Genomic DNA, 57,671 nt, shown 5'->3' on the forward strand with positions numbered 1-57,671 from the left:
GCGAAGGCTCGTCATAGCGAGTACGGATCTGCTGATTGATCAACTGCCGCGCCGTCGCAGGCAGGTTCAGACGATCCAGCCAGTTGGACACGTTGATCTGATCCAGAGCGAACAGCGTGCTGTTGGCGGCCGGGTTTTCAGGGTTCTCGATGGAGCGCGCCAGGTTGTCCAGCGTCTCCTCGTAGCGCTTGATGGCCTCGGCGGTTGCCGGTTGCTTGAGCGCCAGATCGGCCTGGGTGAAATGCACACCGTCGATCAGATAACCGGGCGTCCGCACAAACTCAGGAGCCGGCACGCTCTGGATCTTGAAGCTGTCCAGATAACGGTTCAGAACCGGCTGCGCCTTGGCATTGCCGATCCACTCGCTGGTGGCAAGCCCCGAACGGCCGCCAATATTGGCCCTGGCCTCCAGCAGCGTCACCTGCCAGCCTTTGTTCTGCAACTCATAAGCCGCCGTCAGGCCTGCCAGCCCGCCTCCGACGACAATGGCTGTACGTTGTTTTTCATTCGCAAGCGTCGAAACGCTGACCAGCCCTATCACTACCAGCGCACACGCGCGCAGCCACCCAGAAAGCATTCCGTGAACTCCGAAAAACGTGGGGAAATTGCTAAAAACAACGAAGAGGCGCGCAGCATACGCCAGCCATAAAATGCCCGCCAGCGATGTTCTATACGATACAAATGGTTGTCCCACGGCCAGGCATTGCATAGGCTTGCGCGATTGTTCGCACTCGCGTCATGCGAGCCGCTACCCGGAGATTGCAAATGGGCCTGAATGACCAGTGGATGCAACGCGACCTCAAGGTCCTGTGGCACCCCTGCACGCAGATGAAAGATCACGAAAACCTGCCACTGATTCCGATCAAACGCGGCGAAGGCGTCTGGCTGGAAGACTTTGAAGGCAAGCGTTATCTGGATGCCGTCAGTTCCTGGTGGGTCAACGTGTTCGGCCACGCCAACCCGCGCATCAACCAGCGGATCAAGGATCAGGTCGATCAACTGGAGCATGTCATCCTCGCAGGCTTCAGCCATCAGCCGGTGATTGAACTGTCCGAGCGGCTGGTCAAGCTTACTCCCGAAGGCCTTACACGCTGCTTCTACTCCGATAATGGCTCGTCCTGCATCGAAGTGGCGCTGAAAATGAGCTTTCACTACTGGCTCAATCGCGGCCAGCCGAACAAGAAACGCTTCGTGACCCTGACCAACAGCTATCACGGCGAAACCATGGCCGCGATGTCAGTGGGCGACGTGCCGTTGTTCACCGAAACCTATAAAGCGCTGCTGATGGACACCATCAAAGTGCCGAGCCCGGACTGCTATAACCGCCCGCAAGGCATGAGCTGGGAAGAACACTCGCGCAACATGTTCGCGGCCATGGAACAGACTCTGGCCGAGCATCACGACAGCGTTGCAGCCGTGATCGTCGAGCCGTTGATTCAGGGCGCGGGCGGCATGCGCATGTATCACCCGATCTATCTCAAGCTGCTGCGCGAGGCCTGTGATCGTTATGGCGTGCATCTGATTCACGATGAAATCGCCGTGGGCTTCGGCCGTACCGGCAGCATGTTTGCCTGTGAACAGGCCGGCATCCGCCCGGACTTCCTGTGCCTGTCCAAGGCCCTGACCGGCGGTTATCTGCCACTGGCCGCCTGCCTGACCACAGACGAAGTGTACGACGCCTTCTACGACGACTACCCGACGCTTCGCGCCTTCCTGCACTCCCACAGCTACACCGGCAACCCGCTGGCGTGTGCGGCGGCATTGGCGACCCTCGATATCTTCGAGCAGGACAATGTCATCGAGAACAACAAGGCGCTGGCACAACGCATGGCCACGGCCACCGCGCATCTGGTGGATCACCCGCATGTAGCCGAAGTGCGCCAGACCGGCATGGCACTGGCCATCGAAATGGTCCAGGACAAAGCGACCAAAACCGCTTACCCGTGGCAGGAGCGCCGAGGCCTGCAGGTTTTCCAGCACGCTCTGGAGCGCGGTGCGCTGTTGAGGCCGCTGGGCAGCGTGGTGTACTTCCTGCCGCCGTACGTGATCACACCCGAGCAGATCGACTTCCTGGCCGAAGTCGCCAGCGAAGGCATCGACATCGCTACCCGCAGCAGCATCAGCGTGGCCGTGCGAGAGAACTTCCATCCGGATTTTCGTGACCCCGGTTAAAACCCGTTAAACGGTAGGAGCGAATTTATTCGCGAGACGTCATTCAAGGCAGTGAATTTGTATGGGATGTACCGGCCTTTCGCGAATGAATTCGCTCCTACGGAAATTCCTGTTTTGTTTGATGACGGGGGGATTCATCCCCGAAAGCCACACACTGCACTTGTTAAAAAACAATCACCCAGAGAACCACCATGAGACTGTCCCGCTTCTTCATCGACGCCACCTTGAGCCTCGGCGAGCACGAATTGCCCGAGGCCCAGGCACACTACATCAGTCGCGTACTGCGCATGGCCGAGGGCGATGCGCTGCAACTGTTCGATGGCTCGGGCACGGAGTTTCTCGGCACACTGGTGGAAGTCGGCAAGAAGCGCGTGCGCGTCCAGCTTGTTGAAAGCCTTGCCGGGCAGATCGAATCGCCGCTGCGCATTCATCTGGGCCAGGGCCTGTCGCGTGGCGAGCGGATGGACTGGGCCATCCAGAAAGCCACAGAACTGGGCGTCAGTGAAATAACCCCGATTGTCAGCGAACGCTGCGAAGTGCGCCTCAAGGACGAACGCGCCGAAAAGCGCCAGGCGCACTGGCAACAGATTGCAATCAGCGCCTGCGAACAATGCGGCCGCTCCGTGGTGCCAGTGATTCATCCACCGATGCCTCTGGCCGACTGGCTCAAACGCACCGAAGCAGGCCTCAAGCTGGTCCTGCATCCAGTCGCCGAAGCTCTGACCAGCCACGAAAAACCGACGACCCTGGCCTTCCTGATCGGCCCTGAAGGCGGTTTGAACGACGCGGAAGTCGAACAGGCCAGGGAAGCAGGCTTCCACTCCGCCCGCCTGGGCCCGCGCGTGCTGCGCACCGAGACAGCGCCGGTGGTTGCGCTGAGTGTCGCGCAGCAGTTATGGGGTGATTTCTAAATCACGCGCTTCCTTGTGGAAGGGGGCTTGCCCGCGACGGCGTCAAATGAATCGTCGCCAGCAAGCTGCCTCCCACAGAATTCGCTACAAAACGTAGAACCAGATCGCTATGAAATGCATCAGGCTTCCGGCAATCACGAACAGGTGCCAGATCCCGTGCCAGTGGCGAATATGGTCAAACACGAAAAAGATGATGCCGACGGTGTAAAGCACTCCGCCACCGGCAAGCCATATAAAGCCCGCCAGCCCCAGCGCAGCCAGCAATGGCTTGACCGCCACCAGCACGATCCAGCCCATCACGGCATAGATCACGATGGACATGATCCGGGCTTCTGAACGTGGTTTGATTTCCTGCAGGATGCCGATCAACGCCAGCCCCCAGACGACTCCGAACAGACTCCAGCCCCACGGACCGCGCAATGTCACCAGGCAGAACGGCGTGTAGCTGCCCGCAATCATCAGATAGATCGAAAAATGATCGACCTTCTGCATGATGGCCTTAGCGCGCCCGCGAACGCTGTGATACACCGTCGAGACGCTGTACAGAATCACCAGGCACACCCCGTAGATCGCCATGCTGACAACCTTCCAGATATCGCCGTGCAGACTCGCCATCACCAGTAACCAGATGGCGCCGGCCGCCGCCAATATCGCGCCTACCAGATGTGACCAAGCGTTGAATTTTTCTCCGTAGTACATCCGCACGTTACCTCTGACTACACGAAACAGCTGTTGTAGAGGCTCCCGGTTATTGATGTAAAGCGCAATGCAGATATTTGCAGCAGTCATCGTCTTCAGGGTCAGGCACAATCAACGCACACCAACAACAAGCGCCACGACATGCAGATCGATGACGAGCTAACCCTGAAAAAACTGGAAATCTTCCTGGCCTTCATGCGCACAGGCAATCTGGCGCGGGCTGCGGCGGAATTGCAGACCAGCAATGTCAGCGTGCATCGCGCCATTCATTCGCTGGAAAGCGCCCTGCGCTGCCCGCTGTTCAAACATGAAGGCCGTAACCTGACGCCACTGGAAAGCGCCTACGTGCTGGAAGAGCGCGCACAGAAGCTGATTCAGGACGTGCTGACCACCGTCGAAATGACCCGCCAGGCGGCCGGTTTCTCAGCCGCACGTTTCAAGCTTGGCGCGCTGTACTCCCTGACGGTCAAGACCATTCCGCAGCTAATCATGGGCCTGAAGATCCGCCGCAGCGAACTGAATATCGACTTGATTCTGGGCTCGAACATCGACCTGTTCTACAAGCTCAAGAACATGGAAGTCGATGCGATGCTGGTCTCGCTGGATGAAAGCCTCAATGACCCGGACTGCGAGCATCTGCCGCTGTTTTCCGACGATATCTTCCTCGCCGTACCTGCCGACTCGCCCTTCTCCCAGCATCAGGAAGTGGACCTGAGCGACCTGTACGAATCGACCTTCATTACCCTGACCCAAGGCTTCGCCACCCACCGCGACGGTGTGCGGGTATTTCAACAGGCGGGGTTCGAGCCCAAGGTGGCGATGCAGGTGAACGACATCTTCACACTGCTGAGCATGGTCAGCTCAGGCGTGGGTTACGCCCTGCTGCCGGGCCGCATCGCAGCCGTGTATGAAAACCGCGTGCGACTGATCCCGCTGCAGGAACGCTATCGCATGCAACAGCACATCGGCCTGGTGTTTCTCAAATCCAGAGAGCGGGACCCGAACCTGCTGGCACTGATTGCCGAATGCCGGATGTATACAAACCGCCTGACCAATATCGCGTAGGAGCGAATTTATTCGCGGAGGCGGAGCTGCAAGCTGCAAGCTGCAAGCTGCAAGCTTTTGACTTGAAGCTTAAAGCTTGCAGCTTGCCGCTCCAACGCCCTATCCCACAATGGCCCGCACGATGAAGTACAGCAATGACGGCCCGAGCAGGCAGCCCAGCCCGGTGTGGAAGGTAGCGGTCAAGGCGCCATAAGGCACCAGACGCCGGTCGGTCGCAGCAAGGCCGGCGGTCACGCCGCTGACGGTTCCGGCCAGGCCGCCGAAGACCATTGCCGAGCGCGGGTTGTCCAGGCCCATCCAGCGTGCGGCCATCGGTGTTCCGACCATCACCAGAATCGCCTTGATCAAACCGGTGGCGATGGACAAGGCCATGACATCCGAGGACGCCCCAAGCGCAGCGCCTGTCACCGGGCCGACGATGTAGGTGACCGCGCCCGCGCCGATGGTGGTCATGCTGATTGCGTCGCGATAACCAAATACCCAGGCAATGCTCGCCCCGACAATGAACGGCAGGATGGTGCCCAGAAACAGCGCAACCGCGCCGATCATGCCGGCCTTGCGCGCCTCGGTGGCCTGCACCTCGAACGCCGTGGCAACGATGGCGAAGTCGCGCAGCATCGCACCACCCATCAGGCCGATCCCGGAGAACAGCGCCATATCAGCCAGGCCCTTTTGCCCGCCGGTCAACGTGCCGCCAACCCAGGCCAGGATCAGGCCGATGACAATCGCAATGGCCGAGCCATGCACTCGTCCAAAGGTCAGCCGTTTGGACAGAATGACCGAAATCCACATGATCACGCCAACGAAAGCGAAGGCTGTAATCAGACCGTTGTGTTCAAGACCTTTCTCGATGAGATCCCACATATCAGCGACCTCCCACAGGCGTTGCAGTCGGGATCACGTCCGGCTCTTCCTTGGGCAGCGGCTCACCCCGATTGGTACGGCTGATCAACGCAATGGTGCAGGCACACAGCACCACCGAACCGATGGCTGCCAGCACGGCGACAGGTCCGCCCTTGAGTGCAGTCACCACGTTTTGTTGAGCGGCCATGGCCACCACCACTGGAATGTACATCGCGCCCCAGAAGCCGACGCCCATTTCGCAGTCCTTGCTCATGCCGCCGTTTTTCTGCATCCACAGGCGGGCGCAGATCAACAGGATCATGGCGATACCGACACCGCCCACATTGGATTTGACGCCCAGCAGAACGCCGAGCATGTCACCGAGAATCACCCCCGAAAGAGTGCAAATAGCCAGCAGAGCTACACCGTAGATAATCATTGTTGTTATTCCTCAATTGCGTTGCCGAAGTTGTTGTTTTTGTCCTTCGCAGCAGCATTGCACTCAGCATTTCTATGGATTGCGGGTTCCCTCCTCTCGCGACAACGCGACCAGACTGTCCAGGCGAGCGCCTTGAAAGGCGACTGCCGTTCCTTGTTCGAACACCTTGCGCGCCAGCCCCGTCAGCACGGTGCCAGGCGGTAATTCGATCTGTAGCCGCACGCCGCGCTCGTAGGCGGTCTGCACGGTACTGCGCCAGTCGATGACACGGCACATGTTGAAAGTCAGGTCATCACGCAGCTTTTCAGCATTCACGATGGGGCGCGCCGTACTGCCGCTGAGGTAACGCACTTTGGGCACCTCAAGCCGGACGCTGGCGAATGCCTTGGCCAACACCTGCGCAGGCTCTTCCAGCAGAGCGCAATGGGACGGCACGCTCACGGCCAGCCGTTTGACGGCGGCTGCACCGGCCTCTTTTGCCAGACGCCCGACCCGTTCCATCGCCTGGCTGCTGCCTGCAATGACGCATTGGTTCTCGGCGTTGATATTGGCCAGAAACACCGGCGAATCCTGGCTGTGAACCTGAGCAATCGATGCCTCGATGCAGGCCTGATCCAGCCCGATAATGGCAGTCATGCCATAGCCTTCGGGGTAGGCGTTCTGCATCAACTCACCCCGCAAGGCCACCAGCCGAAGCGCATCCTCGAAAGCCAACGCATTGGCGACTACGGCTGCCGGATAAGCGCCAATCGACAAGCCTGCGACGTAATCCGGCTGACAACCGAGTTGTTGCAACACTCGGGCATAAGCCACTCCGGCGATCAACAGACAAAGCTGAACAGCACGGGTCGATTGCAGCGCGTCGGCGTGGTCAAGCCGCAGTACATCCTCATCCAGCACCTCGGCAGCTTCGCGCAGGCAATCACGCACCACGGGCGAGTCCGGCAACTGGTGCAACATGCCCGCCTGTTGCGCGCCCTGACCGGGAAACACCCAGAAGCTGCTCATGCGCACATCCTTGGCGGCTGCCATGGATCGCTGACCAGTCGGGCCTCTGTCGAGCTTTTGAGCAGAACCTGACGGGAAGCCCCGGCCCATTCACGCAACGCCACCGCCCCATCGTTCAGTTGCAGTTGGACATCGACCCGGCAGGTCGCTGTTTCCAGCGCCTCCACCAGCTCGGCCGCCCAACGGCGACTCACAAACTGCGGCGTGCGCAGAATCAGATCCAGATCGCTGCCCTGATGCAGTGCCGAAAAACCACTGGCCAGTTCAAAGCCCGCACTGCCGCTGACACCCCAACTCAACCCCAATACATCCATCACTGGACGAACCTGACGCAAGGCATCCAGCGCAGGCCAATTGCAAGGATTTCTAGTGGCAAGATGAGTCAGTTGCTCAGGGCGCACATGACGCTCGATAGCCGAGCAAGCCATGATCGCGGCATAACGCTGCTCGCGAAGCGACCCGCGAATACCCACCGCCACCTGCCCCGCTGCTACCGACGCACGGCGCACCACCACGGGCTGGCCCTTGCTGACCACTTCAAACACCCAGTCGGGTGCATCCGCAGGCAAGTCGGACAGAGGCATACCCCACAACAAGTCATGGGGCAGCACCGTCAGCGGGGTATTCATTACCACTGAGCCCGCAACAGTTGGCGCACGGTCGACGAGGCTGCACGATTGCTGGCCCCCAGACGACCGCTCAGGTCAGTGCCGCTACGCTGCACATCCTCGATGGCACTGCTCAGGACGTTCTGCACCTTGGCCAGATCATCCGCACCGGGCTGTTCGATCTGGCTGACCGGCAAGGTTTCCCAGAGCAGACCCAGACTCGCATAGTTGTCGATGTCATAGGCCATGGGCGGGATGCTGGCAGCGAGCTTTTCCAGCTCTTCGACACTGCGCAACGTCACACGGGCGGCGGACGCCTTGCCCATGGCATGCACCATTACCCCCGGATCACGCAGGGCAATCAGTCGGTTGGCTTGATAACCATGGGCCAGAAAGGCACCGGACATGGCTTTGCCCACCAACAGGCCAATCACCGGATGCCCGACCAGACGGGCACGAGCGTAACTGTCCACGGCACCCGCCAGTGCCTGGTGAATCCCCAAGGCTTCCTCGCGGCGGCCATAGGCCTGGCTCGGCACATCGATAATCGCGATCAACGCACGTTTGTGATCAGCCTGACGATCCAGTTCGATGGCATCGTCCACTGCCTTGGCCAGCCCCCAGCCTTCCAGCAAACCGACTTCCCCATTGCGCGCGCGGGGAAAACGGTTGTCGCCATCGGCGATTACGGCCAGAAAACGTACCGGCCGATTACCAAAGCTGCCGTCCGCGGCCTTAACCGATGCGGGCAAGCCCACCACTTCTCTGGCCTGCGCGCTCAAGGCGTTGAACCAGTTCAAACCACGTGGGGAATCACTCATGACTTGGCTCCTTGATAGAGGGTGCGCACCGCCTGCGGGTCAATCTGCGGCGTGGTGTCCAGGCGCGAGAGACGCTGCAGGAACAGGTCGTACTGGCTGCTGCGATGCTGGGCAGGTACGCCGTCACCGAGCCAGCCACTGACCTGCTGCCGGATATCCGCCACATCGTCAGCAGCAAAACCATCCACCAGTTCGCTGGCGAAACGTTGCTCACCACCGGTCAGGCTCCAGATAAACGGCCGGTCGCGAGAGTCATACTCTTCGATGCCCGCCTCCTGCTCGATCACCTGTGGGCCGTTCAAGCCCAGACGGGCCTCCTGGGTGACCAGCAAATAGCTGCACAAGCCTGCCGCGATGGACATGCCGCCAAAGCACCCGACACTGCCCGCCACCACACCGATCACCGGCTGGTACTGGCGCAGATCGACAATCGCCGCATGAATCTCGGCAATCGCTGCCAGTCCCAGATTGGCTTCCTGCAAACGCACGCCGCCGGTTTCCAGCAACAGAATCGCAGCGGTCGGAATGCCCTTGCGGTTGTCTTCGGCAGCCAGCTCCAGTGCTCCGGCCATTTTTGCGCCGCCCACTTCGCCCATGCTGCCGCCCTGAAACGCACCCTCGATGGCCGCAATCACTACAGGCCGACCATCAACCGTGCCCTTGGCGACCACAACACCATCATCGGCCTGAGGCACGACACCCTGGCGCTCCAGCCAGGGCGACATGACGCGAGCGAAAGGATCAAGCAGCTCACGAAAGCTGCCAGCATCCAGCAAGGCACGGGCACGCTGACGGGCACCCAGTTCGATAAAGCTGTGCTGGCTCAGCAAACGAGCGGTATCAGTCATGGCCGATCTCCTCGAAACCTTGTTCCAGACGCAGACGCACCACGCCCGGTGTCGCACCGAAATCATGGATATCGATGCTCAGGGCTGGCGGTGTCTGGCCATCGAACATGCGCTCGAACAGATGTTGCCAACGCGCAGATGCACCATTGACCGAGGTCACCACCTGGATCGACAGCTTGCCCGGCAAGCCCGGCTCCAGCAGCACTTCCAGGTCGCCCGACCCCACACAGCCCACCAATGCACGGCCTCTGGGCGGCTGCCCGGCAGGAAATTCAAAAGACAGGGTTTCCATGATCAAAGACTCCTCGATGAATGGCCGAGCGCAGGCTCAAGGCTATCGATAAACAGGCAGGCGGCGAGCAGATCGGCTGCGCCTCCAGGAGAAGCATTCAGGCTCAGCAGTTGCTGATCCAGCTCTTGCAGATAGCGGCGCCCTGCCAGGCTGGCACTGCCGCCAGCATCCAGAACCCGCTGTGCGCCGCGCTGCATGGCTTCAAGCCCGGTCATTCCGGAACGGTGCAGCACGCAGGTGTCCGCCAGAGTGGTCATGATCGACAGCAAGGCATCCAGCCGGGAATTCTGCTCGCCACAGCCCGCCGCACGGCTGTGTTGCAGTTGTGGCAGGCCAAAGCGGGTGATCGCCGGGAAGCCAAGCTGCGCCTGCTCCCGAGCCCCCATCGCGCCGTAACGTCGTGCGACTTCACGGCCATTGCTGGGCTGAGCGACGGCATAACGATCCTCGATCAGTGCCAACTGCGCAGCCCGCAAACAGATAGCCGCTGGCTTACAGTTTTCCGGTTCCAGCGCAGCAGCAGCCACCAGCAGCCCCAAGGCCCAGATAGCACCGCGATGAGTGTTCACACCAGCAGTGGCGCGCAGCATGTCGCTTTCACCTTCGCGCCCGAGCCTGCCCAAGGCCTCACGCAACGGTTGGCCTACTTCACCGAACTCCAGAGCGGCATCGGCCATTTGCTTGAAGGTTGGCCACAGCGACAGGGCCGACGCATGCATCAGGCCCAAGTGCAGATCGGTGTGCGCCCCGCTGCCGCGCCGGTCCACCAATGCAGGCTTGGGTGACAGGTCGGCTTCGTCTATCAGTGCTTCCACAGCCATATCGGCCAGGTGCTCGCCAAGGGTAACGGGTGGTGAATCCAGTTTGAGTGCGCGCATCACCAGCTCCTGAATTTCGCAGGCGGGTTGTACAAGCCGCCAGACCACTGGACCAGCTCGGCAATGCTCTTGGCAGCAAGCAATTCACGGCTGGCATCGGTGCGACGAATCCCCAGGTCCTCCGGCAAGGCAATCAGGCCCTCACGGCGCATGCGTGCAGTGTCCTTGGGGTTGTGGCGCATGCCGATCACCGTCACGCCTGCCACGGCGGCGATCATCGCCTGACGCTCTTCAAGGCTGCGTGCCTTGTACAGATAGGCGATGCCCTCTTCGGTGAGCAGGTGGGTGACGTCATCGCCATAGATCATGATCGGTGCCAGTGGCATGCCGCTCTTCTTGGCCACTTCAACTGCATCGAGAGTTTCGACAAAGGTGGGTTTGCCGCCTTCCTGGAAAGTCTCGACCATCTGCACCACCAGCTTCTTGCCACGCTCCAGATAAGCCTCGGGAGCATCGCCACTCTGCTGGCGCATATCGAGCCAGGCCGGAGTTGCATGGCGACGGCCGCGAGGGTCATGACCCATGTTGGGCGCACCACCGAAGCCTGCCAGCCGACCGCGAGTAACGGTCGAGGAATGCCCGTCGCCATCGACCTGCAAGGTCGCGCCGATAAACAGATCCACCGCGTACTGCCCGGCCAGTTGGCACAACTGGCGGTTGGAGCGCAGCGAGCCGTCACGCCCGGTAAAGAACACATCGGGCCGGGCGGCGATGTAGTTTTCCATGCCCAGCTCGGTGCCGAAGCAATGCACACTTTCGACCCAGCCACTTTCAATGGCGGGGATCAGCGTCGGGTGCGGATTGAGTGTCCAGTTGCGGCAGATCTTGCCTTTGAGGCCCAGAGATTCGCCGTAGGTCGGCAGGATCAGCTCAATGGCGGCGGTGTTGAAACCAATGCCGTGGTTGAGCGACTGAACGTTGTGTTTTTCATAGATGCCGCGAATCGCCATCATCGCCATCAGCACATGCACCGGCTTGATGTGGCGAGGATCGCGGGTGAACAGCGGCTCGATATAGAACGGCTTGTCAGCCACCACCACGAAATCGACCCAGGAGGCCGGGATGTCGACACGTGGCAGTTCGCTGACGTCATCCACCAACTGGTTGACCTGGACGATGACAATGCCGTCGCTGAAGGCTGCGGGCTCGATCAGAGCCGGAGTGTCTTCGGTGCTCGGGCCGGTGTAGATATTGCCTGCCCGGTCGGCCATGAAACCAGCGGCCAGCACCACGTTGGGGATCAGGTCCACCACCAGCCGAGAATAGAGTTCGATGTAAGTGTGGATGGCGCCGACTTCCAGCAACCCGTCTTCAAGCAACTGGCTGATGCGCAGGCTTTGCGTTCCGGCGAAAGAGAAATCCAGCTTGCGGGCGATGCCCTGCTCGAAAAGATCCAGATGCTCGGCCCGACCGACACTGGGCATGATCATGTGCAGATCGTGAACCTTGGCCGGATCGACCTTGGCCAGTGCCCGGGAAAGAAAGTCTGCCTGCTTCTGGTTGTTGCCTTCCAACACCACACGGTCCCCGGAAACCAGCAAGGCCTCCAGCGCCGCGACAATCTTGTCGGTCGGCAACACCACACCATCGGCGAGGGCTCGCACCTGTTCGAGCCGCCGCTGCTTCTCACTGCGACGACGCGACCAGCGTGCGTCGGGGTTCATTATTGTTGTCATGATCACTCCACGAATTCGCTGTCGTGGGTCACCTTAGGAGCGAAGGGTGTGGAGCATCAATCAAGCAGGGAGCGGAATCGTTACGGTTGGAGTAATGAATCGGGCTGCTTTTCGCGAATGAGTTCGCTCCTGAATGGCCCATGAGTATTGCCAAACGATATACCTGCATGCGCCCATTCAATGATGGGCAAACTAAACTACATCCAATAAAGGAAGCACTATAAAAAGGAGCCAGACAATGAACACGCCTTGTTACCAAGCGAGGTTATATAACGCCACTCGCTTATACCTTCACTCAATCGCCATCCTGTTAACATTAGTTACGGGTATCACCGCCCATGCCGAAGACGACGCTATCTATGATGACAAAGAAACATTGGTACCTTCGGAATCCCTCGATAGAAAAAACGATATTTCTCAAGCCTCCACACAAGGTGTAATTGGCGAAGTATTGCTGTGGCAATTACGGATAAATGAAATATATGGAGGCGATGAAGATACGTATAATATTCCCGTTCTCGAAGAACAAGAGAATGAAATGAGGCGCGTGGGGGGATGGCAGCGTAGAAATATCTATATACCCACTCATGTTTATCTGGCGGTCGGCGATGAGATAACTCTGGACGTCAAAGACTATCCCAGCCTGCTTACACGCTGTTCCGCTCACACATTCGCCAACTTCGACAAGCCTTACGGGGCCTCGGCCACGAACAGCATGACCTTGAAGAAAAACTCGACTCAGGTCTACAAAGCAACCATTCCCGGCATGCTGATGCTTGCCTGTGTGGACGCCGGAAAGAACATGAATAACTGGAGCAGTTGGGGCCAATTTGTCAATATAAGCACCTCCCCGCCCCATGAAAACACGTCGCTCTATCTCTTCGGAGTAACACCAACGAGCGACTGGCCAGCGATCGCCAAAAAGCCTGATCCCTCAGGCCAGGTCTACCTGTTCAACGGCAGAACCGTGATGGACTTCCCTGCATCCGTCGCCTTGCAGCATGCCGATAAAGATATAGATGCCATGATGAGGGAGCACCTGATCGTTACAACCCGCTATGATCAATTCAATGGCTTTACATGGCAGACCGATACGCCACTTGATACTTTAGCCTTATCAATGTATCAGGCAAGCTTCAATATTTGCTGTATGTCTCATTATTACAACGGACTGGTCGGAATAGATTTTGGTGGAAACCGGGTGACCAGCCAGTGGGGCGACTGGCATGAATATGGTCACCAGAATCAACTGGCATGGAAATGGAACCACCTCACAGAAATCAGCAACAACTTGTTCTCGCTGGAAGCTTGCCGAATGTTGACAGGCAATAAAGTAGCCAACTTCCAGCGGTGCCACCCACGATTCGGAGCCTATATAATCTCGGACCCGGAAGCTGTAGGGCGATTCCTGGCAATGGAGGGGTTACCTGAAGTTCCCGACAACCCTGGAGATAAAACGTTAATGATGCTCGGGCAACTTTATATCTCCTTCCCGGACTGGCATGCACAGTTCGCCAAGGATTTCCGGATTGCCTATGCGCGAGGTGAGAATGCCGGTGATTTCTCGACAGATCAGAAAAAGATCGACTGGTTTGCGGTTAATAGCAGCAGAATAGTCGGTAAGAATTTAAGTGGTTTCTTTGATAAATGGGCGTTTCCTTACAGCGCAGAGGCGCGAAAAACCATCGTAGATCTCAACCTGCCTGACCCCATCAAACCCAGTGTGCAGTATTCGTCGGAATGGAACGTTTCTGCAAATCCAACGACTCAGGGAACAATAGCCATACCGGACTTCAAGTCTTTCATTGGCCTTGTTGCTTATGGCAAGGAGGAAGGTCCGACAACGCTTCAAGCGATTGAGGGAGAGCACTATACAAAACTGAAAACGCTGGTGGTGGGCACACATAGAGTGCCTTACCACGTCGTCCTGCGCGGCACCCTCAGACATGGAGATTGTCCCGAGGAATATCCCATGCATGCGGTCAGGTCATGCTTGAGCAATGACCATAGCGTCTATTGGAAACTGAGCTATCACCTCTCGGACAACTTATTGCCTCTGCCCGACGATAATTACGAAGGTGTACTGAGATTGGCTATAAGGGCTGCCTCCGATTACAACTGGGGAGGAACGCTGACTGTTCCAATCAAGTTGAACGTCTCGAAGAGTCAATGACACAGGTTTCGCGAATGAATTCGTACCCGCGCAGGAACGAGTTCATTCGCGAAAAACCCATCTACCGCAACGACCGCTCCAACAGCGTATTGGCCATCTCGATCAGGTGAACCACGGAAAACGCCAGATCACGCTGCGAGCCACTGAGGCCGTCGCCGCATTCGTATGCCGTGGCCATGGCGCAACGCAACAGATCGGAGGCACGGATAAGCGCTTCTTCGTAGCTCAATGCTTCGTTGGCGATGAAGTGGGCGGTGGGGATAACGGGTGGGTCGGGGGTGACTTTGAGCATCGGATACAACTCCAATAAACCAAAAGGAGCCGTCATCCATCGCTACCAACGATTGGGTGGCGGCCGCACGCAAGTTGGTAGAACCGGTTATTGGCACCCGGCGCGTCCAAGGACGCCATGCGCACGGCCACCAAAACACAGGCCGTAAAAAAGCGCCTCGCAAAAGGTGGCGCCTTGCGCCAATAAACTTCAGGTCTACCAAACCTGACCGCTGATTTTGCAGCGACGGCAGGAGGTTAGAGACCCGAATCACAGGGCGCAAGCGGTCGGGATTTTCTCGGAAATTTCACTCAAGGGAAAGGGAGGCGTCTTGCTATCGGAGGCACGAGGAGTGGGTTGTCCTTCAGTCGCGGCCAAGGCCCCTCACACGATGAGTAGCGAATTCATTCGTGAAAGGCCAGATCATTTAACCCCAACTCACCTCATACCGCGTACTCCGCCCGCCTCCCGGCAGTTTCTGCAAACAGCCTTTTTCCAGCAGGTCGGCCAGATGCCGGGTGGCCGTGGCTTTACTGACTTTGGTAACGGCCTGGTATTGCCCGGCGCTGATGCCTTCTTCAAAACCTGGTTTGTCGGCCAGCAGGGTTCCATCCAGCAAGCGGTTCAGGACTTTGATTTGCTCAGGTGCCAGACCTTTATCGCGGTGCTGTTGCCAGAAACGCGCCTTTGCCAGAACCCGGTCGATACGTTTGATCGCTTGTTGCAGGGTATGCAGTAAGGTCTGAAGAAACCATTGCAGCCATGACGTGATATCCAGGCCATCCTTCTGGGTGCGTTCCAGAATGCGGTAGTAATCCTGCCGAGTGGCGAGGATGCTGGCGGACATGGCGTAAAAGCGAATGGACTGATTTTCCGCCTGAGCCAGCGCCAGATCGGTGATGGCCCGAGTAAGGCGTCCATTGCCATCGTCGAAAGGATGGAGCGTCACGAACCAGAAGTGCGCCAGCCCTGCACGTAACAAAGGATCAAGGCTGACATCGGAGCGACTGGCATTGAACCAGTCCAGAAATGCCTGCAGTTGCGCTTCCAGACCTTGGCGTGGCGGTGCTTCAAAATGCACAGTGGGTTGATCGATGCGTCCAGAAACCACTTGCATGGGCTCTTCGCCTCGCAAGCTTCCCACTCGAATATTGTGAGCCATAAGCGATTGCGGCTCTGGAAACAGCAGAGTATGCCAGCGCAGCATTCTCTCAATGGTCAGTGCAGCATGATGTTGTTGCGTGGCATCGAGCATCAACTCTGCCAAGCCTTCGCTGCGCGGGTTGGTCTGTTGACCGCCTTCAAGCCCAAGCCGCCTGGCAAGCGAAGAACGCACCGAACCAACATTCAGTTGCTCTCCCTCGATGGCCGATGAAGTGATGATGTTTTGCAACAGAGCATCCAGCTCCGTTTGCGCGCTGGTATCCGTGCCTGCGGCGCTCAACATGCCCAGCAACTGGCCCTGAGCCTGAAAGCACTCACGTAACAACACCGCCAACGGCTCAGCCTGCCAGCGAAAATGCGGCCAGTCCGGGTGCTGCCAGATCCAGTTCAGGGGTTCGCTCATGGGAAGGTTCTCTGGGTGTGAGCCGAATAGTAGCGCTATTCAGCTCACCATATGAGCCGAATAAGCAAAATAATCGGCTCATCGGCATCAGAAAACGACAGCCATCCCATCCTCATGACACGCTGACATCACGCGACTGCCCTGCAATAGCCTCACCTGTCCCTGACCGTCACCCACCTTATGTGGCGCATATCAAACCCATTCTCATTTTTATCTGTCAGTACATCCCCACAGCCCGAGGCAGCAGTAACGGCTGTACGAGTTGTAAAGCCTCTTGAAATCGAATTCATCGTCGTTTGATAGGCGAAATCTTTCCTGGACCGATACTCATCTTCAGTTTCGCCGTGCTTTTTACTTCCACAGCATTCGGTATTTAATCCGCTGTGGGTAATTTCATAGAATTTGCTTCCAAAACCAAGAAGCCGGTCGTACATACTGATCTTTTCGAGTAACTCACTCGGGTCGCTTACAAGCTTTACATCTCGAGAGGCAATAAACGTTGCTGAACCCTGCCCTCCATCAAAAGAGCTCACCAGCACAAAGGGTTCCCGAGGATACTCAAACCTGGCCTCATTACTGACCGGCGCAACAATTTTTACTCCAAAGTTTTCTTCAAACGATTTGGTATTGACTCTTGATACTTGGAGAGTCCGCATAAAATCATAGCGCCAGCCTTCGTATATGATCCCGGCCTTTAGATGTGTATTACCATCGTGTCTCTTATAAATATAACTATTATCAACTTCAAGCCTGACCAGACTCTCAAGAAACCGCTGCCGATGCTCTTCATCACTCAGCACCTTCCCTTCCGCAAGACAAAGCGTCGCATCGGTCCAGAAAAGCCGGTAAGCCGCAAAACTTCCGGGTACGGCTATCAGCAAAAAGATGACAGCCAGCACAATGAATTTCACATCGCCCCACAATGTTCTTTTACCCGCAGCCATACCTGGACTTCCTGTTGAGCATTCACAGCGATGCCCGGGAAATTATGCTCCCAGGCCAATAATGGAAATGTGTAGTGCTATCGAGCTTATGCCTGCCGATTGAGGCTTCGCTCACCTCGCAAGACTTCCAGCGCCTCGTAGGAAGTGCGGGTCCAGCATTCTATCCGGTCCTTGAGCAGGTCGGTGGCCTCGCGATGTTTATCCCGGCTGTCGGCAACAAATACCTGACCCGGTTGTTTGGCGTGCTGGACCGTCGCCAGCAGCGCCTTGCTGCATTGCGCAGCATCAAGCCCGAAGAAGTCCGACAGGTGCCCTTGCATCGCCCCGGGAAGTTCCCGGTAGTTCACCGGCAGGCCAGCAAAGACGCGGCAGTATTCAAGACCGAAGTCGAGAATCCGGCCCAGTCGCTGAGCAATGTAGTCTTCCCGGACATTGCCCTGACTTTCCCCGTCCAGTGAGCTGGGGCCAATGATGCCGGGCACCATGTGCATGCCTGCACGGCGCATGTGGGAGACGGCGATTTCCAGAGGCTCGCGATACACAAACATCCACGGCACGTCAGGAAAGCACTCGCGCAGCAGCGGCAGTTCGCCGATGTTCCACGCATCCAGTTTGATCACCAGCTTTTGCTCGGTGCCGCCTCGGATCTGACCATAGGCGGCGAGCAGGCCACGCAAGGCAGCATTGCGCACTTCAGGCTCAAGCGTGCCGCGCAGCAGCGCATCGAGCGGCGGTGGTTCGGAAATCACTATCGCTTCGTCGAGCTGCGCCAGCATCTGGCCGATGAGGGTCGAACCGCAGCGCGAGGCGTGATAAACGAACGCAGTGGGGTCGATGGCAGGCAGTTGCCAATCACACAACACGGCAAGAGGTGTTTCACGACGGAACGCCTGGTTGAAAGGCAGGCGCAGCGCTTCGTCCACCGCATCGCGGAAGAAGGGTTGGTCGAGCTTGCGGTCGCCAAACCAGCACCAGTCCACCCGCCATTCTTCAGCTTCCTGCCAGATGCGGATGGGCAGCCAGTCTTTCAGGCTGTCCATTGTCGGTTCCATTGATTGCGCCCCAGACGCATCGCGGCGCGTATGTCTTCACGACCGAAATGCAGACCGCGCTCGGCACCCAGCGCCAGGGTACGGGTGATGAAAGCCTCGCTGTCCGGTTCGTCCTGCAAGATGCGACACAACCGGGAATCGCACTCCAGCAAGGCCCTGAACTGTGCAAAGGCTTCGGCTGCCCGGCCTTGGCCAGCGGGTGGGGTTGTGGATAAACCGGCTTCGATCTGCTGTTCAAGCCAGGCATTGGGGCGGCAGTCGAGCACCAGATGAACACGCTCTTGCTGCCCCCAGTTATCGACACTGTGAGGTCGGGCCAGATCCAGAAACCAGCACTCGCCCGCACTCATCGGGATGCGCTGGCGGTCCAGCATGAAATCCACGTCCGGCGAACTGAGCAAGGGAATGTGCAAACGACGATCAGCCTGCGGTCCGCCGAGGTCGTAATCGCGGTGTTCGTGGATTCGGCTACCCGGCCCAAGTCGCAGCAGGCGGGCGCTGCGAATATCCAGCGGCAGGTCGTGCAAGGCAGCAGCCCAGCGGTCGTCGGCTTGCCAAGGATCTCGGGGGATGGGTTCGCCTGCACCTGACGATAACTCCGTCAGGGCGTCGGCAGCGGAAATCAGCGCGACACCCGACCACTGCCCGTCGTAGTAACCGGCATTGAAATGCGCGGTCCAGGCCGTATCGGCAATACGCGAGAGCGCCTGTAACAGCAGAGGCAAGTCCACTGTTACAGGCAGGCGGGAAAAGGCCGGAAGCACGGATCCGCTTACTTGGCCTGTACTTCAGCCGCTTTCACGGGCTGGGCGATGTTGCCGGCAGACCATTGGTTTTCACGCGACGCCAAGGCACCCGCGATCACTTGAACATCGGTCGAAGGCAGTTGCTCCGGCAATGGATCAAGCCCGGCGCTGGCGAAGATCTGCCCGTAGGCATTGCGTAGGTCGGCGTAGGCCAGGTCACGGCGCAGGTCGGCTTGCAGGGTATTGAGTTCGCCCTGGATCAGGTCCAGTTCACCAATACCTGCCGCCTTGTAACGGTTGCGCAGTTGACCAACGATTTCGCCGTCGATGCTCGACAGTTGCTGGCTGGTCTTGAACTGGCGCAAGGCTTCACGGTAGTTGGCGTTGGCCACGTAAAGCTGAGCCAGTACGGCAATGGACATGGCCTGACGACGCGCCGCAGCGACTTCTTCACCGGCCTTGGCCACATCGATGGCCGCAGGAGCGGAGATCACGTTGAACAGGTTCCAGGTGACCTTGACGCCCATGTCGGCCCATTTGTCATTGACCAGGAAGGAGTTGCTGTCGTAATGACCACCCGCGGAGAACTCCAGGCCCGGCAGCAGACGCAGCATGGCCTTGCGGGTTTCGGCAGAGCTGATGCGGGTCTGGTAATCCTGCTCACGCAGTTCCGGACGGCTGGCCAGTGCTTCGTGTTCAAGCACGCCCATGTCGACCTTGAGTTCCGGGATCGAGTAATCGTCCGGGGTCGCAAGGGTCAGTTCGCTGCCCAGTGGCAGGTTGATCAGGGTCGACAGTTCGGTCTTGGCCAGAGACAGCGCCTTGCGCTGCTCTTCAAGCTGACGGGTCGCCTGGATCAATGAACGCTGGTAGCTCAGCGCCTGAACCGGGTCGCCGACGCGCTGTGCGCTCATCTTCTGGCTGTTGCTCTGAGCTTGTTCGACGCGGGCCATCAGGCTGTCGATCTGCTTGAGCAGACGCTCGGCCGCCACCGCACGCCAATAGGCCGAGCGCACGTCCTGAACGATGGTGTTGACGACTTTGCGACGACGCTCCTGAACGATCAGGCGCTGGTCACCCTGCTGCTTGGCGCTGATGTAGCTGACGCCGAAGTCGAGCACGTTCCAGACCATGGTGAGGTCGGCGACACGACGGCTGCGATCCTGGGAAGTCGAGGGTTCCAGAGACTGGGTGCCAGTCTCGACGCTTTCGCTGCTGGAGGCGCTGACGTTGCTGCGTCCGGCATAACCTGCGGACAGCGCCATGCGTGGCAACATGTCGAAGCTGGCAAGGTCCAACTGACGCTTGGCCAAGGCTTCTTCCATGATCTTCAGACGCGCTTCAAGGTTGTACTTGACTGCACGAGCCATGGCCTGGTGCAGGGTCAGTGGGCCGTTCAGTGGCTCCTGATCCTTGTACATCAGTTGCAGATCGCTTTGCGCACGTTGCTCACTGACACTACGGTCGATAGGTTGACTGGTGACAGCACAACCACTGACTATCAGCGCCAGCAGGCTGACACTGAATAACTTCTTACTTCTTTTCATCCGTTCGACCGCCCCTGACTACCCATTCTTTTTTATAAGCGCCGGGATTTGCCGGCGCCTGACTCAAACCTTGTCTCAGGCCTGCACTTCACTGATACCGGCTTTCCCCAAAGCCCATGCTAGTTCATGCAGCTGTTTCTGCTCGCCATCCTTGAGCAATTGCAACTGTTGCTCCAGTGTCAACGCGCCAAAGCTGCCACGAATACCTTGTGAGGAATCGCTCAGGCCACGGCTGCTACCGCTGTCAAAAGTACTTTGCGCCGAGGTGTCCGTGGAGGACTCGCGACTGAACAGCGTCGACAAGGTGCTGTTGCCGAACACGCCACCTTCCCCGCTGCTGAAACCAAGGAAACCGCCAGCGGCCCCCGTGCTGCCGCCAATCTCACTCGAGCTGAAGACCTGTGCAATGAAGCTTGGAGCCAACGCGCCATTGCTGATGAAGATGTTACCCAGAGGCGGCAGACCGTCGCCTGTGGTGCGCACCTCAAACAACGGCGCGAAACTCAGCGGCGAACCGAGATTGCCGGTCGGCGGGCCAAAGAGCGTCGGCTGCAATGGCAGGTTTGGCTGGCTGATCAGAGGGACCGAATCGCTAATGCGGAACTGTGGATCGCCACCTTGAGAAAGGGTAGTGACTGCGTAGCTGCTGGAGTTGGTGATACCGATACCGGTATTGCCTGCCAGGTCCGTCACATTGCTGCTGTCGAGCGTGATGAAGTTGCTCGGGGCCTGAGTATTCGCTGTCGGGGTCAGGGTCGCCGTCCAGGTCAGGCCACCATCGTTGCTGGCCAGATTGGACAGGGTGCCGTTGGCTACGCTGAGGTCCGAAAGATCGAAGTTGCTGACACGTTCACTGAAAGTAAAGGTCACCTGAGTGGTCTGGCCCGTGGTCAGGTTCGGGTTGGCAACCACAATGCTCGAAATGCTGGGTGCCTGACCGTCAACAATGTAGTTGGCAGAGTTGATAACACCGCTACCGGCGTTGCCCGCCAGGTCCGTAACGTTGCTGGTATCCATGACGACGAAGTTGGTCGCATCACTGATATTCGCCGTGGGTGTCAGGGTTGCGGTCCAGGTAATGCCGCCATCGCTGCTGACCAGGTTCGACAGAGTACCGCTGGCTACGCTGAGGTCTGACAGGTCGAAGTTAGTGACCGCTTCACTGAACGTGATGGTCACTGGCGAGGTTTGACCGATCCCCAGTGTGCTGTTGGCTACCACAATGGTCGCAGTCGGGCGTGACGTATCAATCGCATAGTTGTTGGAGTCGGTCGTGCCGCTGCCGATGTTGCCGGAAGCATTGGCGACGCCCGTGTTATCCAGCGTAATCAGGTTGGTAGTGTCGGTCACGTTCGCGGCTGGCGTCAGGGTCGCCGTCCAGGTGATACCGCCATCGCTGCTGCTGACGGCGCTCAAGGTGCCGTTGGCTATGGTCAGGTCGGCGTTGGTGAAACCGCTCACCGCTTCGCTGAAAGTAATGGTCACCAACGAAGTTTCACCGACTCGCAGCGCGTTGTCCGCTACCACGATGGTTGCAGTCGGGCGCGCAGTGTCGATGGTGTAGTTGTTGGAGTTGGTCGTGCCGGTCCCGGTGTTGCCAGCCAGATCTGTCACGCCGGTGTTATCCAGGGTGATCAGGTTGGTGGTATCGACAATGTTGTTGGCCGGCGTGAAAGTCGCTGTCCAGGTGATACCGCCATCGCTACTGCTGACGGTACTCAAGGTACCGTTGGCCACGCTCAGGTCGCCATTGGTAAAACCACTCACCGCTTCGCTGAAGGTGATGGTCACCAGTGAGGTTTCGCCAGCGATCAGCGTGCTGTCCGCCACGACGATAGTCGCGGTCGGACGCGCAGAGTCGATAGCATAGTTGCCCGATGTCGTGATGCCAGAGCCCGTATTGCCTGCCTGATCGCTCACACCTGTGTTATCCAGAGTGATGACATTGCTGGCACTGGTGATGTTGGCGGCAGGCGTCAGGGTTGCGGTCCAGGTAATACCGCCGTCGCTGCTGCTGACAGCGCCAAGGGTGCCATTGGACACGGTCAGGTCGGCGTTGGTGAAACCGGTCACAGCCTCGCTGAAGGTGATGGTCACCAACGAGGTTTCACCAATGGCCAGGGCGTTGTCGGCAACCACGATGGTTGAGGTCGGGCGCTGGGTGTCGATGGCGTAGTTGTTGGAGTCGGTCGTGCCGCTGCCGATGTTGCCGGAAGCATTGGCGACGCCCGTGTTATCCAGCGTGATCAGGTTCGTGGTGTCGGTCACGCTGGCGGTCGGCGTCAGAGTTGCCGTCCAGGTGATACCGCCATCGCTGCTGCTGACGGAGCTCAAGGTGGCGTTGGCTATGGTCAGGTCGGCGTTGGTGAAACCGCTCACCGCTTCGCTGAAGGTAATGGTCACCAACGAAGTTTCACCGACTCGCAGCGCGTTGTCCGCTACCACGATGGTTGCAGTCGGGCGCGCAGTGTCGATGGTGTAGTTGTTGGAGTTGGTCGTGCCGGTCCCGGTGTTGCCAGCCAGATCTGTCACGCCGGTGTTATCCAGGGTGATCAGGTTGGTGGTATCGACAATATTGTTGGCCGGCGTGAAAGTCGCTGTCCAGGTGATACCGCCATCGCTGCTGCTGACGGTACTCAAGGTACCGTTGGCCACGCTCAGGTCGCCATTGGTGAAACCACTCACCGCTTCGCTGAAGGTAATGGTCACCAGTGAGGTTTCGCCAGCGATCAGCGTGCTGTCCGCCACGACGATACTCGCGGTCGGGCGCGCAGAGTCGATGGCATAGTTGCCTGAGGTCGTGATGCCAGAGCCCGTATTGCCTGCCTGATCGCTCACACCTGTGTTATCCAGAGTGATGACATTGCTGGCACTGGTGATGTTGGCGGCAGGCGTCAGGGTTGCGGTCCAGGTAATACCGCCGTCGCTGCTGCTGACAGCGCCAAGGGTGCCATTGGACACGGTCAGGTCGGCGTTGGTGAAACCGGTCACAGCCTCGCTGAAGGTGATGGTCACCAACGAGGTTTCACCAATGGCCAGGGCGTTGTCGGCAACCACGATGGTTGAGGTCGGACGCTGGGTGTCGAGGGCGTAATTGTTCGAGATTGTGATGCCGGAACCCGAGTTACCGGATACGTTGGTGAACCCGGTGTTATCCAGCGTGATGAGGTTGGTGGCATCGCTCAGGCCCTGGTTCGGCGTAAAGGTCGCCGTCCAGGTAATACCGCCATCACTGCTGCTGACAGTGCTCAAGGTACCATTGGTCACCGTCAGATCAGCGTTGGTAAAACCGCTCACCGCTTCGCTGAAGGTAATGGTGACCAGTGAGGTTTCGCCAACTCTCAACGAACTGTCCGCTACCACGATGGTTGCAGTGGGCTGCATGGTATCGATGGTGAAGTTGGGCGAGTTGGTCATACCGGTTCCGGCGTTGCCGGCCAGGTCTGTCACGCCTGAGTTATCCAGGATGATCAGGTTGGTGGTGTCAGCGATATTGATATTCGGTGTGAAGGTCGCGGTCCAGGTAATGCCGCCATCGCTGCTAGTGATGGTGCTCAAGGTGCCGTTAGGTACGATCAGGTCGCCATTGGTGAAGCCGGTCACCGCTTCACTGAAGGTGAAGGTTACCAACGAGGTTTCACCGACCGAAAGGGCACTGTCAGCCATTGTGATGGTTGCAGTCGGACGCACAGTGTCGATCGCGTAGTTGCTTGAATTGGTGGTACCAACGCCCACGTTGCCAGCAAGATCGGCCACACCGGTATTGGTCAGAGTGATAATGTTACTGGCATTGGTGACGCCTGCTACCGGAGTCAGTGTTCCGGTCCAGGTGATACCGCCATCGCTGCTGCTGACCGAACTCAGCGTACCGTTGCTCACGGTCAGGTCAGCGTTGGTGAAGCCGCTCACCGCTTCACTGAAAGTAATGGTGACCAACGAGGTTTCGCCAATGGACAGATTGTTATTGGCAACCACAATAGTCGCGGTCGGGCGTACGGTATCGATGGCGTAATTGTTCGAGGTGAGGGTTCCCAGACCCGCGTTGCCAGAAGCATTCGCGACACCGGACATATCCAGAGTGATCACGTTGGTGAGATCGGTCACGTTCGCGGATGGCGTCAGGGTCGCGGTCCAGGTGATACCGCCATCACTGCTACTGACCGGGCTCAATGTACCATTTGCCACAGTCAGGTCGGCATTGCTGAAACCAACCACCGCTTCACTGAAGGTGATGGTGACCGTTGGGGTCTCGCCGATCGACAAAGAACTGTCGGAGACAATGATCGTCCCGTTCGGACGCACGGTGTTGATGGTGAAATTGCCTGAGTTGGTGCTACCGCTCCCGGAGTTGCCAGCCAGGTCTGTCACGCCGGAGTTATCCAGGCTGATCAGGTTGGTGGTGTCGGATATGTTGTTGGTCGGCGTAAAGGTCGCGGTCCAGGTGATACCGCCATCGCTGCTGCTGACGGTACTCAAGGTACCGTTGGGCACGGTCAGGTCGGCATTGGTAAAACCGGTCACCGCTTCGCTGAAGGTGATGGTCACCAGCGAGGTTTCACCTGCGGTAATGTTGGCGTCGGCAACCAGAATGCTGGAGGTCGGACGAACAGTATCGACGGCGTAGTTATTGGAAATGGTCGTGGCAAGCCCGGTATTACCTGCGGCATCCGTGACACCGGTATTGTCCAGGGTGATCACGTTGGTGGTATCAGAGATGTTGTTGGCCGGCGTGAAGAGGGCCGTCCAGACAATGTTGTTGCTGGTGGTCACTGTAGTCAGGCTACCGTTGACGACAGTCAGGTCAGCGTTGCTAAAACCGCTTACCGCTTCACTGAAGGTAATCGTCACCGTCGAAGTTTCACCGATAGTCAGTGTACTGTCCGCAACCACGATAGTGGCGGTCGGGCGCGACGTGTCGATTGCATAATTGTTCGATGAAACCGTGCCAGTGCCTGCGTTGGCCGACAAGTCCTGCACGCCGGTCATGTTCAGACTGATCAGGTTGGTAGCACTGGTCAGGTTATTGAGCGGCGTCAGGGTTGCGGTCCAGGTAATGCCACCGTCACTGCTGCTTACTGCGGTCAGGGTACCGTTGGCAACCGACAGATCCGCATTGTTGAAACCCGTTACCGCTTCGCTGAATGTGATGGTGACCAGCGAAGTTTCGCCCGCGATCAAGGATGTGTCCGACACAACGATGGATGCGGTCGGAGCGACGGTGTCACTGACCACATAGTTGTTGGACGTCCCGGTACCGGTACCGATATTGCCCGCCGAGTCCTGCACGGCCGAACCGGCCAGGGTAATGGCGTTGGTCGAGTCCGCGACATTGTTGGATGCCGTCAGCGTCGCAGTCCATGTAATGTTGTTGGTGGTCGTGAGGTTGGTCAGGGTGCCGTTGGGAACGACAATCTCGGAAATATCCAGACCGAACACCGGCTCACTGAAGGTGAACGTCACGGCAGACGAACCACCCGACCCCAGAGACGGGTTGGCAATCACGATGCTGGAGATTGTGGGTGCCGTAACGTCAGCACTGTAGGTGATACTCAACCCTCCACCATCGTTGAAGATGTTATTGACCCCCGTTGGCGAGGTACCGTTTGTACCACCGCTGGTTGCCTGACCACCCGACCCGCTGACACCTACGTTGCCGCTCATGGCCGAGTTGTTGCTTGCCGTGATATTGAGCGTACCCCTGTTCCAGATGGCACCGATACCCCGGCCGCCGTTCCCGCCGATCGTACCGCCACCACCACCGCCACCGCCCGCACCGATGTTGCTGCTGATGGTCGAGGTGCCGATGATCGCCAGGGTGCCAGTAGAGCCGTTATAGATACCGCCCACCGCCGCGCCGCCTCTGCCGCCAGTGGCATCAAAGCCCGAACCGCCACCACCACCGCCGATGGTCCGTCCGCCAGAAGTCGCCGTACCGCCTGCGCCACCGTTGGTGTAGCCAGAAGAGCCAATGCTACCGGCACCACCGCCGCTCGCATTACCGCCACGCCCGCCCATATAAACAGTGTTGAAACCAGCACCGTTGCCGCCTGTGTTGGCTGAGGGCGCTGTAGGGAAATAGGTCCCGGCAACACCACCGGTAGCACCATTCTGACCACCAATACCGCCACCGCCACCACCGCCACCACCGACGGTCGGAGAGAGCACGCCACCGCCGCCACCACCGCCTGCAGCCGAGTTGGCTGTCACGGTGACGTTACGCAGCGTGAGGTTACCGGCGTTATTGATACCACCACCCACAGCGTCAGCCGCTGAAACCGCTGAACCACTATTGGCACCCGAAGTGCTGGCAACGCCGCGCGTAATGATCAGGCCATCAAAGGTGGCAGTCGTACCGGAGGTCACCCGGATCACACTGGTCCTGTTCTGGCCATCCAGCGTGACATCCGCCACGCCGTTGTTATCCAGGTCGCCATCGATGGTGATGTTTCTGTTGACCACCAACTGGGCGTCAAGCGCGACTGTCATGCTGCTGGAGAAGGTCACGATATCGCCGTTCTGGGCACTGGCCAGCGCTGCGCGCAAGGTTCCTGCGCCAGTACTGCTGTTGGAGGTTACCGTGATGGTCGCAAGCCCCCACTGGTAAGAGTCCATCGCCTGCTGGGACAGCGCACCGACACTTTCGATGCTGCCGGTCGCGATTTCCAGTGTCCAGTCGCCACCCACGCCGGTGCGGTTGGTCGATGCAGCGATGTCGCGCCCGGTGAGTTGTGCAAGCGAATCGACGAAGCTCAGGCCCAGCTCGCCTTCAGCGGTGTTACAGGCGTAAATCAGGATATCGCCGCCCGCGACCATGTCATTGCCGATCTCGGCCAGCAAGGCACTGCGTTGAGCAATGTTGTCGGCCGACAGATAGCTGTTGCCCAGCCACAGATCACCCGAGTTGCCGTGAGCGATGATCTGCACCGAACTCACGCCCTGATGGGACTCCAGGTAATCGGCGATCTGTTGCAGGCCGTCTTTGGTGGCGTCGAGCATGACGACCTGGGCACCGGGCGCAACGCCTGTGAGCAGGCTGTCGGCGTCCTTGACCCGCGAGTCGACGAAGACCACGGTGCTGCCTGTCACGGCAGTTGAAGTGGTCGTGATATCAGCCGTGGCAGCCGATTGCGCATGGCTATCGCTACTGCTGTCTTTGGCACTGGCCTGATCGGTAGTCTTGGCAGCCTCGGCAGTCGCCTGGCTGTCCGACTGCGCAGCATCGGCAACGGTGGCAGCAACTGCGCCATCGAACAGCATTCGCGGCTCAAGGAACATGATCATGGGGGAAGCAGGAGATTTAGCCTCTACAGAGGCCCGCTGTACAGTCGGCGACTTTTTCTTATTCCACCACATGTTGCTCACCAGAGATCGAACGTTGTAACACTGATATGGAAAACCGCGATCAATTGGTCGCGGCGTCGGATTTCATACGGATCACGTTGGCAGCACTTGCCGAACCGTCATTCCAGAACGACAGCTTCGAATACTGTTCAAACAGATCAGGCGGCAGGATCGTGTGCCTGCTTTCAAAGGCAACCCTGGGTTTTACCTTGTGCAGGCCGGAGACACCCAAGGCGTCGTCGAACTGCGGTGCGTCATAGGAAAGGTTGTTGAAATCGTGCTCGAACCAGGGCTCGCCGATGAATTCATACACCAGACGCATGACCCGCTCTGGAGCCAGGGAAAGCAGGTCGTAGTCGATCAGCAGCAGGGAGTCGGCATTTTCGCCGTAATAGGCTTCCTTGAGCGAAGCCCAGGCAAACCCCACAAGACGGTTGCGTTGCGCAAGGGTTTCGACCCGGCTGTAGACGGTGTTGCGCTCGGTATCATCGACAAACAGTTTGGTGTTTTCGAAAGGATTGTTGCGATATACGCGCTCGATGCTGTCCATGATCCAGGCCACATTGCGCACGCAGGCAATGACCTTGGACTTGGGGAACAGATCCATCAGGGCCGGCAGGCGCGAAGACCAGCCACGGTTTGTATCGAAAACCAGGGATTTGTCGGTCTTGTCGGCGTAATAGGACTCGAAAATCCCGCGCAGCAGGCGTCGGCGTGCGTTGATATCGATCATCGAAGCGAATTCGCTGCCCGCGCTGCATTGACCAAGAACGTTGGAAAACAACGAGGCAACCGGGCTGCTCATACCGGCATGAAAGCGGGGGTTTTGCAGAAGAATGGCTGACAGCAGGGTAGATCCCGAACGTGGAAGCCCCGATATAAAGTGGAAGTCGTGCATCCGTCCCTCTGCCTGAGTCCTGTCCGTCTGGAAGCCAATGTCAGCCTAACGTAACAATATGTACGCGCATAGTAGTACTTCGACATCAGTTCCCCGAACTTGAGCCAACACAGTCACAAAATGGGAACTTTTTTGGGTAAGCCTTTGTACTCAAAAGCTTTCCACATTCAATAGATGACAACTATCAGATGAATGGTCGGAAATCGGCCTGAATACCTGCCAGTTTTTTCCCAAAATCAGGAAGGAACGATTGAATAAACGTCATCTGCCAACCTGATTGTTTCAATCGCGACATAGCTATGTAAAAGCGCAGCAATTCGCCAAACAGTGTCTACGCTTTCACATTGCCACTACCGAAGGCAGGTGCCTGAGTGGATCACGTGTCACCCCATAACATATGAAGGATGAGGGTTTATGGAAGTTTTTATGGGCTCGATCATGACGTTCGGCTTCCCCTTTGCACCCAATGGCTGGGCGCAATGCAACGGCCAGACGATGAACATCAGCCAGTACAACGCCTTGTATGCGTTGCTGGGCGTCATTTATGGAGGAAACGCGACACAGAATTTCATGCTGCCCAACCTGCAAGGCCGTGTGCCGGTCAACCAAGGCACAGGGGTCAACCTGACCAACCGGGTGATCGGCACGGTTTCAGGCGTTGAAAAGGTTACGGTCGCCATCGCCAACATGCCGGCTCACGTACACCAGATGAGCACGCTGACCGCAACGACCACCATCAACCTGGGTGCGCAGCCGAGCGCCACCGGCTCTATCGTGCCAACGGCCACCAACTGCTATGTCGGAGGCACAACAGCCGGCCCGACTTCCGCCAACATGTTTGCACCGGACCTGGGAACCGGAGCGCCTATCGTGCAGAAAGGCGTCTCAACAGCCATCACTGGCACCATGCAACCCGTCGGAGGCAGCTTGCCTATCGACAGCATGAACCCCTTCCTGGTCGTAAACTTCAGCATTGCCTTGCAGGGTCTTTTCCCTACTCGCAACTGACTTTCCGAGCCCAGGGAAGGGCTCTCCCACTCTTGCTGGAGTCGCTCCATGCTGCAAAACGTTACTGTCGAACATTTTCGTGCACTGCTGGGCAGCCCATGCTCGCTGCAACTGGACGACGGCAGTCAGTTGCCGATTACCATCTCGTCCATCGACGAAAAACCTCTGGCACGCCTCTCCGACAATGAGCGCCTGCCCTTCAGCGTCAGCCTCAATTCATTGGAGCCCAGCACCTTCGTCGATGGCCTGTGCGCCATTGAACTGCCGGAACTGGGCAAGCTTGAAGAAGTATTCGTCTCCCGCGTTCCCCCAATGGGGCGTGATGCGAACCTGGCCTATTACTGCATCAGCTTCAACTGATCAGCTGGCTTTGGACTGACCCGGATACCAGACCAGCCGCTCCGCAGCCACATCCCGCTCTTCGACCTGAAACCCAAGCGCCAGATAATGCTGGCGCGCATGAGGGTTATTGGCCCAGACCACCGTTGCAACAGGACAACAGACCTTTTCGGCAGCCTGTTGCACGCCTTGCAATACCGTCCGCCCGTAGCCCTTGCCCCGCGCCGCCGGAATGAACGCCAGATACAGCACACGAATTTCATTGGGGCCAAAGTCCACCACCAATGCGCCGATCAAGGTGCCAAGCTTCTCGATCACATAATGCATCGCATTGGGAAACCCGTTGCCCACGCCGGATTCCTGAACGCGAAACTGCTGAGCGATGACCTCCTCCACCAGATCGCGCTCGCCATCGATCAACTGCAAATCAGGTCGAGCCGAATGATAGAGCGACTGTATGAAAGGACTGTCCGAGTCACGTGAGGGCCGTACTTCCAGCCCGTCTGCATTGTTCAACATCAGTGTCGTCCTCTTTCCCTGGAAACCACTTTTCAAAAACCACTTTCACGAACGCCCAGTGCCGCCAGCCTTCGCCAGGTCGAGCCCAGTAGCGACTCACTGCGACCTTGCAATACCGCTACACCTCGCAACGGTTGAACCGGCGCTTCAATCTCGTCCATCACTTTCAAACGTACACCGTATTGCGCCTGTACCGGCTCGGCACGGTGGTTTTCGTCGCGGCGCACGGCAATCGGCCCGTGGTGATCGGACGCCAGCGCTTCCTGATCCAGATAGGAAACCCCGTTAGCGTCCACATCCAGCAGCTCGACCTGTAGCGACGGGCGCATGGGGTCGTCAGCGATAAAACGTCCCTTGTCTCCTGGCGCTATACGCCACAAGGCATCTTCAGCCAGATAACCACGGATGCGCGTACCGCCCTCGACGATCCGGGCCAGAGGCGTCTGGGTCGAAACCCAACGGCCAGGGCTCAATTGCGGCATGAGATCACGCACCTGACCGGCCTGAGGAGCACGCACCAGCAAGCGTTCGCGCTGGGCTGCCAGACCGCGATACTCGGCCACGGCGCTGGCCAGACGCTGTTCGATAATGCCAACGTCCGCAACCGTCTCACTGCGTCCTGCCTGACGGCGCATCTGCAATTGCAGGATCTCGATTTCCCGACGCACGATGGCCTGGCGCGAATCGACGTCTGGCGACTCCAGCTCTACCAACACAGCCCCCTGCTCCACCGCCTGGCCGTCCTGCACGTTCACCTGCTTGACCCTCGCGGCCACAGGCGCATGCAGGGCCGTCACCCTCCCGGCTTCCAGCATGACCGGCAGCTCGACACTGCTGCGCCAAGGCACCACCAGCAGCAATACCAGCGCCAACAAGCCTGCGCCGCTGAGCAAGACCCTGGGCGTATGAGCCTGTTCGCGGTTGGCCCACCAGTGGCGCGTTTCCTTGAAGATCGGCAGAAAGATGAACCAGCCCAGCTCCACCAGCATCAGGAAAATCCCTAGCAACTTGAAAAACAGGTGATAGACCGCCAGCGCAATCCCGAAAAACAGCACCGCACGCCACAGCCAGGACAGATAACCCCACCACAACAGGCGACGCTGCATGGCCGGCGTCCATGGCTCAGGCGCAGGCAGGCCGTAACCGAACAAGGCCTCGCGCAACCGCCAGCGACACAAGGCAAAGGCCCGGCCTTGAAGGTTGTCCACTTCCCACAGGTCACTGATCAGAAAGTAACCATCGAAACGCATGAACGGGTTGAGATTGACCACCACCGTGGTCAGCCAGGTCGCACTGGCAAGCATGAACGCTGCCGTACGTGCAGGCCCGTCGGGCAGCAGCGACCAGGCCAGCAAAGCGATACAGGCCAACAGCATTTCGGCAAGGACACCACCTGCGCCGATCAGCAAACGGGCGCGCCGGTCATTCACTCGCCAGGCATCGCTGACATCGGTGTAGAACAACGGCAGCAGCACCATGAATGCAACGCCCATGCTCTGCACACGACACCCGGCACGCTTGGCCATGAAGGCATGGCCGAACTCATGACAGAGCTTCGCGAAAAACAGCGCCGCACCAAACGCCAACGCGCCACCTAGGCTGAACAGATGAGGGAAGGTTCCAATGAATCGCTGCCAGTCACGTGCGACCAGAAACACCCCGAGCCCCAACGTGACAGGCAGGCCATAGCGCAGGAGTGAGGGGCCAAAGCGTTTCAGCCAGGGCCAGGCCCGATTGAGAAAAGCATCCGGGCGCCACAGGGGAATGCGGAAGAACAGGTATTGATGCAACAACATCTGCCACAAGCCGTGACGCGAAGCAGCCGCCTTGCAGGCATAGCTTGCACGCTGGTCCGGGTCGGTCGAAGCGATCAGGTCATGGCTGCGAAGAAAGATCAGCAGCTCTTCCACTTCGTTATCGCCCAACGGCAGGCCGGGCTCACGGTTCGCGGCCTGCAACACCTGAGAGGCATCACCCAGCGACCAATGGCGCAACAGGCGGATAGCCTGAGCGCCAAGCTTGAAATAGCGGCCTCGCACCGGATCGGCCAGGGTCCAGCGTGGTGACCCGTCGAGTGCAGGTGCGGCAGAAGAAAGCTGCAGATCCGCCCGCAGGCTGGGCAGCGCCATTTACAGGCCTACGCTCTGACGCAAACCAGCCAAAGGCCTGCGCAAGAGATACAACGCCAAAGGTGCTCGCTCGCCAAAGACCTTCGCAGTACCACGCAACCCGATACGCGGCGGCGCATCAAGGAAGCTCGCATCCAGGCGATAGGCCAGTTGACCACCTGGAGTCGGCTGCGCCTCATAAGCCGCACGCTCCAGACGAGCGGAATGGCGGTGCAGAGGGTCGCTGTCGAGGAACAGAGCGATTTCAGCGTCCGGCTCCAGAGCGATGGCATCGCCGACCGCCAATTCAATGCGCAGCTCGGCCTGGGACGGATCAGCGATTTCCAGCAGGCGCTCACCGGTCTGGACCGGCTTCCCCGTCCAGCGCTGGGCATCGGCAAAGACCGCGATACCGTCACGCTCGGCACGAACCTCGCTGCGCTTGAGCAATTCGCGGGCGTAATCGCGTTCTGCACGCTTTTGCTCGACGCGAGCCGCCAGCAGGTCGACCTTCGAGCTTGATTCGGCATCGGCAAAGGCGCGTTGCGAGTTGGCTTTCAGTTCGGCTTCGGCGACACCCAGCGTGCGCTCGGCCACATCGGCCTGAGCCTTGAGGGTGGTGTTTTCAAAACGCACCAGCAGGTCGCCGGTCTTGACCGGCTGGTTGGGCTTGATCAGAAATTCGGCAATCACGCCGTCCAGTGGCGCAGCCACCACGCGACCGGCCAACGGCACGACTTCGGCAGGAGCCAGAACCGACTGGCGAACCGGGATCAGCAGGCTCAGCAGTGCAACAGCCACCAACCCCACCTGACGCTTGCGACTCAAGCGCAGGCGCCAGGATTTGCGCGGCTTCAACGCCAGCCATGCATGGCTGTAGGTATCGCCCAGTTGCGAAAGCAGAACCTGCTCGGGCGCAGCCCAGGGTTTGTCACGGGCCAGCCACAAGCCGCCGAACACTTCGCCTTTATGATCCAGCAACGGCAGCCAGAACACATGGGTGGCCGACAGGCTCTGCCAGTCTTCGCGAACCGAAGCGGTGAGCGCATCCATCGCAACGACACTGGCGGGCTTGGCTTTCTCCAGCTTGAACAACTGAGCGACTGCATGCTCGACGAACGCGACAAAGGGCGCATTGGGGTCAATCACGCTGACGCCCGTCACTGCACGCACCTTGCCGGCAATCACCAGCGCAGCATGGCGAAAGCCGAACAGCGGCTGGCCGTCATTCACTAGGCTGTAAGCCAGTTGATCGGTCGTGCGGGCAGCGCGGGTCAGGCGTTCAACATCGAGGAACTGGGCAAAGACCCGCTCCACCACTCCAGGTACAGAAGCGTTCACTTAAGCTCCGGGAAACGTGCGGTTCCGCTCATGCCCGCCAACAGGCCCTCGGACTTTGGCAGACCGGCCACCAGCAGCAAGGTCTGGCTGCCTTCATCGATCCGCGCACCGAAGCGCTTGATGGTGGCGGTCAGTGGCTTGCCGGTTTCGTCAGGCACAAAACTGAACGTCTGACCGGCCTTGAGCTTGCCCATCCAGCGGGACGGCACCAGAAGGTGGATTTCCAGAGTACGGTTATCGACGATCTCCAGCAGCGGCGTGCCGGCGGAAACGCTTTCATAACGCTGGACCTTGCGATCCACGACCTGACCGTCATACGGCGCAATCACGCTGCAACGTTTGACTTGAACCTGAAAGACGCTTGATTGCGCCTGGGTTTCAGCGACCTTGGCCTCGGCCCGAGCCACCTCGAATCGACCGACGGAGTTGAGCGCAGCCAGTTGCCGGTTGTGCGCCAGTTCTTCACTGGCACCACGACTCGCCGCCTGGGAAGCGTTGAGCTGGGCCTGATAGGCCGAGCAATCGAAACGCGCCAGCGTATCGCCCTTGTTGAAGGTTTCACCTTCGCGCAGCGGAAGATCGACTATACGCCCGGCCAGTTCACTGGCGAGCACCGCCTGATCCTGTGCGCGCAAGACACCACGCGCCTCACTGGAGGCCGCGGCCTGAGCGCCTGTGGAAGCATTATCCAACAACGGATCAACCTCGGCCGGAGTCTGCGCCTGAGCGACACACACCACACCGAACAACCCGAAAAACAAACCGTGCAAACACCGCATACCGGAGACTCCTTGTCGGATGAAACCAGTCTACGGCAGCCGTGATAAGCGTCAAGCCAATAGCCAGTATCTTTGCTGGGTGCCGGCTTCGGTGTCTGGAATATTTCTGCTCACCCAGGCAGGAGCCAATTCATTCGCGAGAGGCCCGCATATCCGAAGAGAAGCTACCGTCTTCAATGACGTCTCGCGGATAAATCCGCTCCTACTGAATCGGCTCAGACCAGCCCTGCATCCACCACCCACTGCTCAAGCGCCACAAGGTCCGGAATGCGGGCCACGCTTTCTCCGGCCTGGACAGCAGCCAGCTCCAGTTCGGCCAAGGGCACATCCACGTAGCTCAACTGGCTGTCGACCTTGAATGAGCGCGGGATACCCTGGGTCAGCAAGGCGATGAACCTGACGTCGTTACGACCGCCCAAGGCGTTGAGGACGACGATACGCGCCCGACCTCCTACCCGGGGACGACCGCCGCAGGCGGCTTCAAAACTGATCAAAGGCAATTTCAGTTCGCGCCAGCTGATCGGCCCCAGATACCACTCGGGCGTGTCAGGTTCGGCCGTGCAGTCCTGGTAATCGATCAACTCCGCGACCGCGACATTGGGCAGCAGCAAGGAGCGGTCGCTCAACGGCAGGACCAGCCCTGTCAGCATGGTGAGGCGGTTGGTTTGAAACGCTCTTTCAGACATCAACCTGACTCCAGTGGGCAATGCTCTCCAGCAGAACCGACTCCTGATACGGCTTGCTCAGGTAATCGTTGACGCCGATAGCCATGGCCCGATCGCGGTGTTTCTGGCCAGAGCGGGAAGTGATCATGATGATAGGCAGGTCCTTGAGCTGTTCGTCGTGGCGAATCTGGCTGGCGACTTCAAAGCCGTCCATGCGCGGCATCTCGATATCCAGCAACATGACATCCGGTGTGTGCTCCTGCAGCAGGCTCATGGCGTCGATTCCGTCCTTGGCGGTCAGCACACGCATGCCGTGGCGTTCCAGCAGACGGCTGGTGACTTTACGCACGGTCACCGAATCATCGACCACCATGACCAGCAGAGGCCGGGTGTGCTCGATTTCACTGAAGGCCGGCGCTGTCAGCCCTTGGGCCTGCTGCGTCTGCGAACGGCTTTGCAGGGCGCGGATCTGTGCCAGCAGGTCCAGAATGAAGATCACCCGGCCATCGCCCAGAATCGTCGCCCCGGATATTCCCTGCACCCTGGCAAATTGCGGGCCCAGGCTCTTGACCACGATTTCCCGGGAACCCGCCAGCGCATCGACCTGCACAGCCAGCCATTGCTCCTGCAAATGCACCAGCAGCACCGGCAATGGCTGCAGCTGGCCGGCAAACCTGGGCTGGCCGCCATTGAGCAACTCACCCAGATAACGCAGTTCATAACTGCGCCCGCCATAGTGATAGCGCGGCGGGCTGCTCTGGTAACAGGTTTCCAGATCGTTGGGCATGACCTGCACGATGCCGTCGATGGTATTGAGCGGCACCGCATACTGCTCCTCGCCACACTGCACCATCAGGGCACGGTTCACCGAAACCGAGTAAGGCAGGCGAATCCGGAAACGTGTGCCTTGCCCCGGCACCGAGTCGATGACAATCGAACCGCCCAGTTGCTTGACCTCGGCATGCACGACATCCATCCCGACACCGCGCCCGGAAATCTGGGTGATGATCTCGGTGGTGGAAAACCCGGCCTGGAGGATAAAGGGCAAAACCTCGTCATCGGATAGCTGCGCATCCTCCTGAATCATGCCGCGCTTGATTGCCTTGCGTCGCACGGCCGCAATATCCACACCGGAACCGTCATCGCTCAATTCGATGACGATATCCCCGCCTTCATGCATCAGGTTCAGTTGAATATGACCCTGCTCCGGCTTGCCTGCGGCAAGACGCCTTTCGGTGCTTTCCAGACCATGATCCACCGCATTGCGCAGCATGTGCTCAAGCGGCGCGACCATACGTTCCAGGATCGTACGGTCCATTTCACCGTCGGCATTGCCCACGTCGAACACGACGTTCTTGTGCAACTGCGAAGCAACCTGACGCACCACCCGGCGCAAGCGGGGTACAAGCCTCTCGAAAGGCACCATGCGGGTTCGCATAAGGCCTTCCTGCAAATCCGTGTTGACCTTGGCCTGCTGCTGCAACAGCGTTTTCGCGTCACGGGCGCGGCTGCCCAGGGTTTCCTTGAGGTCCAGCAGGTCGGAAGCAGACTCGAACAAGGCTCGCGACAGTTGCTGAAGCTGCGAATGCCGATCCATTTCCAGCGGGTCGAACTCTTCATAGCCCAGGCGCTCGGCTTGTACCTGATTGCGACTGAGGATACGGCCCTGGGTCTCCATATCCAGACGCCGCAACTGATCACGCATACGCTCGATGGTGGTTTCCATCTCCACCAGCGTGACTTGCGTATCAATGATCTGCTGCTCTATACGGCCACGAAAAATAGAGGTTTCACCCGCCAGATTGACCAGCGTCTCCAGCTGTTCGGCCGCAACCTTGACCATTTCCGGGCCACTGCGCTCACCCTCCGGTTCGGTATTGCCCGGCACAGAGGGAGGCGCAACCATGGGCGCAGGCTCAGGCGCCTCAATGATCGAGGTGTGAACGACAGGGTCGAGGCTGGCCAGCTTCTGGATGTTCTCGATCAGCAAGGCGGCGCTGGGCAAAGGCTTGTCCGCACGCACCGCGTCGAGCATGTCGACCAGGACGTCATGGCCGCTTTGCAGCAGGCTCAACATCAACGGGCTCGGCTGCATCTCCCCTCTGGAAAGGCCTTCATAGAGCGATTCAAGCTCATGGGCCAGATCGCCGATCGGGGCGATTTCGACCATACGCGCACCACCTTTGAGGGTGTGCAGGTCACGCAGCAGGTTTTCAACTTCCAGCAGGTTCTGCGGATCAGCCTGCCAACGCGCCAGAGCTGCGCCCGAACTTTCGCTGAGGTCGAAACCTTCTTCAAGGAATATTTCCAGCAACTCCGGGTCGCGCTCCGCGGCATCCTCAGCCTGCGGTTCGAGCGGCCCGGAGGCCATACCGGCATCGCTGCCTGCGGTGACAAAAGTCCCCTGGCGAAAGCTGACAATGGCTTCGATCAGTGGCGCAGGATCTGTCAGCCGGTGATGGTTTTGCAGTTGCTCCAGCATGCGGGCCAGATGATTGTGGCTGGCGCGCAGCAGCCCGGCCAGTTCCGGCGAATAACTGTAACGACGGTCAATCAGGCCTTCATACAAGACTTCCAGCTCATGGCCCAGCGCCGCAACCGGCACAATATCGGCCATCCGGGCACCGCCCTTGAGGGTGTGCAGATCGCGCTGCAATGAAGGCAATGGCAGGGAGCTTTCCGGATCATCCAGCCAGCGCGTCAAGGCATGCCCGGCGCTATCGAGGATATCGACGGCTTCTTCAAGGAAGATTTCGACGATTTCATCGTCCAGGCCCGGCGGTTCGGCACTCGGGGTTTCGTTCGCCAACTGTGCAGTGGCTGCATTGAACTCTGTGATGCTGGGTGCCCGCGCCCCGTCGCTCTTGATAAGCCCCATGGCGGAAGGGTCCAGCGCCTCGTCGAGCAGTTCGTGCAAGGCGCGGATGCATTCGGGGCGAGGGTCGACATCCTGCCCGGCCGCCACCTGATCCAGCATGTTGATCAAGGCTTCGTGGGCATTTTCGGCTTCACTGAAGAATCGCTCGCTGACCGCAAGGCTGCTTTCTTCCACGGCGCCATAAAGGTCAAGCAAGGCCTCGCACAGCTCATCGACCTGAGGCAGGTCCGCCAGATGGGCGCCATGGCCAAGCGTGGTCAACTCATCCAGGAGCGCACTCAGTTCCTGCCGTTCTCCCGGGTGCTCACGCCAACGCTGCAACAGGTTCTCGGCATCCAGAACGATGTCCATGCCTTCGGCCAGGAAAGTGGCGATCAGCTTGGGGTTGTGTTTGATTCGCAAGCCGCTGTCCGACTCACGCAATGCAATCGTCAACCGCTCATTGAGCAGCGTATGGGCCGCCTCGATCAACTTGGCCGCGCCCGGAATCTCGGCCAGCGGCTTGCTCTCCAATTGCTCAAGCCCCTTGCGCAACAAGGGCTCGGCATTGCGCAGCAACTTGAGTTCGGGCGCGCCGATGGCGATCAGGTTGGCCTTGTACTCACGAACCAGTTGGTCCAGCGGGCTCGCCAGTTCGGCAATCGGCAAGACGCCGGCCATGTGCGCACTGCCTTTGAGAGTATGCAGCGAGCGCAACAAGGCATCGCTGATCGAAGGCGAAGCGCTTTGCGCTGCATGGTCGAGGAAGCGATTGAGCGCACCGAGGTGGCCATACGCTTCCTGACGGAAAATTTCCAGCAATTGCGGGTCGAGCTCTTCTGCGCCCTGGCCGGCCGTTTTCCTGACCTGTGGCGTTTCAAGGCCGTTGGCCAGTGCATGAGCGCGGGCAGCCAGAATGTCGACATCGTTGCGCTGACGCTGTGCATCACCTGCAAAATCGCTGATGACCGAGGGCAGCAAGGCAAGCACTTGCGTCAGCAACTGCTGCACTTCCAGGCCCGGTATGACATCGCCTTCCAGCACCCGGTTGAGCAGGTTTTCCACCGACCAGGCCAGTTCGCTCAGCACCAGGGCGCGAACCATCCGCCCGCTGCCCTTCAAGGTATGGAAAGCCCGGCGCACTTCGGTCAATGCAGGGCTATCGTCGTTACCCGGATTGCCAAGCGAAGCAAACCATCGAGGCAGGTATTCACGCAGCGCATCCAGCACTTCCTCGGTTTCTTCAAGAAAGACCTCGCGCAGTTCTTCGTCCACGGCCTCCTCATCCGCAGGCGGCGGCAACAGGCTGGCGGGCATGTTGCGGGCTGGCGGGTTGACGGCGGAAACCGGGCTGGCGAGGACCTGAGCGATGGTCTGCGTCGGGCTGACGAGCACTTGCCGATCATCCAGCTCCAGCAGTTCTTCCTGCGTAATGACTTCATCGAGCAGCGGCACGTCCAGCGTATCCGGTGCAGGCGAATAACCCAGCCGGGCGAGGCTTTGCTGGGCCAGATCCAGAATCTGGTTACCCGGCGCCTCGTGATCCTCTCCCATGCGCTCCAGGTAATACTCAACGCCCGTCAGGGTATCGGCCAGGCAATCGAGCTGAGTCCAGGTGGGCCGGGTTTCGTCCACCAGCAATTGCTCGACGATGTATTCATTGCAAGCTGCCAGCAGGCTGGCCGCCCTGGCCAGAGGAATCATCGCCAGCGCGCCGCGCACCTGCGTCAGCAAGGCACACAGCGGTTCAAGTCGCTGGCGATCCCATTCGCCATCGATGTAATCGAGAATCACGTCTTTGGCCTGCTGCAAGACCGTCCGCGCTTCGCGAATCACCAGTTGGTGAATCTGCATCAGATCGGTGGTGGGCAGGCGGCTGTCTTCCTGGCTGGTCTGCTCGGCAGTACCTATCATCCCGGCCAGTGTCGACTCGACGTACAGCAACGCACCGGCCACATCCATCAATGCAGCGTCACTGGGCTCACGCTGCCCTTGAGCCAGGCCCTGAACCACCGACAACTGATCGATGATGACCTTGCGCGGCTGACCAAAACCAAGCACCGCCAAAGTATCGGCAATCTGACGCAACGGTGGCAGCAACGGATTGAGTTCGCTGACGTGCTGACGGTCGCCGCGCACGAAGACGTCCAGCCGCTCCTTGACCCGTACCAGCCCTTCGCACAGAGCAACGATCACCGAACGCATGGCATCGCGGTCCGGCCCGGCCATGCGGGCGCGCTCTTCATTGACCACGTCGTTGCCGGGCAAAGCCTCGGCCAACGCATATTGGTCCTTGAGGTCCTGCATCTTCGGTGCCTGGCTGTCGGACTTGGCAATGTAGAACAGCAGGCTTTTCAGCAACTCTTCAGGCGCGGGCTGGTTGATGCCGTCGATCCCCTGCTCCAGCAGGCGCTTGAGCTCCTTGTCAGCGTCCTTCAGCAGGCTGCGCAGCGCAGGGCTGTTGGTAAAGTTGCCACTGACCATGGTTTCGACCAGAGCCGACGTGATTCGCCACAACGCACCAAGGGGTGCGTCTTCACACAACAGCTCAAGACGGGCAAACACCTTGGCCATGAAACCCAACTGGGTCTGTACATCCTGCTCACGCATCAACCCCACCAGTGCTGTTTGCAGGGTTTGACGCAACTTGCGCAGCAGTTCAGGCAATTCCGGGGTATTACGCTGGGCCAGTATCTCGGCATCGAGCGGCGGGACGTTGACCAGTTGCGGGGCGAACAGGCTGGTTTCAGACAGCAGACTTTCGCCACGGGCGCTGCGCAAGTCGTTGAGCAGCGGCAAGACCACCAGCGGCAGATCCCGTCGTGCGGAATGAACGCGCTCCAGATAGGCCGGCAATTGCGTCATGGCCTGATCCAGCAACTGCATGGACTCGGCCTGCTGCGTGACACGATTTTGTTGAAGGGCCAGAACCAGTTGTTCGATTTCCTCGGCGAGCAAGGCCGCGCCATAGAATTCGATCATCTGCAGGCTGCCGTGGACCTGATGCACAAGGTTCAGGCATTCATCCAGGGCAACCGTGTTCGCTGGCTCGCTGGCGAATTCGTCCAACGCCTGTCGGGCCTGCCTGAGTGTTTCGGCTATTTCGCCCTTGAGCCATTCCAGAGCGACATAATCGCGGCGATCAGCCATGAATCATCCTGCCTCTCATCAAACAAAACACAACATCATGAATTAAATGAAATTTCCGTTGGTTGCGAGACAGCGCGGGGTCAGGGACACAGCGCAATTTCTTACCAATCAAGCCTGTTCATTTCTGGATGGCGGCAAGGTAAAACCTGATACCGAGCGGCGCATTTCACTGGCCATTTTCGCCAGATTGCCAATGCTCTCTGCGGTCGCGGCAGTACCCGAGGTCGTTTGTGTCGTGGTTTGCTGAATCACGGTCATGGTCTGCGATATCTGCCCGGCAGACGACGCCTGCTGGCGAGCGGCATCGGTGATACTTTCGATCAGTTCGGCCAGGACTCTGGAAACGCCCTCGATCTCTTCCAGCGCCACACCGGCATCTTGCGCCAGCCGGGCGCCGCGCACCACTTCACTGGTGGTCTGCTCCATGGAGATGACCGCTTCATTGGTGTCGTTCTGAATGGCCCGCACCAGCGTCTCGATCTGCTTGGTGGCAGACGATGAGCGCTCGGCCAGGCGCTGTACTTCGTCGGCCACCACAGCAAAACCGCGTCCGGCATCGCCAGCCATGGACGCCTGAATTGCAGCGTTGAGGGCAAGAATGTTGGTCTGATCGGCAATGTCATCGATAAGGCTGACGATATCGCCAATTTCCTGCGAAGACTCGCCCAGACGCTTGATGCGCTTGGAGGTGTCCTGGATCTGCTCGCGGATGTTGTCCATGCCATGGATGGTGTTATGCACCACCTCGTTGCCCTTGTTGGCGATGGTTACCGAGCGCTCTGCTACCGCTGAGGACTCCGAGGCATTGGCTGAAACCTGATCGATGGAAACCGCAATATCGGTGATCGCTGCCGAGGCGGCACTGATCTGCAACGCCTGATGCTCGGACGCTGCCGCCAGTTGCATCGCCGTGGTCTGGGTATCCTGAACCGCTGCCGCAACCTGCTCGGCAGTGAGGTTGATGGTGACCACCAGTTCGCGCAACTGATCGATGGAATAGTTGATGGAGTCAGCAATCGCCCCCGTGAAATCCTCGGTCACCGAAGCGGCCACGGTCAGGTCGCCATCGGCCAGGTTCTCGATTTCGTCGAGCAGCCGCATGATCGCGGTCTGGTTGCGCTCGTTCTTCTGGGCGGTTTCACGCAACTGGCGATTGGTTTCACGCACCATCACCAGACCGATGAGGATGATCGACATCAATGCCAGCAAGCCGAGCACATACTCGCCGATGGAGTTGGCCGAGCGGGTAGTCGCCAGGTTTTCCAGGCCGTTGGCCAGCACCGATGCTTCATCCAGCAGCGTCTGCGAAGTGTTGAAGATATTGCCGGACGCTTCACGCACCTGGAACAGCTCGGGAGAGGTTTCGAGAATCTCGTCGACGGAGCCGGAAACGAACTCGAAAAGCTCGGAGATTTCCGCAAGGCGCGCACGGGCATCGCGGTCCTCGACCTGGGCGATGCGCATCGTTGGATTGCCTTCAAGCATACCGTTGAGCACCCGCCCGAACTGGCTGGCATCACGTCCGAAAGCATCGGCGGCCTGCACGGCGGTCTCATCGCCAGACAACACGGTATTCACCGCGCCGAGAATTCTTTCCGCCAACAACGCCTGGCGTTGCGCCAAGACAACCTGACTGGCCGGAGCATGGCTCTTGAGCAGGATTTCTACGACCTTCTCGTACTCGACCTGCAATTGAGGGATGGTTTCGGACAAGGTAGCGGCTACTTGATGCAGGGACAGCACCGTCTGTTCGCTGGCCAGGATCACATCGGCATTCTTGCGCAGGTTTTCCCAGTCGTTCTGTACGGTTCGCAGTTCCTCACGTACAGCCGAAGGCGCAGCCGGCAGCCCTGTGGCAGGGTCGCCTTTCTTCAGATAACCCCAACGCAGGTCGAAATCGTTGCGGGCATCGGTCAACAGCTTGAAGGCCTGGGCTTTGCCGGCAGCAGCCTCGGTGGCGTTCTTGGCAATGCGCTGGGACAACACGCGCAGCTCACCGGCATGCCCGATGTACTGCTTGTCGTAGTTCGACTGGGTATTGAGGTACGTGAAGTTGGCGAACAGCAAAATGATGAAAACGATAAGCGCCACGAACAACAGAATGATCTGCGCCCGGCTTTGTGCGCCTTCCAGTGACCTGCCAGTCATACTCATTAATCAGGCCCCCGCCTGGACCAACCGCGATTCGTGAAACAAAACACACCCGGCAATGCCGGGCCGACCTGCCACTTAAAATGCTACGTCCATGAAATCCGCAGATTGCGTCAGTGCCCATGGGCTGAACACCAGCCAGGCTTGCTCACGCAGGAATTGTCCACGAAGGAAAGGTGCAACCGCCATGTCAGGCACGCCAAACACTTCGGGCATCAGGCTCAATTGACTGAAATGCTGCATCCCGAAGACTTCATCCACCACCAGGCCTGCGAACACTTCCTGATACTCCACGACCAGCACACGCCGCTGCTTGCGCACTGGCGAAAGCTCGTAACCGAAGAAACCGCAAAGGTCCATGAGCGGCAACAGACGCCCGCGCAGATTGGCCATCCCGACCACCCAGGGCTTTACGCCGGGCAACACCGCATAACGTGGTTCATGCAGAATTTCGGCGATTTCGCCCATGGGCGCGACAAAACGCTGCTCCCCCATGCGAAAGCCGATACCGCTCCAGTCCTGCTGGTGGGTTTCCTGCAAAGGGAGGCCGGCCGCCATGGAGCGGCACCGCTGGTCAATATCGAGCAGCAGTTCAAAGGCAGTACGTGACTCGACCATGGAAAGCCCGGCTATCAGCCGGCCAGCACCGCGTTCAGGGTTTTCATCAGGGTTTCTTCATCCACCGGCTTGGTCAGGTAATCCCTGGCGCCCTGGCGCTTGCCCCAGACCTTGTCGGTTTCCTGATCCTTGGTGGTAATCATGATCACCGGGATCATGTTGGTGTCGGCATCCTTGGTCAGCTGGCGCGTAGCCTGAAAACCGTTGAGCCCCGGCATGACGATATCCATCAGCACGGCATCGGGCTTTTCCTGACGGGCCAACGCTACGCCATCGGCACCATTTTCAGCCTTCAGCACCTCATGGCCGTGTTTTTCCAGCATGCCGGTGAGTTTGTACATTTCTGTCGGCGAGTCATCGACGATCAATATTCGAGCCATGGTGTTCCCCATCAGGTTGCGAGCCCGCGATCAGACGCGAGCATCACGATATTTGTTGTTCTACCGCAACGAAGCCAGGCACGTGAGCCTTGATAGCGTTCAGTAGTTCTTCCTTGCTGAAAGGCTTGGTCAAAAACTGGTCGGAACCGACGATCCGGCCCTTCGCCTTGTCGAACAACCCGTCCTTGGAAGAAAGCATGATGACTGGAGTCGACTTGAAAGCCCTGTTGTTCTTGATCAGTGCACAGGTCTGATAGCCGTCCAGACGCGGCATCATGATATCGACGAATATGATTCGCGGATGGTTATCGGCGATCTTTGCCAAGGCATCGAAGCCATCTATTGCAGTGATGACTTCACAACCGACGTTCTTGAGCAGCGTTTCGGCGGTACGGCGAACGGTCTTCGAGTCATCGATGACCATGACCTTCAATGCTGTGGCGTACTGTTCCATATGTGTTCTTCCGTCGCCGCAGCGATTTTCTGCGTGTTCTGCGTAGCACTGGAGCCGGATCGTAGCGTTTGGCTGACCCATGGGGCAGAAGACCGGATGCCGAGCCTTTTTAGCACACTCTCCAGACTCAATCCATAAAGCGCTGCCCCTTGACCCGAAGCAATCGGAGCGCCACCCTGACGCCTATTTCAAGGCCGTCATGGCCGTTATCGATCAGAGGATATTACCCATGAGCGTTCGCTTAGGGATTGTCATGGACCCCATTGAGCGCATCTCCTATAAAAAGGACAGCTCGCTGGCCATGCTGCTTGCCGCACAGGAGCGTGGCTGGTCGCTGTTCTACATGGAGCAACAGGACCTGTACCAGAACGCTGGCCAGGCGCGCGCCCGGATGAAACCGCTCAAGGTCTTCGCCGACCCGGCACACTGGTTTGAACTGCAGGACGAAATCGACACCGGCCTTGACGATCTGGACGTGATCCTGATGCGCAAGGACCCGCCATTCGACATGGAATTCGTCTACACCACTTACCTGCTGGAACAGGCCGAGCGTGCAGGCGTGCTGATCGTCAACAAGCCTCAGAGCCTGCGTGACTGTAACGAAAAGCTGTTCGCCACCCTGTTCCCGCAATGCACTCCGCCAACGCTTGTCAGCCGTCGCCCGGACATTCTTCGTGAATTCGCCGCGCAGCACGGCGACGTGATCCTCAAGCCGCTGGACGGCATGGGCGGCGCGTCGATCTTCCGCCATCGCGCAGGCGACCCGAACCTGTCGGTGATTCTGGAAACCCTGACCGCCCACGGCACCCAGCAAATCATGGCTCAGGGCTACTTGCCCGCCATCAAGGACGGCGACAAACGCATCCTGATGGTCGATGGCGAACCTGTGCCTTACTGCCTGGCGCGTATCCCGGCAGCAGGCGAAACCCGCGGCAACCTGGCCGCTGGCGGTCGTGGCGAAGCTCGCCCGCTGACGGAAAAGGATCGCTGGATCGCTGAGCAGATCGGCCCTACCCTGCGCGAAAAAGGCCTGATTTTCGTCGGTCTTGACGTGATTGGCGAGCATCTTACCGAAATCAACGTCACCAGCCCGACCTGTATCCGAGAAATCGACAATGCCTTCGGCACCAACATCGGCGGCTTGCTGATGGATGTGATCGAGAAGAAACTGCAAGCTCGGTAAAAGTGCATTTCGCGAATGAATTCGCTCCTGCCGCAGGAGCAAACTCATTCGCGAAGCAATAATGATGAAACGGATTTTGAACGAGACACTGAGCCGCCAATGACATCCATGGCCAGAAACGACCTCCCCCTCGAACTGTCGACAGTGGGTGTGCGTCCAGCCGATCGTCTGGGCTTCACCATAATGATCGCCGCGCTGATCCATGCCGCGGTGATTCTTGGTGTGGGTTTCACTTATGTAAAACCCGAGCAGATATCCCAGACGCTGGAAATCACTCTCGCCACCTTCAAAAGCGAGGAAAAACCCAAACAGGCGGACTTCCTGGCTCAGGACGACCAGCAAGGCAGCGGTACCCTGGACAAGGCCGAAACGCTCAAGACCACGGAAATCGCGCCTTATCAGGACACCAAGGTCAACAAGGTGACACCACCACCGGCCAACAAGCCAGTGGAAAAACAGGAAGCACCGAAAACCGCTGTCGCCACCATCGCTCCTTCCCCGCAGCACACGACAGCCAAACGCGAAGAGGTCAAACCCGAACCTGCCGCCAAGGAAGCGCCGTCCTTCGACAGTTCGCAACTGAGCAATGAAATTGCCAGCCTTGAGGCCGAACTCTCGGCCGAGCAGCAACTGTATGCCAAGCGACCGAAGATCCATCGCCTCAATGCGGCCTCGACCATGCGCGACAAGGGCGCCTGGTACAAGGATGACTGGCGCAAGAAAGTCGAACGGGTCGGCAACCTGAACTACCCGGAAGAGGCGCGCCGCCAGCAGATCTACGGCAACCTGCGGCTATTGGTCTCTATCAATCACGACGGCTCGTTGTATGAAGTGCTGATTCTGGAATCCTCAGGCCATCCTTTGCTGGATCAGGCCGCACAACGAATTGTGCGTCTTGCAGCGCCATTTTCGCCGTTCACCGGCGATCTGGCTGACATCGATCGCCTGGAAATCATCCGCACCTGGAAGTTTGCACGGGGCGACAAGCTTTCGAGCAACTGATGGTTCCTTCACAAACTGGAAGGCTGCTATAACTGACAGTTGTCAGGCTTGCCCAGCAGCGCCACACTAAGGCTCATGAAAAACGTATCCCCAAGCTATCTCAAGCATCAGTTCCTGATTGCCATGCCGCACATGCATGATCAGAACTTCGCGCAAACCTTGACGTATATCGTCGAGCACAACGCCAATGGTGCCATGGGGCTGGTGATAAACCGCCCGCAGAGCCTGAGTCTGGCCGATGTGCTCGAACAATTGCGACCGGAGCTGCCCGCTCCTGTGCGCTGCCAGCACATTCCCATTCATTCCGGCGGCCCGGTGCAGACCGACCGCGGTTTTGTCCTGCATCCAAGCGGCCAGGTCTTTCAGGCGACTGTCGAGCTGGGTGGCGTCTCGCTGTCCACCTCGCAGGACGTACTGTTTTCCATCGCGGACGGCTACGGGCCTGATCAGAATGTGATCGCCCTGGGCTATGCCGGTTGGGACGCCGGCCAACTGGACGCCGAAATGGCCGCCAATGCCTGGCTGACCTGCCCTTTCGACCCTGCCATCCTGTTCGAGACCGACAGTGAGTTGCGGCTCGACGCAGCGGCAGCACGTCTGGGCGTCAATCTGAATCTGCTCTCGACTCAGGCAGGTCACGCCTGATGGCTGCATTGCGCCTGCTTCTGGGTTTCGATTACGGCACCAAACAGATCGGTATTGCGGTCGGCCAGGCCATTACCGGCCAGGCTCGCGAGCTTTGCACCCTCAAGGCACAGAACGGCGTCCCGGACTGGGACAAGGTTCAAGCCCTGATTACAGAGTGGAAACCCGATGCCATTGTGGTCGGCCTGCCGCTGAATATGGACGGTACGCCCAGCGAAATGAGCGCCCGCGCCGAAAAGTTCTCGCGCAAGCTCAATGGCCGCTTCAATATCCCGGTCTACACCCACGATGAACGCCTGACCACCTTTGAAGCCAAGGGCGAGCGCATGGCGCGTGGCGGTCAGCGGGGCAGTTATCGCGACAACCCTGTGGATGCCATCGCCGCCGCGCTCTTGCTGCAAGGCTGGCTCGATGCCAATCCCGAATTGCTGAATGCGTGACTTTTCAAGCCAGAACAGCTTCGAGATACCCGGATTTCAAGTTTCCGCCTGAGCAGCGCGCCCGATGGGCTGTGCTCGGGCCTTTAAAGGAGCAATCATGAGCTTGCCCAATCCCTCCGATCTGATTCGTCAGATGGCCACCGATCTGAGCACTCACCTGAGCAAACGTGGCATCAGCGACCCTCGTTTCATTGGCATCCGCACAGGCGGTGTATGGGTCGCACAGGCACTGCTCAAGGCCCTGGAGAACAATTCGCCGCTCGGGACGCTGGATGTGTCGTTCTATCGCGATGACTTCAGCCAGAACGGCCTTCATCCCCAGGTTCGTCCATCCGAGCTGCCTTTCGAGATCGAAGGCCAGCATCTGGTCCTGATCGATGATGTGCTCATGAGCGGCCGTACCATTCGTGCAGCCCTCAACGAACTGTTCGACTACGGACGTCCGGCCAGCGTAACGCTGGTCTGCCTGCTGGATCTGGACGCCGGAGAGCTGCCGATTCGCCCTAACGTGGTGGGCGCGTCGCTTTCACTGGCACCCGACGAGCGCGTCAAGCTGACCGGCCCCGAGCCGCTGGCGCTCGAGCTTCAAGACCTTTCCACCGCTTCAGCCCTTTAAGAGTCCCTTGCGATGACGCCTCTCGACGCCAAGCGCCCGCTGCAACTCAATCATCAGGGTCAGCTGCGCCATTTTCTGTCTCTGGACGGCTTGCCCCGCGAGCTGCTCACCGAAATCCTCGACACGGCTGACTCCTTCCTTGAAGTCGGCGCCCGTGCGGTGAAGAAAGTCCCGCTGTTGCGTGGCAAGACTGTCTGCAACGTGTTCTTCGAGAACTCGACCCGCACACGGACCACCTTCGAGCTTGCAGCCCAGCGGCTGTCGGCCGATGTCATTACCCTCAACGTCTCGACTTCTTCGACCAGCAAGGGCGAGACGCTGTTCGACACCCTCCGCAATCTGGAAGCAATGGCTGCCGACATGTTTGTCGTGCGTCATGCCGACTCCGGCGCAGCGCACTTCATTGCCGAGCACGTGTGCCCGGAAGTGGCGATCATCAATGGCGGCGACGGCCGTCACGCGCACCCGACCCAAGGCATGCTCGACATGCTGACGATCCGCCGCCACAAGGGCAGTTTCGAGAATCTGTCGGTAGCCATCGTCGGCGACATCCTGCACTCGCGAGTGGCACGCTCCAACATGCTGGCCCTCAAGGCACTGGGTTGCCCGGACATCCGCGTCATCGGACCAAAAACCCTGTTGCCCGTGGGCATCGAGCAATACGGCGTCAAGGTCTATACCGATCTGGCTGAAGGCCTGAAGGATGTAGACGTGGTCATCATGCTGCGCCTGCAACGCGAGCGCATGACTGGCGGCCTGCTGCCCAGCGAAGGCGAGTTCTATCGCCTGTTCGGCCTGACCACTGCACGTCTGGCGGGCGCCAAGCCTGATGCCATCGTCATGCACCCGGGCCCGATCAACCGGGGCGTGGAAATCGAATCGGCAGTCGCCGACGGCGCGCACTCAGTCATTCTCAATCAAGTGACCTACGGGATCGCCGTGCGCATGGCCGTGCTCTCCATGGCCATGAGCGGACAAACCGCACAACGACAATTCGAGCAGGAGAACGCCCTGTGAAGCTCAGCATTCTCGGCGCTCGCGTCATCGACCCGCTCAGCGGGCTGGATAAAGTCACGGACCTGCACCTTGAAGCGGGCAAGATCCTCGCCATCGGCGCTGCACCCGCAGGCTTCGAGCCCAGCCAGACCATCGATGCCAACGGCCTTGTCGCCGCACCCGGCCTCGTTGACCTCAATGTTTCCCTGCGCGAACCGGGTTACAGCCGCAAAGGCACCATCGCCAGCGAAACACGCGCCGCAACGGCAGGCGGCGTCACCAGCCTGTGCTGCCCGCCACGCACCAAGCCGGTACTCGACACCTCGGCGGTCGCCGAACTGATCCTGGACCGCGCCCGCGAGGCCGGATACAGCAAGGTCTTCCCTATCGGCGCCTTGAGCAAAGGGCTGGAAGGCGAGCAACTGGCAGAACTGATTGCCCTGCGCGACGCCGGTTGTGTGGCGTTCGGCAATGGCTTGAGCAGCTTCAGCAATACCCGCACCCTTTGCCGGGCGCTGGAATATGCAGCCACTTTCGACCTGACGGTCATCTTCAACTCACAGGATCGCGACCTGGCTGAAGGCGGCCTGGCCCATGAAGGCCCGACCGCCAGCTTCCTTGGCCTGGCCGGTATCCCGGAAACAGCGGAAACCGTAGCGTTGGCCCGCGACCTGCTGCTGGTGGAACAAAGCGGCGTACGCGCTCACTTCAGCCAGTTGACCAGTGCCCGCGGCGCAGCCCTGATTGCTCAGGCGCAAGCCCGTGGCCTGCCGGTCACTGCCGACGTGGCCTTGTATCAACTGATTCTGACTGACGAAGCGCTGATCGACTTCTCCAGCCTCTATCACGTCCAGCCGCCACTGCGCACCCGCGCCGACCGCGACGGCCTGCGTGAGGCCGTGAAATCGGGTGTGATTCAAGCCATTTCCAGCCATCACCAACCGCACGAACGCGACGCCAAGCTGGCACCGTTTGGCGCGACCGAGCCGGGCATCAGCAGCGTCGAACTGCTGCTGCCGCTGGCAATGACCCTGGTTGAGGATGGCTTGCTCGACCTGCCAACACTGATCGCCCGCCTGAGCTCAGGCCCGGCAGCAGCCTTGCGCCTGCCAGCCGGCCAACTGAGCGCTGGCTCGGCGGCGGATCTGGTGCTGTTCGACCCGGCCGCTTCGACGGTTGCCGGCGAGAAATGGCTGTCCAAAGGCGATAACTGCCCGTTCCTCGGCCATTGCCTGCCGGGAGCGGTGCGTTACACGCTGGTGGATGGGCGGATCAGTTATAGCGCCTGACCCAGGTTCGCGAATGAATTCGCTCCTACACGGTAGGAGCGGATTTATCCGCGAAGAACCTCAGCCGCGTTGCGCATTCCTGATGGATATCTGGTTATTCATTGTCCAGAAGTCATACAGCACGCCCAGCAGAAACACTCCGCCTGTCAGCAGATAGATCAACCCGGTAATCCACTTCCCCTGATACATGCGGTGTACGCCGAAAATCCCCAGGAAGGTCAGCAGCAGCCAGGCCACGTTGTAGTCGGTCGAGCCCTGATTGAAGCGCAGGTCGGCCTCGCGATCCATGGACGGGATCAGGAACAGGTCGATCAACCAGCCAATCCCCAACAAGCCAAAGGTGAAGAACCAGATGGTGCCGGTCACCGGCTTGCCGTAGTAAAAACGGTGAGCCCCCAGAAAGCCGACAATCCACAGCAGATACCCCAAAAGCTTGCTGTGAGTATCAGGACGATAGCTGTTCATTTCTTACCTCTTCGGTCTGATAGAAAAAAATATGTGTGAATTTTGTGACTTCATTGAAGCGTTCCGACGTATGGCATTACGTCGTTGATTGATGAGCCAACCCCTTGCCAGCAAAGGGATTGAGCGGAAAACCGAAAGAGTGTGTCGCATAAAACGTAAGGATGCGACTGTGATCGAGTCGACAAATGGGGTCGGGTTTTGTCAAAAAGCTGTTATAAAGTTGCGCGCTGACCACTATGAGCCTTGCCGAATGCGTCCTTTTTTCAAGACATGGCTAACCATTTGCCTCTTTATGCCTCTGGCCGCCCACGCCACCAACCGTGAGCAACAACTACCTGCGAGTTTCACCGGCTATACCGCGAAGAACCACTTTTCCCCAGTCATCACTCCTCGCAGTATCCCTCTGGAAGTCTCTATTCCTCTCAAGCTTCAAAGTGCCACCGACACTCAGATTCCGGCACCTCGAAAGAATTCAGCCAGGCCCGTCAAAGCAGCCAAGGCCACCAAGGCCGTGCCGACCGTCAATGCCAGGCAAGGTAATGCTGTCGTGAAACGGGCCTTGCAGGCAGTCGGCACGCCTTATCGCTGGGGTGGAACCACTCCGGGCAAGGGGCTGGATTGCAGCGGGCTGGTGAAATACGCCTTCAACGATGTGCAGGAAGTCGATCTGCCGCGCACCTCCAATGCCATGGCCGAAGGTCACGGTCAGAAGGTTGATCGCAAGGATCTGAAGCCGGGTGATCTGCTGTTCTTCAACATCAAGAGCCGCAATATCAATCATGTAGCCATCTACCTGGGCAATGACCGCTTCGTCCACGCCCCGCGTCGTGGCAAGGCCGTGACTGTCGATACGCTGAAAAAGCCGTACTGGAGCAGTCACTACAAGATCGCCAAGCGCGTGCTGCCTAAACAGACCACGCCCCTGCACGTCGCCCAGCGATGAGGCAAAGGCCTGCCTCACCGGCAGGCCGGCTTCCCTAGAAGTTGTCGGGCACCTTGGCCCGCTCGCGCGCACTCTCGCGGGTGATCACCCCCTTCTTCAGCAGATCAGCCAGACACATGTCCAGCGTCTGCATGCCCACCGAGCCGCTGGTCTGGATGGCCGAGTACATCTGCGCCACCTTGTCTTCGCGGATCAGGTTACGGATCGCCGGGGTCCCCATCATGATTTCATGAGCCGCCACACGGCCGCCGCCGACCTTCTTGAGCAATGACTGCGACACCACGGCATGCAGCGATTCGGAAAGCATGGAGCGGATCATGGACTTTTCCTGCGCGGGGAATACGTCGACGATCCGGTCGATGGTCTTGGCGGCCGAAGTCGTGTGCAAAGTGCCAAATACCAGGTGACCGGTTTCAGCCGCAGTCAGTGCCAGGCGAATGGTTTCAAGGTCACGCAGCTCACCCACCAGAATCACGTCAGGGTCTTCACGCAGGGCCGAGCGCAGGGCCTCGGAGAAGCCCAGCGTATCGCGATGCACTTCACGCTGGTTGACCAGACACTTCTTGGACTCGTGGACGAATTCAATGGGGTCTTCGATGGTCAGGATATGGTGGTGCTTGTTGCAGTTCAGGTAGTCGATCATTGCCGCCAGGGTCGTCGACTTGCCTGAACCGGTCGGTCCGGTCACCAGGATCAGGCCACGAGGCACATCGGTAATCTTGCGAAACACTTCCCCCATCCCAAGATCTTCCATGCTCAGGATCTTCGAGGGAATGGTCCGGAATACCGCACCTGGGCCACGGTTCTGGTTGAAGGCATTGACCCGAAAGCGTGCAATCCCCGGCACCTCGAACGAAAAGTCGGTTTCCAGAGACTCCTCGAAAACCTGACGCTGCTTGTCGTTCATGATGTCGTAGATCAGCGCCTTGACCTCCTTGGCATCCAGCGGCGGCAGATTGATCCGCCGCACATCGCCGTCAACACGGATCATCGGCGGCAGGCCCGCAGAGAGGTGTAAGTCCGACGCGCCCTGTTTGGCACTGAAAGCCAGCAGCTCGGTAATATCCATACAGCTCCTCAATCACATAGAATGCCGCAGACTTTAGCCCTGCTGGCGCAAATCAATGTCCACGATAGCAGCGAACATTTCAACGCTCGAAGAACGAATTCGCGCAGCGGCACACGCGGCGCAACGCAACCCGTCCTCCATCGGCCTGCTGGCGGTCAGCAAGACCAAGCCTGCCAGCGACCTGCGCGAAGCCTTTGCCGCCGGCCTGCGCGATTTTGGCGAAAATTATCTGCAGGAAGCACTGGGCAAACAGCTGGAATTGGCTGACCTGCCCTTGTGTTGGCATTTCATCGGCCCCATTCAGTCGAACAAGACGCGCGCTATCGCCGAGAACTTCGCCTGGGTACATTCCGTGGATCGCCTGAAAATCGCTCAACGCCTGTCCGAACAACGACCTGACAACCTTGAACCGCTCAATATCTGCATTCAGGTCAATGTCAGCGGCGAGGCGAGCAAGTCTGGCTGTACGCCCCAGGATCTGCCAGCGCTGGCGGCCGCCATCAGCGCATTGCCGCGCCTGAAGCTGCGCGGCTTGATGGCGATTCCCGAACCAACAGAAGACAGCGCCGAACAGAACGCTGCATTCGCTGCCGTACGTACACTGCAAGAACAACTGAACCTGCCACTGGACACACTTTCCATGGGCATGAGCCACGATCTGGAAGCCGCCATTGCACAAGGCGCGACCTGGGTGCGGATCGGCACTGCCCTTTTTGGCGCCCGTGACTACGGCCAGCCATAACTCACGCACAAGGACCTTTTTCATGAGCAAGACTCGTATTGCCTTTGTCGGCGCCGGAAACATGGCTGCCAGCCTGATCGGCGGCTTGCGCGCCCAAGGCGTGGAAGCGGCGCTGATCCGCGCCAGTGATCCGGGCGCCGAAACCCGCGAGCGCATCGCAACCGAGCACGGCATCACCGTGGTCGCCGACAACGCAGAAGCCATCGAAGGCGCAGATGTCGTGCTGCTGGCAGTAAAGCCGCAAATGATGAAAGCCGTCTGCGAAGCGCTGCGCCCAAGCCTGAAGCCCCATCAACTGATCGTCTCGATTGCGGCCGGTATCACCTGCGCCAGCATGACCCAGTGGCTGGGCGAGTCGCCTATCGTGCGCTGCATGCCCAACACTCCGGCCTTGCTGCGCCAGGGCGTCAGCGGTCTGTACGCCACCGACAAGGTAAGCGCCGCCCAGCGCGAACAGGCCGAACAATTGCTGTCGGCCGTGGGTATCGCGGTCTGGCTGGATGAAGAGAAACAACTGGATGCCGTGACCGCTGTTTCAGGCAGCGGCCCGGCGTATTTCTTCCTGATGATCGAAGCGATGACTGCGGCGGGCGTAAAGCTGGGCCTGCCCGAAGACGTCGCCAAAAAGCTCACTCTGCAAACCGCTCTGGGCGCCGCACTGATGGCAACCGGCAGCGATGTGGATGCCGCGGAATTGCGTCGCCGTGTGACATCGCCTGCCGGCACCACGGAAGCCGCCATCAAGGCATTCCAGGCAGGCGGTTTTGAAGCGCTGGTAGAAACGGCCCTCAGTGCCGCCGATAATCGTTCGGCAGAGCTGGCCGAACTACTGGGCAAATAATTTTCTAGGCCTTTCTGGAGCAGATCGATGATTGGATTGAACACCGCTGCAATTTACGTCTTGCAAACCATTGGCAGTCTTTATCTGTTGATCATCCTCTTGCGCTTCGTGCTGCAACTGGTGCGGGCGAACTTCTATAACCCGTTGAGCCAGTTCACTGTAAAAGCAACGCAGCCATTGCTCAAACCTCTGCGCCGGGTCATTCCGAGCGTGTTCGGCCTGGACATGTCGTCGCTGGTACTGGCAATCCTCGTGCAACTGATCCTCATGGCCCTGACGCTGCTGCTGAGCTATGGCACCACCGGTGATCCACTGCACCTGCTGATCTGGGCAATCATTGGCGTGACGGCGCTGTTCCTGAAGATATTCTTCTTTGCCCTGATCATCAGCGTGATCCTGTCCTGGGTCGCACCGGGCAGTCACAACCCTGGTGCAGAACTGGTCAACCAGATCTGTGAGCCGGCACTGGCACCGTTCCGCAAGTTCCTGCCCAATCTCGGCGGCCTGGACCTTTCGCCGATCTTTGCCTTCCTCGCCCTCAAGCTGCTGGACATGCTGGTCATCAACAACCTGGCAGCCATGAGCATGATGCCGCAGGTTCTGCGCATGCTGATCTGACGTTTCTTTCGCGAATGAATTCGCTCCCACGGGATGTGCATGGGGGGCGGATTCATCCGCGAAAAGCTTTCCTCTGTTGCCGCTACCCCCCGCGATCTTTAGACTTACGCCTCATTCAAGCGAGAGCAGGGTCGATGCCCACGGTATTCCCCCACGATTCTGTCGGTCTGGTCACACCGCAACTGGCACATTTCAGCGAGCCCCTGGCCTTGGCCTGTGGCCGTTCGCTGCCAGCCTACGACCTCATTTATGAAACCTACGGCCAGCTCAATGCTGCGCGCAGCAACGCCGTACTGATCTGTCACGCGCTGTCGGGGCATCATCACGCTGCGGGTTACCACAGCCCTGAAGACCGCAAACCGGGCTGGTGGGACAGTTGCATCGGCCCAGGCAAGCCAATCGATACCAACAAGTTCTTCGTGGTCAGCCTGAACAACCTCGGCGGCTGCAACGGCTCCACAGGCCCCAGCAGCATCGACCCGGAGACTGGCAAACCCTTCGGCGCCAACTTTCCGGTCGTGACCGTGGAAGACTGGGTCAACAGCCAGGCACGTCTGGCGGACCTGTTGGGTATCGAGCAATGGGCAGCGATTGTCGGTGGCAGCCTGGGCGGCATGCAGGCGCTGCAATGGACCATCAGCTACCCGGATCGCGTGCGCCACTGCCTGGCAATCGCTTCGGCACCCAAGCTGTCGGCACAGAACATCGCGTTCAACGAGGTGGCCCGTCAGGCGATTCTCACCGACCCCGAGTTCCATGGCGGCTCCTTCCAGGAAGTCGGCGTGATCCCCAAGCGCGGCCTGATGCTGGCACGCATGGTCGGGCACATCACGTACCTGTCCGACGACTCCATGGGCGAGAAATTCGGCCGTGGCCTCAAGAGTGAAAAGCTCAACTACGACTTCCATAGCGTTGAGTTCCAGGTCGAAAGCTACCTGCGCTATCAGGGCGAAGAGTTTTCCGGTCGTTTCGATGCCAACACTTACCTGTTGATGACCAAGGCACTGGACTACTTCGACCCTGCGGCCAACTTCAACGACAATCTGGCGAAGACTTTCGCCAGCGCCAAGGCGAAGTTCTGCGTGATGTCCTTTACCACCGACTGGCGCTTCTCGCCTGCCCGTTCGCGAGAGCTGGTGGACGCACTGATGGCTGCCCGCAAGGACGTCTGCTACCTGGAGATCGACGCGCCTCAAGGGCACGACGCCTTCCTGATCCCGATCCCGCGCTACCTGCAGGCTTTCGGTAACTACATGAACCGAATTTCGTTGTGAGGACGCCATGAGAGCCGACCTTGAGATCATCCAGGAATGGATCCCCGCAGGCAGCCGCGTGCTCGACCTGGGTTGTGGCGATGGCGAGTTGCTGACCTGGCTTCGCGACAACAAGCAAGTCACCGGCTACGGCCTTGAAAACGACCCGGACAATATTGCCGAGTGCGTGGCCAAGGGCATCAACGTGATCGAACAGGACCTGGACAAGGGCCTGGGCAACTTTGCCAGCAACAGCTTCGATATCGTGGTCATGACCCAGGCCCTGCAAGCCGTGCATTACCCGGACAGAATCCTCGACGAAATGCTGCGTGTCGGTCGCCAGTGCATCATTACGTTCCCGAACTTCGGTCACTGGCGCTGCCGCTGGTATCTGGCGAGCA

At 58.9% G+C, this 57,671-nt stretch carries 50 protein-coding genes (2 of these 50 cut by a window edge); 19 read left to right on the forward strand and 31 right to left on the reverse strand.

The window, feature by feature from the left end:
* On the reverse strand, window positions 1-577 hold the start of the coding sequence (locus JL015_RS13900) for a flavin monoamine oxidase family protein (RefSeq protein WP_201018856.1). It extends 1,232 nt beyond the left edge of the window; the window shows 577 of its 1,809 coding nt (coding positions 1-577); it begins with the start codon at window positions 575-577; its stop codon lies off the left edge, out of view.
* A gap of 188 nt (window positions 578-765) precedes the next feature.
* Between JL015_RS13900 and JL015_RS13905 the strand changes: the two genes are divergently transcribed.
* The gene (locus JL015_RS13905) at window positions 766-2,172 is read left to right on the forward strand and encodes an adenosylmethionine--8-amino-7-oxononanoate transaminase (protein WP_201018857.1); all 1,407 of its coding nucleotides are present in this window, start codon (window positions 766-768) and stop codon (window positions 2,170-2,172) included.
* Window positions 2,173-2,363: 191 nt separating this feature from the next.
* The gene (locus JL015_RS13910) at window positions 2,364-3,083 is read left to right on the forward strand and encodes a 16S rRNA (uracil(1498)-N(3))-methyltransferase (protein ID WP_201018858.1); all 720 of its coding nucleotides are present in this window, start codon (window positions 2,364-2,366) and stop codon (window positions 3,081-3,083) included.
* A gap of 84 nt (window positions 3,084-3,167) precedes the next feature.
* Here JL015_RS13910 and trhA read toward each other — a convergent pair whose 3' ends face one another.
* On the reverse strand, window positions 3,168-3,782 hold the full coding sequence (gene trhA, locus JL015_RS13915; RefSeq protein WP_201019030.1) for a PAQR family membrane homeostasis protein TrhA: 615 nt from the start codon (window positions 3,780-3,782) through the stop codon (window positions 3,168-3,170).
* Between the two features lie 141 nt (window positions 3,783-3,923).
* Here trhA and JL015_RS13920 point away from each other — a divergent pair, with 141 nt between their 5' ends.
* A complete protein-coding gene (locus JL015_RS13920; protein WP_201018859.1) occupies window positions 3,924-4,847 on the forward strand; it encodes a LysR family transcriptional regulator in 924 nt (307 codons plus the stop codon).
* 99 nt (window positions 4,848-4,946) lie between these two features.
* Here the strand turns inward: JL015_RS13920 and madM are convergent, their stop codons facing one another.
* The 9 genes from madM to mdcA all read right to left on the reverse strand — a co-directional run bounded on the left by madM (window position 4,947) and on the right by mdcA (window position 12,260).
* A complete protein-coding gene (gene madM / locus JL015_RS13925; RefSeq protein WP_201005167.1) occupies window positions 4,947-5,711 on the reverse strand; it encodes a malonate transporter subunit MadM in 765 nt (254 codons plus the stop codon).
* 1 nt (window position 5,712) lies between these two features.
* The gene (gene madL / locus JL015_RS13930) at window positions 5,713-6,129 is read right to left on the reverse strand and encodes a malonate transporter subunit MadL (protein WP_201005168.1); all 417 of its coding nucleotides are present in this window, start codon (window positions 6,127-6,129) and stop codon (window positions 5,713-5,715) included.
* A gap of 72 nt (window positions 6,130-6,201) precedes the next feature.
* Window positions 6,202-7,137 (reverse strand): malonate decarboxylase subunit epsilon, encoded by a 936-nt coding sequence (mdcH, locus tag JL015_RS13935; protein ID WP_201018860.1) that lies wholly within the window; start codon window positions 7,135-7,137, stop codon window positions 6,202-6,204.
* Window positions 7,134-7,772: a malonate decarboxylase holo-ACP synthase gene (locus JL015_RS13940; protein WP_201018861.1), complete on the reverse strand. Its 639-nt coding sequence runs from the start codon at window positions 7,770-7,772 to the stop codon at window positions 7,134-7,136. The genes mdcH and JL015_RS13940 overlap by 4 nt, the downstream gene beginning before the upstream one ends.
* Window positions 7,766-8,566, reverse strand: coding sequence for a biotin-independent malonate decarboxylase subunit gamma (gene mdcE, locus JL015_RS13945; protein ID WP_201018862.1), 801 nt, complete (start codon window positions 8,564-8,566; stop codon window positions 7,766-7,768). The genes JL015_RS13940 and mdcE overlap by 7 nt, the downstream gene beginning before the upstream one ends.
* Window positions 8,563-9,414, reverse strand: coding sequence for a biotin-independent malonate decarboxylase subunit beta (locus tag JL015_RS13950; RefSeq protein WP_201005172.1), 852 nt, complete (start codon window positions 9,412-9,414; stop codon window positions 8,563-8,565). Before JL015_RS13950 ends, mdcE begins: the two co-directional genes overlap by 4 nt.
* Window positions 9,407-9,706 carry a malonate decarboxylase subunit delta gene (locus JL015_RS13955; RefSeq protein ID WP_201005173.1) on the reverse strand — a complete coding sequence of 100 codons (300 nt, stop codon included), beginning with the start codon at window positions 9,704-9,706 and terminating at the stop codon, window positions 9,407-9,409. Before JL015_RS13955 ends, JL015_RS13950 begins: the two co-directional genes overlap by 8 nt.
* Before the next feature lie 2 nt (window positions 9,707-9,708).
* Window positions 9,709-10,584: a triphosphoribosyl-dephospho-CoA synthase gene (locus JL015_RS13960; protein ID WP_201005175.1), complete on the reverse strand. Its 876-nt coding sequence runs from the start codon at window positions 10,582-10,584 to the stop codon at window positions 9,709-9,711.
* Window positions 10,584-12,260: a malonate decarboxylase subunit alpha gene (gene mdcA, locus JL015_RS13965; protein ID WP_201018863.1), complete on the reverse strand. Its 1,677-nt coding sequence runs from the start codon at window positions 12,258-12,260 to the stop codon at window positions 10,584-10,586. Before mdcA ends, JL015_RS13960 begins: the two co-directional genes overlap by 1 nt.
* Window positions 12,261-12,498: 238 nt before the next feature.
* Between mdcA and JL015_RS13970 the strand changes: the two genes are divergently transcribed.
* Window positions 12,499-14,433, forward strand: a complete 1,935-nt coding sequence (locus JL015_RS13970) for a M60 family metallopeptidase (protein ID WP_201018864.1) — start codon at window positions 12,499-12,501, stop codon at window positions 14,431-14,433.
* Between the two features lie 61 nt (window positions 14,434-14,494).
* Here JL015_RS13970 and JL015_RS13975 read toward each other — a convergent pair whose 3' ends face one another.
* From JL015_RS13975 to JL015_RS14010, 8 genes are all read right to left on the reverse strand, one after another.
* On the reverse strand, window positions 14,495-14,725 hold the full coding sequence (locus JL015_RS13975) for a DUF6124 family protein (protein ID WP_201005180.1): 231 nt from the start codon (window positions 14,723-14,725) through the stop codon (window positions 14,495-14,497).
* A gap of 406 nt (window positions 14,726-15,131) precedes the next feature.
* Window positions 15,132-16,271 (reverse strand): Fic family protein, encoded by a 1,140-nt coding sequence (locus tag JL015_RS13980; protein WP_201005184.1) that lies wholly within the window; start codon window positions 16,269-16,271, stop codon window positions 15,132-15,134.
* A 152-nt stretch (window positions 16,272-16,423) separates the two neighbouring features.
* Complete coding sequence (locus tag JL015_RS13985) at window positions 16,424-17,215, reverse strand: hypothetical protein (protein ID WP_236250211.1); 792 nt, start codon at window positions 17,213-17,215, stop codon at window positions 16,424-16,426.
* A gap of 86 nt (window positions 17,216-17,301) precedes the next feature.
* Window positions 17,302-18,255, reverse strand: coding sequence for a sulfotransferase family protein (locus JL015_RS13990; protein WP_201018865.1), 954 nt, complete (start codon window positions 18,253-18,255; stop codon window positions 17,302-17,304).
* Window positions 18,243-19,031 carry an aspartyl/asparaginyl beta-hydroxylase domain-containing protein gene (locus JL015_RS13995; RefSeq protein ID WP_236250212.1) on the reverse strand — a complete coding sequence of 263 codons (789 nt, stop codon included), beginning with the start codon at window positions 19,029-19,031 and terminating at the stop codon, window positions 18,243-18,245. The genes JL015_RS13990 and JL015_RS13995 overlap by 13 nt, the downstream gene beginning before the upstream one ends.
* Before the next feature lie 8 nt (window positions 19,032-19,039).
* Window positions 19,040-20,560 carry a TolC family protein gene (locus JL015_RS14000; protein WP_201005187.1) on the reverse strand — a complete coding sequence of 507 codons (1,521 nt, stop codon included), beginning with the start codon at window positions 20,558-20,560 and terminating at the stop codon, window positions 19,040-19,042.
* Window positions 20,561-20,635: 75 nt separating this feature from the next.
* Window positions 20,636-27,817 (reverse strand): Ig-like domain-containing protein, encoded by a 7,182-nt coding sequence (locus tag JL015_RS14005; protein WP_236250219.1) that lies wholly within the window; start codon window positions 27,815-27,817, stop codon window positions 20,636-20,638.
* A gap of 145 nt (window positions 27,818-27,962) precedes the next feature.
* Complete coding sequence (locus JL015_RS14010) at window positions 27,963-28,799, reverse strand: sulfotransferase family protein (protein ID WP_201018867.1); 837 nt, start codon at window positions 28,797-28,799, stop codon at window positions 27,963-27,965.
* Between the two features lie 414 nt (window positions 28,800-29,213).
* On the opposite strand from JL015_RS14010, the gene JL015_RS14015 reads away from it, so the two are divergent.
* The gene (locus JL015_RS14015) at window positions 29,214-29,807 is read left to right on the forward strand and encodes a phage tail protein (RefSeq protein WP_201018868.1); all 594 of its coding nucleotides are present in this window, start codon (window positions 29,214-29,216) and stop codon (window positions 29,805-29,807) included.
* Window positions 29,808-29,855: 48 nt separating this feature from the next.
* On the forward strand, window positions 29,856-30,167 hold the full coding sequence (locus JL015_RS14020) for a DUF6916 family protein (RefSeq protein ID WP_201003835.1): 312 nt from the start codon (window positions 29,856-29,858) through the stop codon (window positions 30,165-30,167).
* Here the strand turns inward: JL015_RS14020 and JL015_RS14025 are convergent, their stop codons facing one another.
* The 10 genes from JL015_RS14025 to pilG form a co-directional block, all read right to left on the reverse strand.
* Window positions 30,168-30,665, reverse strand: coding sequence for a GNAT family N-acetyltransferase (locus JL015_RS14025; RefSeq protein ID WP_201018869.1), 498 nt, complete (start codon window positions 30,663-30,665; stop codon window positions 30,168-30,170). It lies immediately after the preceding gene.
* Between the two features lie 32 nt (window positions 30,666-30,697).
* The gene (locus JL015_RS14030) at window positions 30,698-32,794 is read right to left on the reverse strand and encodes an HlyD family efflux transporter periplasmic adaptor subunit (protein WP_201018870.1); all 2,097 of its coding nucleotides are present in this window, start codon (window positions 32,792-32,794) and stop codon (window positions 30,698-30,700) included.
* Complete coding sequence (locus JL015_RS14035; RefSeq protein WP_201018871.1) at window positions 32,795-34,114, reverse strand: efflux RND transporter periplasmic adaptor subunit; 1,320 nt, start codon at window positions 34,112-34,114, stop codon at window positions 32,795-32,797. It abuts the gene before it with no gap.
* Window positions 34,111-34,893, reverse strand: coding sequence for an efflux RND transporter periplasmic adaptor subunit (locus JL015_RS14040; RefSeq protein WP_201003843.1), 783 nt, complete (start codon window positions 34,891-34,893; stop codon window positions 34,111-34,113). The genes JL015_RS14035 and JL015_RS14040 overlap by 4 nt, the downstream gene beginning before the upstream one ends.
* Before the next feature lie 215 nt (window positions 34,894-35,108).
* On the reverse strand, window positions 35,109-35,579 hold the full coding sequence (locus tag JL015_RS14045; protein WP_201018872.1) for a chemotaxis protein CheW: 471 nt from the start codon (window positions 35,577-35,579) through the stop codon (window positions 35,109-35,111).
* Complete coding sequence (locus tag JL015_RS14050; protein WP_201018873.1) at window positions 35,572-41,565, reverse strand: Hpt domain-containing protein; 5,994 nt, start codon at window positions 41,563-41,565, stop codon at window positions 35,572-35,574. Before JL015_RS14050 ends, JL015_RS14045 begins: the two co-directional genes overlap by 8 nt.
* Window positions 41,566-41,673: 108 nt before the next feature.
* Window positions 41,674-43,719, reverse strand: a complete 2,046-nt coding sequence (locus JL015_RS14055; RefSeq protein WP_201003849.1) for a methyl-accepting chemotaxis protein — start codon at window positions 43,717-43,719, stop codon at window positions 41,674-41,676.
* A 75-nt stretch (window positions 43,720-43,794) separates the two neighbouring features.
* Window positions 43,795-44,334: a chemotaxis protein CheW gene (locus JL015_RS14060; RefSeq protein WP_201003851.1), complete on the reverse strand. Its 540-nt coding sequence runs from the start codon at window positions 44,332-44,334 to the stop codon at window positions 43,795-43,797.
* Window positions 44,335-44,348: 14 nt separating this feature from the next.
* The gene (gene pilH / locus JL015_RS14065; RefSeq protein ID WP_002551739.1) at window positions 44,349-44,714 is read right to left on the reverse strand and encodes a twitching motility response regulator PilH; all 366 of its coding nucleotides are present in this window, start codon (window positions 44,712-44,714) and stop codon (window positions 44,349-44,351) included.
* 43 nt (window positions 44,715-44,757) lie between these two features.
* Window positions 44,758-45,168, reverse strand: a complete 411-nt coding sequence (gene pilG, locus JL015_RS14070; RefSeq protein WP_025262261.1) for a twitching motility response regulator PilG — start codon at window positions 45,166-45,168, stop codon at window positions 44,758-44,760.
* Window positions 45,169-45,397: 229 nt separating this feature from the next.
* Here pilG and gshB point away from each other — a divergent pair, with 229 nt between their 5' ends.
* From gshB to JL015_RS14105, 7 genes are all read left to right on the forward strand, one after another.
* Window positions 45,398-46,351, forward strand: a complete 954-nt coding sequence (gshB, locus tag JL015_RS14075) for a glutathione synthase (RefSeq protein ID WP_201003855.1) — start codon at window positions 45,398-45,400, stop codon at window positions 46,349-46,351.
* Between the two features lie 99 nt (window positions 46,352-46,450).
* Window positions 46,451-47,353 (forward strand): energy transducer TonB, encoded by a 903-nt coding sequence (locus JL015_RS14080; protein WP_201003857.1) that lies wholly within the window; start codon window positions 46,451-46,453, stop codon window positions 47,351-47,353.
* Window positions 47,354-47,428: 75 nt separating this feature from the next.
* The gene (locus JL015_RS14085) at window positions 47,429-47,998 is read left to right on the forward strand and encodes a YqgE/AlgH family protein (RefSeq protein WP_201003859.1); all 570 of its coding nucleotides are present in this window, start codon (window positions 47,429-47,431) and stop codon (window positions 47,996-47,998) included.
* A complete protein-coding gene (gene ruvX / locus JL015_RS14090; RefSeq protein ID WP_201003860.1) occupies window positions 47,998-48,438 on the forward strand; it encodes a Holliday junction resolvase RuvX in 441 nt (146 codons plus the stop codon). The genes JL015_RS14085 and ruvX overlap by 1 nt, the downstream gene beginning before the upstream one ends.
* A gap of 97 nt (window positions 48,439-48,535) precedes the next feature.
* Window positions 48,536-49,054, forward strand: a complete 519-nt coding sequence (pyrR, locus tag JL015_RS14095; RefSeq protein ID WP_201003861.1) for a bifunctional pyr operon transcriptional regulator/uracil phosphoribosyltransferase PyrR — start codon at window positions 48,536-48,538, stop codon at window positions 49,052-49,054.
* Window positions 49,055-49,066: 12 nt separating this feature from the next.
* On the forward strand, window positions 49,067-50,071 hold the full coding sequence (locus tag JL015_RS14100) for an aspartate carbamoyltransferase catalytic subunit (RefSeq protein WP_201018874.1): 1,005 nt from the start codon (window positions 49,067-49,069) through the stop codon (window positions 50,069-50,071).
* Complete coding sequence (locus JL015_RS14105; RefSeq protein ID WP_201003863.1) at window positions 50,068-51,339, forward strand: dihydroorotase; 1,272 nt, start codon at window positions 50,068-50,070, stop codon at window positions 51,337-51,339. Before JL015_RS14100 ends, JL015_RS14105 begins: the two co-directional genes overlap by 4 nt.
* 60 nt (window positions 51,340-51,399) lie before the next feature.
* On the opposite strand, the gene JL015_RS14110 is transcribed toward JL015_RS14105, so the two are convergent.
* Entirely contained in the window at window positions 51,400-51,804 is a 405-nt protein-coding gene (locus JL015_RS14110) for an NINE protein (protein WP_201003864.1), read from the reverse strand.
* Between the two features lie 250 nt (window positions 51,805-52,054).
* Here JL015_RS14110 and JL015_RS14115 point away from each other — a divergent pair, with 250 nt between their 5' ends.
* A complete protein-coding gene (locus tag JL015_RS14115) occupies window positions 52,055-52,747 on the forward strand; it encodes a C40 family peptidase (protein ID WP_201018875.1) in 693 nt (230 codons plus the stop codon).
* Window positions 52,748-52,781: 34 nt separating this feature from the next.
* Here JL015_RS14115 and JL015_RS14120 read toward each other — a convergent pair whose 3' ends face one another.
* Window positions 52,782-53,816, reverse strand: coding sequence for a type IV pilus twitching motility protein PilT (locus JL015_RS14120; protein WP_201018876.1), 1,035 nt, complete (start codon window positions 53,814-53,816; stop codon window positions 52,782-52,784).
* A 55-nt stretch (window positions 53,817-53,871) separates the two neighbouring features.
* Between JL015_RS14120 and JL015_RS14125 the strand changes: the two genes are divergently transcribed.
* The 5 genes from JL015_RS14125 to metW form a co-directional block, all read left to right on the forward strand.
* Entirely contained in the window at window positions 53,872-54,558 is a 687-nt protein-coding gene (locus tag JL015_RS14125) for a YggS family pyridoxal phosphate-dependent enzyme (RefSeq protein WP_201018877.1), read from the forward strand.
* 22 nt (window positions 54,559-54,580) lie between these two features.
* Entirely contained in the window at window positions 54,581-55,399 is an 819-nt protein-coding gene (proC, locus tag JL015_RS14130; RefSeq protein ID WP_201018878.1) for a pyrroline-5-carboxylate reductase, read from the forward strand.
* Between the two features lie 27 nt (window positions 55,400-55,426).
* Complete coding sequence (locus tag JL015_RS14135) at window positions 55,427-56,017, forward strand: YggT family protein (RefSeq protein WP_201003869.1); 591 nt, start codon at window positions 55,427-55,429, stop codon at window positions 56,015-56,017.
* Window positions 56,018-56,151: 134 nt separating this feature from the next.
* Complete coding sequence (metX, locus tag JL015_RS14140) at window positions 56,152-57,291, forward strand: homoserine O-succinyltransferase MetX (RefSeq protein ID WP_201003870.1); 1,140 nt, start codon at window positions 56,152-56,154, stop codon at window positions 57,289-57,291.
* 7 nt (window positions 57,292-57,298) lie between these two features.
* On the forward strand, window positions 57,299-57,671 hold the 5' portion of the coding sequence (gene metW / locus JL015_RS14145) for a methionine biosynthesis protein MetW (protein WP_201003871.1). Its footprint extends 248 nt past the window's final position; 373 of the gene's 621 nt are visible here — the first part of the coding sequence; its start codon is at window positions 57,299-57,301; its stop codon lies beyond the right edge, outside the window.

Source organism: Pseudomonas cichorii (assembly GCF_015471405.1).
GTDB classification, from domain to species: Bacteria; Pseudomonadota; Gammaproteobacteria; order Pseudomonadales; family Pseudomonadaceae; genus Aquipseudomonas; species Aquipseudomonas serbiensis.

What these genes read in the sequence shown, in the direction of transcription:
- JL015_RS13905 (WP_201018857.1), top strand. Translation starts at nt 766, where the DNA reads ATGGGCCTGAATGACCAGTGGATGCAACGCGACCTCAAGGTCCTGTGG.
- JL015_RS13910 (WP_201018858.1), top strand. Translation starts at nt 2,364, where the DNA reads ATGAGACTGTCCCGCTTCTTCATCGACGCCACCTTGAGCCTCGGCGAG.
- trhA (WP_201019030.1), bottom strand. Translation starts at nt 3,782, where the DNA reads ATGTACTACGGAGAAAAATTCAACGCTTGGTCACATCTGGTAGGCGCG.
- JL015_RS13920 (WP_201018859.1), top strand. Translation starts at nt 3,924, where the DNA reads ATGCAGATCGATGACGAGCTAACCCTGAAAAAACTGGAAATCTTCCTG.
- madM (WP_201005167.1), bottom strand. Translation starts at nt 5,711, where the DNA reads ATGTGGGATCTCATCGAGAAAGGTCTTGAACACAACGGTCTGATTACA.
- madL (WP_201005168.1), bottom strand. Translation starts at nt 6,129, where the DNA reads ATGATTATCTACGGTGTAGCTCTGCTGGCTATTTGCACTCTTTCGGGG.
- mdcH (WP_201018860.1), bottom strand. Translation starts at nt 7,137, where the DNA reads ATGAGCAGCTTCTGGGTGTTTCCCGGTCAGGGCGCGCAACAGGCGGGC.
- mdcE (WP_201018862.1), bottom strand. Translation starts at nt 8,566, where the DNA reads ATGAGTGATTCCCCACGTGGTTTGAACTGGTTCAACGCCTTGAGCGCG.
- JL015_RS13950 (WP_201005172.1), bottom strand. Translation starts at nt 9,414, where the DNA reads ATGACTGATACCGCTCGTTTGCTGAGCCAGCACAGCTTTATCGAACTG.
- JL015_RS13955 (WP_201005173.1), bottom strand. Translation starts at nt 9,706, where the DNA reads ATGGAAACCCTGTCTTTTGAATTTCCTGCCGGGCAGCCGCCCAGAGGC.
- JL015_RS13960 (WP_201005175.1), bottom strand. Translation starts at nt 10,584, where the DNA reads ATGCGCGCACTCAAACTGGATTCACCACCCGTTACCCTTGGCGAGCAC.
- mdcA (WP_201018863.1), bottom strand. Translation starts at nt 12,260, where the DNA reads ATGACAACAATAATGAACCCCGACGCACGCTGGTCGCGTCGTCGCAGT.
- JL015_RS13970 (WP_201018864.1), top strand. Translation starts at nt 12,499, where the DNA reads ATGAACACGCCTTGTTACCAAGCGAGGTTATATAACGCCACTCGCTTA.
- JL015_RS13975 (WP_201005180.1), bottom strand. Translation starts at nt 14,725, where the DNA reads ATGCTCAAAGTCACCCCCGACCCACCCGTTATCCCCACCGCCCACTTC.
- JL015_RS13980 (WP_201005184.1), bottom strand. Translation starts at nt 16,271, where the DNA reads ATGAGCGAACCCCTGAACTGGATCTGGCAGCACCCGGACTGGCCGCAT.
- JL015_RS13985 (WP_236250211.1), bottom strand. Translation starts at nt 17,215, where the DNA reads ATGGCTGCGGGTAAAAGAACATTGTGGGGCGATGTGAAATTCATTGTG.
- JL015_RS13990 (WP_201018865.1), bottom strand. Translation starts at nt 18,255, where the DNA reads ATGGACAGCCTGAAAGACTGGCTGCCCATCCGCATCTGGCAGGAAGCT.
- JL015_RS14000 (WP_201005187.1), bottom strand. Translation starts at nt 20,560, where the DNA reads ATGAAAAGAAGTAAGAAGTTATTCAGTGTCAGCCTGCTGGCGCTGATA.
- JL015_RS14005 (WP_236250219.1), bottom strand. Translation starts at nt 27,817, where the DNA reads ATGCTGTTCGATGGCGCAGTTGCTGCCACCGTTGCCGATGCTGCGCAG.
- JL015_RS14010 (WP_201018867.1), bottom strand. Translation starts at nt 28,799, where the DNA reads ATGCACGACTTCCACTTTATATCGGGGCTTCCACGTTCGGGATCTACC.
- JL015_RS14015 (WP_201018868.1), top strand. Translation starts at nt 29,214, where the DNA reads ATGGAAGTTTTTATGGGCTCGATCATGACGTTCGGCTTCCCCTTTGCA.
- JL015_RS14020 (WP_201003835.1), top strand. Translation starts at nt 29,856, where the DNA reads ATGCTGCAAAACGTTACTGTCGAACATTTTCGTGCACTGCTGGGCAGC.
- JL015_RS14025 (WP_201018869.1), bottom strand. Translation starts at nt 30,665, where the DNA reads ATGTTGAACAATGCAGACGGGCTGGAAGTACGGCCCTCACGTGACTCG.
- JL015_RS14030 (WP_201018870.1), bottom strand. Translation starts at nt 32,794, where the DNA reads ATGGCGCTGCCCAGCCTGCGGGCGGATCTGCAGCTTTCTTCTGCCGCA.
- JL015_RS14040 (WP_201003843.1), bottom strand. Translation starts at nt 34,893, where the DNA reads ATGCGGTGTTTGCACGGTTTGTTTTTCGGGTTGTTCGGTGTGGTGTGT.
- JL015_RS14045 (WP_201018872.1), bottom strand. Translation starts at nt 35,579, where the DNA reads ATGTCTGAAAGAGCGTTTCAAACCAACCGCCTCACCATGCTGACAGGG.
- JL015_RS14050 (WP_201018873.1), bottom strand. Translation starts at nt 41,565, where the DNA reads ATGGCTGATCGCCGCGATTATGTCGCTCTGGAATGGCTCAAGGGCGAA.
- JL015_RS14055 (WP_201003849.1), bottom strand. Translation starts at nt 43,719, where the DNA reads ATGAGTATGACTGGCAGGTCACTGGAAGGCGCACAAAGCCGGGCGCAG.
- JL015_RS14060 (WP_201003851.1), bottom strand. Translation starts at nt 44,334, where the DNA reads ATGGTCGAGTCACGTACTGCCTTTGAACTGCTGCTCGATATTGACCAG.
- pilH (WP_002551739.1), bottom strand. Translation starts at nt 44,714, where the DNA reads ATGGCTCGAATATTGATCGTCGATGACTCGCCGACAGAAATGTACAAA.
- pilG (WP_025262261.1), bottom strand. Translation starts at nt 45,168, where the DNA reads ATGGAACAGTACGCCACAGCATTGAAGGTCATGGTCATCGATGACTCG.
- gshB (WP_201003855.1), top strand. Translation starts at nt 45,398, where the DNA reads ATGAGCGTTCGCTTAGGGATTGTCATGGACCCCATTGAGCGCATCTCC.
- JL015_RS14080 (WP_201003857.1), top strand. Translation starts at nt 46,451, where the DNA reads ATGACATCCATGGCCAGAAACGACCTCCCCCTCGAACTGTCGACAGTG.
- JL015_RS14085 (WP_201003859.1), top strand. Translation starts at nt 47,429, where the DNA reads ATGAAAAACGTATCCCCAAGCTATCTCAAGCATCAGTTCCTGATTGCC.
- ruvX (WP_201003860.1), top strand. Translation starts at nt 47,998, where the DNA reads ATGGCTGCATTGCGCCTGCTTCTGGGTTTCGATTACGGCACCAAACAG.
- pyrR (WP_201003861.1), top strand. Translation starts at nt 48,536, where the DNA reads ATGAGCTTGCCCAATCCCTCCGATCTGATTCGTCAGATGGCCACCGAT.
- JL015_RS14100 (WP_201018874.1), top strand. Translation starts at nt 49,067, where the DNA reads ATGACGCCTCTCGACGCCAAGCGCCCGCTGCAACTCAATCATCAGGGT.
- JL015_RS14110 (WP_201003864.1), bottom strand. Translation starts at nt 51,804, where the DNA reads ATGAACAGCTATCGTCCTGATACTCACAGCAAGCTTTTGGGGTATCTG.
- JL015_RS14115 (WP_201018875.1), top strand. Translation starts at nt 52,055, where the DNA reads ATGCGTCCTTTTTTCAAGACATGGCTAACCATTTGCCTCTTTATGCCT.
- JL015_RS14120 (WP_201018876.1), bottom strand. Translation starts at nt 53,816, where the DNA reads ATGGATATTACCGAGCTGCTGGCTTTCAGTGCCAAACAGGGCGCGTCG.
- JL015_RS14125 (WP_201018877.1), top strand. Translation starts at nt 53,872, where the DNA reads ATGTCCACGATAGCAGCGAACATTTCAACGCTCGAAGAACGAATTCGC.
- proC (WP_201018878.1), top strand. Translation starts at nt 54,581, where the DNA reads ATGAGCAAGACTCGTATTGCCTTTGTCGGCGCCGGAAACATGGCTGCC.
- JL015_RS14135 (WP_201003869.1), top strand. Translation starts at nt 55,427, where the DNA reads ATGATTGGATTGAACACCGCTGCAATTTACGTCTTGCAAACCATTGGC.
- metX (WP_201003870.1), top strand. Translation starts at nt 56,152, where the DNA reads ATGCCCACGGTATTCCCCCACGATTCTGTCGGTCTGGTCACACCGCAA.